Source organism: Thioalkalivibrio thiocyanoxidans ARh2 (assembly GCF_000385215.1).
Taxonomy (GTDB): Bacteria; Pseudomonadota; Gammaproteobacteria; order Ectothiorhodospirales; family Ectothiorhodospiraceae; genus Thioalkalivibrio; species Thioalkalivibrio thiocyanoxidans.
On record NZ_ARQK01000047.1, the window covers coordinates 1 to 55538 of the forward strand.

Below are 55538 nucleotides of genomic sequence, written 5' to 3' on the forward strand. Positions count from 1 at the left end.
CCAGGTTTTCCGAGACAAGGCGCGTCGTGCAGCGGGTAGTGGTTCTACCCGCAAGCGGCGCAACGCAGGATCGGGGAACCTGGGGTGCCAACCCCCACAAGCTATTGAAAGACGGGGCTCGGCCGCTTTTGCGCGCGCACGGCGTTGCGGTTCCCTTGTGCAGAATGACTGCACGGCAGTCACCGCGCCTTGTTCGCACGCAAAAGCGACTCGAGCGCGAGCGCGTGCATTAATCAGTGTTTCCCCAACACGCGAGACGAAAACCATGGTCAATCCCGATACCGCCCATCACCAGGACCAGTACGAGACCGCGAACGCGCAGCCGGAGATCACGGTCACCAAGAAAGACCTGCCGCTGCACTGCCCGACGCCGAAGATGGCGCTGTGGGCCTCGCACCCGCGCGTCTTCCTGCCGATCGACGAGACCCCGGACGGCCGCTACCAGTGCCCGTACTGCGGCACCCAGTTCATCCTGAAGAAGGACGACGCCTGAGCACCGGGCACCCGCGCCCCGGCGCACATGCCGGGGCGAATCCTGCCCGCCCCGGGCGTTCCCGCGTACGCATCCGATGAAGCTCTCCCTGCCCCCGTTCGATCAGGCCCGAGTGCTGGTGGTCGGCGATCTGATGCTGGATCGTTACTGGCATGGTGGCACCGACCGCATCTCGCCCGAGGCCCCGGTCCCGGTAGTCCATGTGCGCGACATCGAGCAGCGCCCGGGCGGGGCCGGCAACGTCGCACTGAATCTCGCCGCCCTGGGCGGTCACGCCGATCTGGTCGGTGTGACCGGCGAGGACGAGGCCGCGGCCGAACTGGCCGGCCTGCTGGAGGGGGCGGGCGTGGCCTGTCACTTCCGCCGCCAGGCGGGCGCGGCCACCATCACCAAGCTGCGCGTGATCAGCCGCCACCAGCAGCTGATCCGCCTCGACTTCGAGGACGGCTTCCCCGGCACCCGCGCCGCCGACCTGCTGCCACAGGTCGAGCCCCTGCTGGCCAACTGCGGCGCCGTGGTCCTGTCCGATTACGCCAAGGGCGCGCTGCGCGACCCGCAACCCCTGATCCAGGCCGCCCGCGCCGCCGGCGTCCCCGTGCTGGTCGATCCCAAGGGCCGCGACTTCTCCCTTTACCGGGGCGCGGACCTGATCACCCCCAATCTCGCCGAACTGGAGGGTGTGGCAGGCCCCTGTCCGGACGATGAAAGCCTCGAACGGGCGGCCCGGGACGTGATGGAGCGCTGCGGGATCCCGGCGCTCCTGGTCACGCGCGGCGCGGCCGGGATGACGCTGTTCCGCGAAGGGCAGGCGGCCGTGCATCAGCCGGCCCGGGCACGCGAGGTGTTCGACGTGACCGGGGCGGGCGATACGGTGATCGCCACCCTGGCCGGCGCCCTGGCGGCGGGCGCGACGTTCGAGGACGCGATGCAGTTGGCCAACCTGGCGGCGGGCATCGTGGTCGGAAAGCTGGGCACCGCCACCGTCTCGCTGGCCGAGATCGAGCGCGAGATCTACGCCCCCCGGGCGGTCGGCCAGGGCATGTTGTCCCGTACCGAGCTGGCGGAGGTACTGCGCCGGGCGCGCGCAGCGGGCGAGCGGGTGGTGATGACCAATGGGTGTTTCGACATCCTGCACGCCGGCCATGTCGCCTATCTCGCCCAGGCCCGTGCCCTGGGGGACCGGCTGCTGGTCGCGGTTAACGACGATGCCTCCGTGCGTCGCCTGAAGGGAGAAGGGCGTCCGGTGAACCCGCTGGACCAGCGCATGGCCGTGCTGGCGGCCCTGGGCGCGGTGGACTGGGTGGTCCCGTTCTCCGAGGACACCCCGGCCGACCTGATTGCCGAGGTCCTGCCGGATGTGCTGGTCAAGGGTGGCGACTATCGGCCCGAGGCCATCGCCGGCCATGACGCGGTGGTGGCGAACGGAGGCGAGGTACGAGTGCTGGATTTCATGGACGCTTGTTCCACCAGCGCCGTGGTGGAACGCATACGAGCGAGTCAGGAACAACGATGAAAGTACTCTATCTTGTGGGGATGGGCCGCAGTGGCTCGACGCTGACGGATATCCTGCTGGATGCCCACAGCCAGATTCGGGCGCTGGGCGGGGTGCGGCGGCTTGCGCACTACGCGCGCAAGCATCCCTGCCCCTGTGGTGCCCCCAGTTTCTGGGAGTGCGAGTTCTGGTCGGCCGTCAATGCCCGTCTGGAGGAACGTCTTGGCTGCACCCTGGAGACGCTCGATGTGCACGCCCGCGATCCGGCGCGTTTCAACGAGCACAACCGCACGCTGTTCGAGGTGGTCTCCGAGGTCAGCGGCGTCCCGTTCGTGACCGACAACTCCAAGTCGGTGCAGCGCCTGCGCCGGCTGATGGCCGCGCCCGACATCGACGTCATTCCGATCCATGTCCTGCGTGACCCGCGTGGTCGGGCCCAGTCGCTGCGCAAGCGCAAACAGCAGAACTACATCCCCACCTTTTCGTATTCGCATCGCTCGCTGCGGCTCTACTACCTCCTGCGCAACGAGTCGCACATCGTGCTGAACTACGAAAAGCTGGCGTACGACCCGGAAGATCAGCTGCCGAAGCTGATGGCCCGGCTGGGTCTGGAGTTCGAGCGTCCGCAGCTGGACGCCTGGGCGGAGATGCCGCACCACAACATCGGTTCCGCGGATGTCTTTCGCAAGACCGAGGGCAGCCAGATCCGTCCCGACGATGCCTGGAAACAGGTGATCCCGCCCTACATGCAGCGCATCCAGAACCTGATTGCCTGGCCGGGCCGGGTCGCCAACGACGCCAAGGAGCGTCGCTGGGGAATCGACTGAGTCCCCGCTGGTTCAGCGAGGCTTACTGATCCGTTCCAGCCATGACCGGTCGCCCTGCGCGGCCCGCAGAAACCCCCGCGACTCCGGACGTCCGAAGGCCAGCGGCAGGGGATCCAGGATCCACAGCGCCTGGCCATCGCTGCCCAGCATGCGCGGGTCCCGCCCGCGGAAGCGGATGCCGTAGTCCCGCAGCCCGGCCCACAGGGTCTCGGCCGCCGCCGCTCCGGGGGGCTCGCTGGCGGCATCCAGCGGGCGCAACTCCGGGTCCGTCTCCCAGACCAGCCAGACCAGGCCGCGATCCGCGGCGATGATCGCTACCGGCCGGGGTACCGAGAGCCCCAGACGCCGCAGCGTGAGGGCATGACTCCAGGCCCGCCGGGCGATCTGGCGCGTGAGGACCGGGCGCAGCAGGCCGGGTAGCGCCTGCCAGTGGGCATCGATTCGCTGTGCCCGGTATGACCGATCGGCATGGCCGGAGAGCCCATCCGGCAGTTCGCCGGTTTCGTGCAGTTGGCGAGCGAGGTGTTCGGCCTGTCCACGGGCAAGCGCCCGGCGGTCATGAATCACCCCGAGCTCATCCACACGGAATCGGGGGTAGTGCTTCCACCCCCGGCATGCCCGCCGGGCGACGCGGCGGGCATGCTGGAGGCGGGCACGGCGCAGGTCGCGCAGGAAGCGTTGCAGGTCGGCTTCCGTCACTTCCCAGCCTCTCATTTCGTGATACTGCCGGAAGCCCTCCCGTATTAGTGTCTCGGGCAGGCGGGTCTTGGAGGCGTACAGCCGTTGCAGGTGGTCGAGGGCAGCTCGGCGGCCGAGTGGCCCGTTGCGGCGACGCACGCGATCTCCGTCGATGGCGAACAGACGCCCCTCACGGGGGATGAAGTTCAACCAGTTGAGGTCGTTCTGGACGATGCCGGCGCGATGGTGGTCGGCCAGTGTGGCCAGCAGGCGTGCATGGGCCTGGTCTCCCGGGTCGTCTCCCGACGGTGGCCAGGGTTCGTCCGCCTCGACGAGACCCAGGACCAGCAGCCAGGCACGATACCGGGGGCAATAAGCGGCGTGGTGTACGGCTGGCGCGGCGACGCCGGCGGCTTCCAGCAGGCGCGCTCCACGCGTCCCGCGCCGCCATTCGGCCCACTGGCTGATGCGTCCAAGGTAGAACTTGGCGACCACCGGCTGCCCGCTGGCAAGCCGGGCGCGGAAGATCCGGCGTTTGCCCGGGTACTCGTGAATGCACTGTTCCAGTGCGAGTGGTCCAAGCCCGGGGATATCCGGGCGGTCACCCGCTTCCGGTGTTCGGGGCATCGAACTGGTAGCCCAGCAGGTCCAGGTCGCGGCGATAATGCTGCGCGACCAGCTCCACGAGGGCATCGTCATAGTAGGTCCGGTAGTCGTCGCGCTCGGTGGCGCGGCGCAGATGCGGCAGCTCCGGCGCAGGTATCCCGATGCGGTCGCAGATGGTGCGGAAATCCTCCTGCAGGTTCTCGTAGCGGCCGATGAAGTCGACGATCACCCGGCCCTGCAGATCCACGATGTACTCGTGTTGCAACTCCGCCGAGGTGTCCAGCATGTAGTCGTATGGGCGCTCGGGATCGAACTTCAGGCGCAGGAAATCTCCGAAGGATTTGACCCCTTTCAGGACCTCCGGCTTCTCCCGCTGGATGTGGTGCCAGGAACTCACCTGAAGATCCCATGGGTTGCGCACGATCGCGCACTTGAACAGCTCGCGGTAGACCGGCTCCGGCAGCATCTCCTTCGCCGCGATCGCCTTCGCGTGGCGGGGAAACTTCAGCCCCAGCTTGTGCCGGGGGCGGGTCAGCTGGCTGACCTGGCTCGCCGCCCACAGCGGAATGCTGTACCACCCGCCCCAGCGATACGGCCGCAGGGCCGCCCGGATGCTGGTCCCGCCCGTCTTGGCGATGTGCACGAACAGGAAATTCTTGCGATAGGAGATCAGCATGGATCGGACGTCGGCTGAGAACGGAAGTTGGCATTGTACCGCCCGCGCATCATGAATCCGTGTTCTGCCGTCGGGCATTCAGTGAACGCAGGGTATGGAGGATGGTCTGGTCGACATCCCGGCCCGAGGGCTGGCGTCGCAGCCATTCTCGGTGTACGAACTGGATTTCCCCTACGACCTGGGAGACTCCCGTCAGGCGGGCCACCGCAAGGCGGTGGTTCCCGTTGGCCACCTTGATGAATTCGCCCTCCGGTCCGATTGCCACGCCAATCTCGTCCTTGCCCAGACCGGCCACATATCCATTCTCGGCCATGCTTCGAGCCAGCCCGCGGTATCGTTCGAGGTACTTGTCCAGGGAGCGGGCGATCTTGTCCTCGGCCTGGTCCACGGTCTTGCCCCGTTCCCGATAGTAGTACCGCAGCGCGTTGATGTGTTCGTCTCGGCTGCGCCCTTCGTTCAGCAGGTGTTCCAGCAGTCCGTAGATCGGGTGCTGGTCAAAGGGTTTGGTCCGCCGGTGCCATTGTCCGCGACGCACGCCCCGGGGAAGGAGCAACCCATCCATGAAGAACCGGGCCTTGGTCGCCGGGTCGCGCTTGTCGAGATACCGCTCGAGCTTTTCGGTGGGCAGATCGATGAGGATGGGGGCTTTCATGGGGTGTTGGTGTCCGGCTTTAAGGTCGGTACGAGGCCCAGCGCATCCAGGTAGGCGCGGGCGCTCTTTTCAACGGTGTAGTCGGCGACCGCCTGCTGGAGCTGTGTCGGTTCGGTCGGTGCATCCAGCCCGCGGGCCATACCATCGGCCAGTGCAGCAGCATCGCCTACAGGAACGAGTGGCCCACAGCGCCCGCCGTCGAGGATGTCGCGTGGACCACTGGGACAGTCCGTGGCGACGACCGGCGTCCCGAGTGCCATGGCCTCGACCAGGACGTTGGGTGAACCCTCGAAGCGTGATGACAGGACCAACAGGCTGGCCGTACGCATGAACGGATACGGGTTGGCGCGGAAGCCCGCCAGATCGACATGGTCCGCGATATCCAGTTCCCGCGCCAGGTGTTGCAGTCGGGCCCGCTCCGGCCCTTCTCCCAGGATGATCAGCCGACAGGTGCGCTGAGCGTGTAACCGGGCGAAAGCCCGAAGGAGCGTCGCGAAATCCTTCTGCGGCTTCAGACGACCGACGGCCAGCACGACCGGTGTCGCTTCCAAGGCGGCCGGATCCAGCCAGGGATGGTCTGCGACCTGCCCCGCGCGTTCAGGCAGCTCCGGGGAGATCACCGGGTTAGGAATCACGCGGAACCGCTCCGGCGGGATGCTGCCGATGCGGGCGAGGTCCTCCGCGACCGGACCCGCTACCGCGACGATCGCATCCGCCTGCGGGTACAGCCGCCTGACAGGGAGATAACGGAGCAGCCTTTGCAACGAGGTCTTGCCGGCAAGCGAACCGCTCAGGTGCATGCCCATCCGGAGCACGACCCTTGTGGGTACCCGCGCCAGACGCCGTGCACGCAGGGCCACGCGGCCGGCACGGTCCTTGGCGGCCAGTAATGCCGCCGGGCGTTGACGGCGGAGATAACCGATGACGGCGGGCAGCGCCAGCAGAGAGGTCCTCGCGTCCAGCCGGATCACGTTCACGGCCTCGGGAATCTGCTCCAGATGACCGCCACGCGCCTTCAGCAACAGAAGGTCAACCTGGATGCCGGCATCCACGAAGCCTCGCAGAAGATGGTTCATCATCTTCTCGACACCACCATCGCCGGTGTAGGACACGAGCACAGCCAGCCGCCTGGTCGTCATGCCGGTTTTCGTTCGTCGTTGTAGCCCTGCAGCAGATGGGACCAGCCTCTGGCTCCTCGCTCCCGTGTGCCGGACCACTTGGCCAGCGAACGCTGTAGCCGGGTCAGGTTACGCTCCAGCCCTCGATGGACGCCGAGGCGACCCCGGTCCCAGTCGATCAGCCAGACCTCGTCACCTGGCCCGACCAGGATGTTGCGAACATTGAGGTCGGCGTGCCAGGTGCCGGCATTGTGGAAACGGGCAACGGCGGTCCCGATTCCGCGCCACAGGGCCGGGGTGTCGAGTCCTTCCCGGATGTACTCATCAAGCGGCAGGGCCTTTGGGATAGCGGTGGTGATCAAGTCCCCCGAATACCACAGGCCTTGGCGGACGACCCGGGCCGCGACAGGGCGGGGGACCGGGAGACCGAGATCATACAAGGCACGCAGCAGGTGCCATTCCTGCAATGGGCGTGTGCGCGCGAGGCCGGTCCACCAGTAGTGGTCTTCCGACAGTTTGGCGATCCAGCCACCGCGCCAGTAGTGCCGCAATACAAGGTCGAGTTCTTCGTGCCTGAGGAAGTGGGTGGTCCGGCGCCCAGTACGGGTTGCGGTTATGGCCCCTTGCTGACGCAGCCACTGTGGCTGAAACAGTTCCTCGGAAACCGTTGGGAGCAGTGACGTGTCCTGCAGGATCCATCGGTTTCGGGCCAAGGGCTCGAGGCATGTGCCGGGCGATGTCGGGGCATGGTTCGCCGTGTCCGGCGCCAATGCGCGGGCGTCAGGCCGATGGCGCGGAATGTGAACGCGGTTATCGTCTGGCATCGGGCAATCGCAACGGGCGCCTCGCATCGGTTTCTCTGGTTGTGATCCGGACCCATGATGGGGACGTGACGATGGGCGCTGTTGGGCTGTACCCCCTGTGAGCACCCATTATACTGACGACCGATTTTCTATGAGTCAGATGCTGCCCCGAAAGGTGGTCGGCCTCTGCGCCTGCACGAACAACCAACGAGACTCGCATGACAGCAATGAACGGGCGCGCCATGCCCATGAATTCCATTGGGCCATCACAGGGCGGGCTTCGCTATGCGGCTATCGCCTGCGTGTATGTGTTCGCCTTCCTGTCGCCGCTCAGCATTACGCTGGGGCAGCTTGCCCAGTTCGGTATGCTGATCATCACCGCTCTTGTAGTGGTGCGCCACTGGCAGGATGTCATTCGTAGTCCGGTGTTCTGGATTGCCGCGGCATTTATCGTCTATGTGCTGTTGCGAGGGTTGTCGGCGGCCTTTATCGAACAGCCGGAACTGTCCAGCGAGCATCTGGACGGTACCGGGACCTGGGTCCGTATCCTGGCATTACCCGTACTGATTCTGGCCATGGCGCTGGTGGCTACCGGCGACTGGTTGCGTCACGCCGTGGGTGCCCTGGTGGTAATGGCCCTTGGGTTTCTCTTCTTTGAAATACTGCCCACGTGGTCCTGGGAAGACTTCAATCAGGCCCTGACCGGAACCTTCCGCTACATATTCGGTATGGGGCATTCGCGGGCCGCTCTGGCGATGGGGGCCATGCTGATCGGCCTGTTGATGTTTGTGCCGGCTTTGCTACTGGGTAATGGCGACCAACCCCGGGCACGCGGCACTTGGGCTATTGCGTTTCGCGCCAGCGGTGTTCTGGTGGCCGTGGTCATGCTCCTGCTCGCCATTTTCGTCACCAAGTCGCGTACGGGATGGCTGTCCCTGATCGTGGCCTTGTCAGTGTTGGCCATTCTGCTGGCCTGGCACTTCCGCCGCGAGCTGCGCCGTCCACCTGTGATGGCAGGATTGCTGGTCCTGGTGGCCCTGTTTGCTTCCGGGGTCCACTTTGCCTGGGACGAGATCGAACGTCGTGCGATGGACCGCGCGGACGCGATTGGTGAAATCCTGGCCATGGAGAGCCTGGAAGATGCCTGGGAGTTCGAGGATGGCAATGTCGGAGCCCGAGGTGCGTACAAGGTGTTCGCCATCCAGCTGTGGCTCGACCGCCCAATGACGGGATGGGGCCCCGGGGATCCCTACCACATGATGGCAGAACGCCCTCTGCCACCGGTGCTTGAAGGTCGTTCGGGGCATTTTCATGACGCCCACGTGGAATTGCTTTCGCGCCTGGGCGGAATCGGATATGCCCTGATGATTGCGTTCTTCATAGCCATCATCTGGGAGGCCTTTCGCCAGGTACGCGCGCGGCCGCGCACGGATCGGGTCGGGTTGGGGCTGGCATTTACGACGATCGGTTTCGTGCCTTTCATGCTGGTGGCGATGCTGGGCACGTATTTTCTCGATTCGTTCAAGCAGATCCACTTGTATACGATGTTCCTGGCGCCAATGGTCGCCGCGGCCCTGGCCCGGCACATTAACGCCCCCCGCACAAACGGATGACGTGGCGTGCCGGATATCGTGCTTTTCGGGATGTTTCGGCCGTGGGGAGGTACCTATCGGCGGCTGATGAATCAGATCCACGTGTGGACGCGCGAGGGCTGGTCGGTGGAGTTGGTGACTTTCCGCGACGGGGAGATGTTTTACCCCGACGAGATGCCATCATCGGTGGCGTGTGTGCACCTGGGAACCCGCGGGAAATTCGCGACCGCACTGGCCCTTTGGCGCTACCTGCGACGGCGCCGGCCGCGGGTGATCCTTTCGGTGAACCATATCACCAACATGATCCTGGCTCAGGTGAGCATGCTGCCGGATACGGGGGCGAAGCGCTTCCTGAGCGTACCCAATACCTTTGGTGAATCGGAAAAGCTGGCGGCCGAGCCGCTGCGGCGGGAACGGAAGTTCCGTCAGATTCGTCGCTGGTATCCGCGCTCGCACGGAGTAATCGCCGTTTCCGACGGTGTGCGTGATGATCTGGTGGATACCGTGGGCCTGAAAGGGGTGACCGTACAGCGTATTTACAGTGGCTCGGTTGCTTCGTCTACGCTGGAGCGGGCCCGTGAGTCCGTGGACCATCCCTGGCTAACCAACAAGACCTGCCCCGTGATTCTGTCAGCAGGGCGCCTGGTGCCGCAAAAGGATTATCCGACCTTGCTGCGCGCATTTGCTCGCCTGAGGGAACGGCGCGAGGCAAGGCTGATTATTGTCGGCAAGGGGCGCGAGGAAGCGGCCCTGAGCGTCCTGGCCAGGGAACTGGGTATCGAGGGCGACCTGGATCTGCCGGGTTTCGTCTCCAATCCCTATGCATGGATGGCGCGTTCCGACGTGTTTGCGCTGTCCTCTCGCTGGGAGGGTCTGGTCAATGTGGTGATGGAGGCCCTGGGACTCGGCGTGCCCGTGGTGTCGACCGATTGCCCCAGTGGACCGCGCGAGATCCTCGCCGATGGTCGTTTTGGAACCCTGGTGCCGATGCAGGATCCCGAGGCCCTTGCCGATGCCCTGGATCGTACGTTGCGCGGCGAGGGGCCCACATTCGAGCGTGAGGACGCGGTGCGCCCCTTTCGGGCGGAAACGGCCGCCCGGGCATACCTCGACTTTTTCGGCCTGGCGTCTCCGGGGCAGGGGATGCCGCGTTGAAGGGTCTTTTCGCCCAATGGAAGCAGGCGCGGCAAACGCGGCTCAAGCTGCGCTGGGCGGAACCGGAGCTGACGCGAGGAGAATGGCAGGTGTCCGCGGGTGTGGCCTACTGCCCAAAGGACGGCGTCCACCCCGATGCGTATCAAAAAAGGCTTCTGCGTTCCGCCGGACAGGGCCCTGCCGGACGCAAGCACGGGCTGCAGGCGGGAGGTGCTGCCGGGACGTGCGATACGCTGATTGCGCGTAGCGACTGGACGTTGCTGGTGGATCGAGAGCGGCGCTGGATGCTTCGGGTAACCGATCGCCCGGGGCAGGTCGACAGGCTGTTACGCCATGCACAGTGGCTGGCACGTTCCTATCCCTGCCCCGAGATTAACCAGGCCACGGTGAAAATCCCGGGGGCTTTTGCCGTCCGTGAATCCTTTGTCGATGGCGTTCCTGTCCGTGATGCGGACGAAGAGCAATGGGATCCGGTATATCGCCAACTGCTGGCCAGTTGCGAGCACCATGTCGAGCATTGCGAGGGTTTTTTCGACCTCGATCGGGTCTGGAGCGAGATTCGGCGATGGAGCCTTCCGGGTTGGTTGCGCAGGGCGCTGGATCAGTATGAGACGGGTATCGAGCATGTCCTGCGCGAGGCGCCCCTGCTCGAATGCCACGGCGACTGTCACAACGGGAATGTCTTTGTTCGTCCGGATGGACGTGTTGTGCTGATCGACCTGGAACGGGTGCAACCGTTACCTTTTTTCTACGACGCGCTGTCGCTCCTGCGCGGGACCGCGCCGGTGAATGCTGCGTTGCGCACAAACTATCTGCGGGGCGACTACGACACGGAAATGGCTTCTTTGTGGCATTCCGCCGGACGCGAGTGGTGCCCGGAGCACCGCATTGCCTCGCTGCTGTCGATGGCTCTCGCGCATGCCTTTCGCCCCCAGTTTGCGAGCGCTGCTTCGGACAAGCGTCGTGACAAGTTTGTGGGTGCCAGCGAAAAGCTGCGCCAGGCTCTCGGGGTGGATTAACGCATGCGTCGACTGGAATTGATGGGGCCGCCTGGCGTGGGCAAAACCGCGCTGCTCGGACCTCTCCAGGCAGAATGGAAACGCCGGGGTATCGAGGCTGCATCTCCACGATCACTTCCGCTGTGGACCTATCAGGAGCGCCAGGGCGCGGGGGTTTTCCGGCGACGGTTTGAGGCGGTCCTGTATGCCCGCAAGGGTCTGCAACGATGGATGCGCCCCAAGCTTGAAAAGGAGATGGTGCGTCACGAGTTCCGATCTCTGCGCGAGGCCGGATCCCCATGGCCCGAGTTCTTGCGTCTAGCGCTGGTGCGCGGTGGCGAGTCGGAGGGAGGAGAGGCGCTTGCGCTGGAACGGATGCAGAGTTTCATGGGTAGTGTCGCACTGGCACGAGCGACCGAACGGTTGCCGGGAAACACTTGGATTCCGTTTGATGAAGGACTTGCCCAGCGGGCCATTAGTCTGGGCCAGGGGGCGTCGCCGGAACAGGTCCGGGCCTATCTGGGCAGCATGCCGGCCCCGGACGCGCTGGTTCTGGTGGTTGCCCCACCCGATCTCGTGAATGCGCGCCTGCGCCAGCGCAACCCGGACGTAACACGTTTCCACGAAATGGTTGAGCAGGCTCTCGGCATTACCGAGATTGCTGCGAGCATCTGCGGCGACAGGGACATCCCGCTTGTGCATCTGGATGCGAGCGTGCCCCCTGACAAGGCGGCCCGATTCCTCGCGGACAGTCTGGAGCGTAACGAAGGTTAGGCTGGGCGCGGTACCACCCCGATGCAAGGGAGCGGCGTTCCAGCGCTCCCAGGGGGGAACCCTTACGCTGCCTCGCATCTCGGCCGCGGCGATATCGAGTACTGTTATGGCAAAACACACACCGAGTATCCGCAAGAGGCTGACTCGTTCCAAAGTCGCGTGGCTGACCGCCACGCGAGGACTGCGGGTGGCCACAATGGACCGCGCTCATGTCTACCCTGACCTGGGGTTGATCTATAACCGGATCAAGAAGTCGGGTAACTCAAGCATTTCCCTCTACTTGAATGAGCTGGTGGCGGGCGAAAGCATTTCAGCGGGCACGTCGATGACGCGGGCGGCCTATCGGTCGGAGCTGAAGAACGCGCGCAGTTCGGGGAAGCGACTGGAAGATCTCTCGGTTCGGGAACTCCTGGCGGCCCGCCGTTACTACCGATTTACCATTTTTCGTAATCCCTACGCGCGCTGCCTTTCGGGCTTTCTGGACAAGGTGGCATCGGCCAAGTCTCGATATTCCTGTTTTCCGGGGGCCGGGCGTCAGGATGCGGACGGTTTTTCCGATTTCGTTGGGTTCCTCGAGACGGGCGGTCTTTGGGTGAACAAGCATTTCTGGCCGCAGTGCGACCTGCTGATGGCGCCTCCGGATGAGTTCGATCATGTCGGTCAGCTGGAAAACCTGAGGGAGGAGATGAAACGGGTGTGTGCGGCGGTGAGTGTAACACTCCCAGTGTCACTGGATCTGAGCAAGCCTCATTCGCTGGAGCGCAGCTATCAGGGCAAGGTTCAGGGTGCGGCGGGCCGAGTGGCTGAGTTCTACGACGACTCGCTCTATCCGCGTGTGGCCGCCTTGTATCAGCAGGATTTTACCGTTGGGCGATATGATCCGGCCTGGCGACCGTAACGTTGGCGTGCCTCACTCGTTCGGTTCGAGTGCGTAGTCGAAGGCCTCGAAATCTTCACGGTACAGTTTGCGGATGCGGTCGATCTCAGGTCCGCCATAGTAGTCCGCAAGTTTGTCGGCCGAGCCAGTCCGGTGAGGATCCCAGTTGTGTACTTCTGCAAGGGATTCGGTCCCGAAGAGCTTTTCAACTAGCGCTGGGAGATCTCGGTCGATGTGCTCCAGTCTGCCCGCGAAGTCCAGCCGGCTGCGGTCGCGGGGTAGCAAGCTGACTTGGGGTGCCCAGTGGGGACCACGATACAGGGCTCCGTTTTCCAGGCGCTGGAGGAAATCGGCAAAACTGAGGGGCGCTCCATTCTGCACTGACCCAGTACCAAGGTTCTTCTCTGCGGGCGGGCGGTCGCGCATGACCTTGTCGAGATAAGCAGAAAGGGTGCGATGAAAGGGGTTGCGCACAAAGGTGAACAGGAAATATTTGCGCCAGGCCTCGCGGCTGCGCTTCAGTCCGATGTCGCGGGGGTGGCGATAAACACCGATCTTGTCGCCGGAGGCCTGGACCGCTTTGCGCTGATCGTCGGTGATCGACGGGTCATAACGCAAGAGGGTGTTTCCGACGGTGGAGTGTCCGGCCTTGGGGATCCGGTAAAACACGAAGCGCTGCGACGTGGATACCAGGATGCGGGGATTGACGCGATGCTTCTGTACTCGACCATCAAGGCTGGATAGGAGCGGATTGAACCGCTCACTGAAGAAGCGTGAGGCGTGCATAGTTCACGAATTGTAGCACGCTCATGTCCCCTCTCTCTCCTGCAGGCCGGCCCGCTGATGCCCATCCGCGGCCCGATTGCGGGTCAGCGTTTCCACGGTGTCTGCGCTATCATCGGTCGCGTCTAATGGAGGGCAGGTGTTGGGAAAACCACGGGTCGCAATCCTCTCGCCCTTCAAGGCGTGGGGCGGTATTGAGCGCAAAATGGTGATCCTGTGTCGGGAGTTCCTCGCGCAGGGGGTGCAGCCTCAGCTCATCCTTACGCGCGGGGGTGTAGTCCCGTATCCCGATGAAATACCATCCGAGGTGGATGTGGTCGATCTCGCCAGCGGCGGAAAGCTGGACAGCATTCGTAAGCTGGCACGCCTGTTGAGCGAAGACCCGCCCGATGCCCTGCTAACGGCCAAGGATCACGCAGCCAAGGTTGCCGTTCTGGCGCGCCGGTTGTCAGGCTGCCCTGTTCCGGTATTCGTGAAGGTCACCAATACTCCGAGCCAGACGCTGCGGCGGCGTTTCAAGCGCTGGACGGCGCGGCTTTTGTATCGCCAGGCGGATTGTGTGATCGCGATCTCCGAGGGCGTGCGGGACGATCTGATCACGCATTTTGGCATGCCGCCGAGCAAGGTCCAGGTGATCTACAACCCGACGGTGACGCCCGATATTCCCGAGCGCGCCGCAAAGGCGGTCGATCACCCCTGGTTTCAAGATGAGGGCCCGCCCGTGATCGTGGGTGCGGGTCGCCTGACCGGTCAGAAAGATTTCGCCACCCTGATCGAGGCCTTTGCCTGCTTGAGAGCGCGCCAGCCAGCCCGACTGGTGATCCTGGGCGATGGCCCACTACGCGAGTCACTGCGACAGCGGGCAGAGCAACTCGGCGTGTCCGAGGAGGTGGATCTGCCCGGGTACGTGCCGGATCCCATCCCGTACTTTGCCCGTGCGGCGCTGTTTGTATTGTCGTCCCGATATGAAGGGCTCGGCAATGTGATCGTGGAGGCCCTGGCGGCGGGCGCGCCCGTGGTCGCGACAGACTGCCCGTCTGGTCCGCGCGAGATTCTCCGGAACGGGCGTGTGGGGCGGCTGGTCCCGGTGGGAGATGTCGAGGCGATGTGCAATGCGATGGATGCGACCCTCTGCGCTCCTCCGAGGAGCGATGTGTTGCGTGATGGGCTGGATCGCTTTCGCAGTGACCGGGTTGCGCTGCAGTACCTGCAGGTGATGGGGCTCAAATCGACATGAATCTCGTGGGGTCGGGAGTCGCGAACCAGGTTGTTATGCGAGGAGTGCAGGGATGATCATCAGCCATCGGCATCGCTTCATCTTCATCCACTGCCGCAAGGTCGCCGGCAGTTCGATGAAGGTCTCTCTCGCGCCGCATCTCGGTCCGGACGACGTGATGCTGGGTAGTGTCCACGAGAGCATTCAGGCAGAGGGGGCTATGCAGCCCTGGATGTGGCGCCAGCTTCTGACACCTCTTGGTATTTCCGAACTCTGGAGCGCAATGCTCAAGCGGCGGGGCTGGGCATCGGCGCTGAACAAAGTAATGAAAAAGCGCTTCAAACGGGAATTCGGGCTGTCCTCCTCGTCGCATCCCCCGGCGGTGGAGATACGCGATGCCATGCCCGATATCTGGCGTGACTACTACAAATTCTGTTTTGTCCGGAATCCGTACGAACGCGCGGTGTCGGATTACCTCTATCGCACACGGAAGGATGAAGCGCCCCCGAGTTTTAGCGGTTTTCTGAGCGAGGTGATCGCCGACGCCCGCTCGGGGCGGCAAAAGCATGACAATTGGCCGATGTACACCATCAATGACGAGGTGGCCGTGGACTTTGTCGGGCGTTACGAAAACCTGGAGGCCGATTTCCGGCACGCCTTGTCGCAGGTTGGCATCGAGGGCGTGGATACCCTGTCATCGGCTAAGCGGCGTACCTACCCCAAACCCTGGCAGGAGTACTACGGCCCGGAGGAACGGGAGAAGGTGGAGCAACTGTTCAGCCAGGAGATCGAGTACTTCGAGTACTCGTTTACCGACCGAGGCGCGTCAGGGCCCCAATAAACATTCAAAGCGATCGCGCGTGCTGTCTGGCTGGGGGCAGTTCATCCGCCATGGGGCCGCGAGTCATAACCCTGGGCCTGCAGGGTTTGGCGGTGGTGCTCCGCAAACTCGCGCAATTGCTCGTCCTGGTGCCAGGCGTGAGCCCGATCAGGGCGGAAGCTTGCCGCTGTCGCTGCCAGCTGTGCGGGATCGAGCGGGCACCCGCAGAATCGCAGGGCCGCGTCCAGCGTACCTTCTGGCTCGGTGAGCAGTGCCTCGTAGGAAATTTCCAGGCCCCGGTCTCCCAACGTCTGCAGGTGTTGGCGCGCCCGCGTCACATAAAGGGCCCAGAGATCGAGCCCGCCCTCCAGCGTGCCGCAACGAACTTGGGGCGCGAATCCTCGGCGCCCTGGTCCGAAGGGGTTCATCCGATACATCTGGCGATACTGCCGGTAGCGGCGCGTGCGTTTGTTGAACACATCGCGACGGCGTGTGAGCAGACTCGCGGCTACATCGGCGCCGTGGCGAACGATGTGGAGGACGCGGGCGGAGGGAAAGAGCTCCAGCCACAGCGGCAGCGTGAATGTGTTGCGGGGATCTTTCCATCCCCATGGAGTTTGCTGGCGGCTCAGGCCCCACCCCCGCAGGCTTCGCTGTAGCCCCAGGAATCGCAGACTGGACGGACCGTCGACCGTGTCGCGCATGTAGTCCAGAAGCCAGGGCTGGAGTGCCTCGTCTGCGAGCAGCCAGTCGAGGGATTCGGGCCGGTCCCAGGTGGCGGACGCTTCGCGAAAAAGCCAGGCATTGATTGCGTTGGTGAAGGCCGCCTCCTCGTTGCGGCTGGCGCCAACGCCCATGAAGAAGCCGGACTCCTGCAGAACCCGGGTGAGGAGGCTCGTACCCGATCGGTGCATGCCGATGATAATGACGGGCGGTTGTGCTCGGGTGCTCATGGCGCAGCCGCATCCGGGGTTGTGGGTCGGTTGGCTTCGTGATGCGCTGGCGTGCCCTGGTGCCTGTATCTTTCGAACCAGGGATCCAGGCGCAGGGCGATGACATCTTCTACGTGTTGGAGACTCTTCCCGTCGAGGTATTCGTGGTAGCCCCCCACCTCGCCTTTCCGGGTCTTGTAGCTGTCGGAGTCGTCCTGGTCGCGGGCGGCGAGGGCGCTGGAGCCCATCGCATTGCTGGCCTCCAGTTGGCGCATGTTGTCGAACCGGCCGTACTCGACTGCCTGCGCGATTACCGCGTCACTCACTCCGTGGATGCCCATGAAGTCCAGCACCCGACGTAGTTCGCCCGCGGTATCGGCGTGAAGGTCCTCATAGGTCAATAGCAGGAAGTCTTCGGGTACGTGGCGGTTGCGCGCCCAGATGGAGTAGAAATCCACGATGGTCTCGATGCCGCCGCGGCGTTCGTGGACGTAGTCGTCCATGGTCCCCTCGTAGTTCGCGTTGCGCCGGGTCTTCTGGAAATAGGAGGAGACCAGAACGTCGCGGGGGTCGCGGACCATGAATACGACCTTCTTGCCGGCGTAGGCGGACTTGTCGGTATGAAGCTCCTCGGGGTACTGGAATTCGGGGCCGCCGTCATGGTGCTGGAGGATGTACGGGATATCACGCCATGGCTTGCAGTAGCTGCGCAGGCGCAAGGGTTTGCGCAGGCGGATGCCGTAGTGGAGCTCCAGGGCCTTGCTGAGCAGAACGACCAGCCAGGTGCGGCCGCATTTGGGGTAGGAGACGATGTGGACATCGGCGCGCCAGCGCCGCCAGCGTCGGCGGACCAGTTGGACCAGTCGGCGCGCCGGACCCCGCTTGCGCGTGATTGCAGCCACGTTCAGGCGTCCTCGAAGCGGTAGCCGAGGACAGATATCTCGTGGTGGCAGACGCGCTCAATGATGGCGCGGTCCTCTGGCCCAAGGACTTCGCTGTAATGCCGGCTGTCCTTGCGAAAGCCGCCCTTCGCGCGGTAGGTCGGTAGCGAGATGTCACCATCCATGTCCAGTTCGGACTGCAGGGCCTCCAGGTCGGCACTCAGCGTCTCGTAGCGCAACACCTTGTGAACGGCCAATTCGTCATTGATCGTGTAATGCCCCCAGTTGCTCAACCAGTGGGGCTTGTGCATCTCCATCCAGGCCAGGTATTCGCTCAAGCTGGGGAACTCGGTACGCCCCTTGCTCTCCCAGCGGTGCTTTTGCCACCAATAGCGGGACAGGGCGCGATCCCAGGGGTTTCGCTCGACCGTGAAACGATAATAGCGGTTCCATTTGTCTTCCCCGAGCAGGTCGCGAATCTCGTGTGCTCGGGTGTGCTGACCGTAGCTGGCCCGTTGCCCGCGCGTGAGCAACCGCCGCCACTCCTTGAAGCCGCGATGCCTGGAAACGGGTTTGAGGTAATTGATGGGGCCGATGCCCCCTTCCTGGCGCCGGAATGATTCCTCGCCGCGGTGTTCGCTGAGCGGGGTCACGATGTCCTGAGGGCCGCATACGCGTGATAGCCCGATTTCGAGGCTGCTACCCGCGGTCTTGCGTGTCTTGATGAATACGAACTGATGACGGTGGGAAATTATCACGCGTTTTGAAGCCCTTGCTGGTGGCGCATGCGGGAGGCGAGATTAGAGCACAGGGTTTCTGCGCCGGACAATTCAACGATGCTCTACGGCACGAGCCTCAACGCCTTCAGGTAGGCCCGCGCCGAGGCTTCTGCGGTAAACCGGAGGGTAGCCGCTTGCAGTGTGGTCGGGTCTGGCGGTGTGGTCAGCAGGGTGTCCAGGGCCTGAGCCAGGGCCTCGACGTCGCCTATGGGTACAACGGGTCCCAGAGTACCCTGGTCCAGTATTTCGGCGGGGCCGGAGGGGCAGTCGGTGGCTACGCATGGCGTACCGCAGGCGAGGGCCTCCACGAGGACGGCTCCGGATCCCTCGCGTCGAGAAGTGAGCGCGAATACGTTGGCGCGCGCCATCCAGGCGTAAGGGTTGTGCTGGAAACCGGGTAGTCGCAGGTCCTGCTCCACCCCGAGATCTCTGGCGAGCTGTTCCAGATTCGTGCGTTCGCGGCCCTCGCCGAGAATGACCAGTCGCAGGGGGCGCTGCTGCCGTAATCTGGCGAATGCGCGGATGAGGCTGGCAAAGTCCTTGCGACGCTCCAGCGAACCCGTCCCGAGGACTACGGGGATATCCTGGGTGCGGCTGTCCTGGAGCCACGGATCCTCCAGGGGGGCGGCGGCCTGATGGATCAAATCGGTGGATACGATCGGGTTGGAGATGACATGCAGCCGATCGGCGGGCACGCCTGCGAGGGCGTTCAGGTCGTGCCCGACTCCTTCCGAAGGAGCGATTACGGTGTTCGCCTGCGGGTACCAGCGTTGCATCGAGCGCTGGAGGCGTCGGGCTCGGGAGGGCTTCATCTCGGCGAGGGTGGCGCTGATGGACATGCCCATGCGGATGGCCACCGGCATGCCGGGTCGGGCCAGGCGGCGTGCCAGGAGTGCGGTGCGGTTCAGCCGATGGCTGGCGGTGTACAGCGCCTGGGGTTGATGGCGCAGCAGGTAGGCGATCACGGAAGGCAATGCCGTGTTGCGATGGGCGGCGCGCAGAGGTACCCGCCGCACGTTGGGGGGCAGGTCGTCGATATAGGGGCCATGCCCACGCAGGGTCAGCAGATCGAACTCGAGGGGGTAGTGGCCAAATTCTCGAACGAGGTTGGCGATCACTCGGTCGACACCGCTATGCCCCGACGTGGCAAACAGCAGGGCAACCCGGGGCGAGGGGGTGTCAGGCATGGTTCGCCTTCGCCTCCACCAGCGCATCGAGTTTCGCGGTGACGTCCGCGACCTTGATGCGGTCCATCACGGCGGGATCGCGGACTCGCTGTCCCCAGCGCAGCGCCCCCGGTGGCTTGCCGAAGGCCGCCTGGCAGGCCTCGGGGTATGCGTTGACGACCCACTGGCGGCTGCAGTACGGCCCCGTACGTTCGGGATTGGAGCCGGCATAGAGTCCGATCACGGGTGTGCCGACTGCGTTGGCCATGTGGGCCGGGCCCGAGTCGGGTGAGACCACCGCGTCAGCTCGTTCGAGCACCGCCAGTAGCTGTTTGAGGCTGGTCGTCCCGATCAGGTTGATCAGCGAGTGGCGGCAGCCGGAGGCGATCGCTTCGCCATAGTCCCGCTCCAGTTCGGTGGGGCCGCCGGTGAGCACGACGGTCATGCCGTGGTGCTCCACCGCATGTTCGGCGACGGCCGCGTAGTGTTCTGCGGCCCAGTTACGAAAGTTGCGAAAGCGGGCGCTGGAACACGCGTTGATGACAAGGACGGGGCGGTCGGTGGGCAGGTGCCGATCGGCCCACTCCCTCGCGCTATCCGGGATCGGGATGTCCCAGCGCAGTTCGCGCTCCTGTACGCCCAGCGACTCGGCAAAGCCGAAGAAGGAGTCCAGGACGTGCTGGCGCGGCCGGGCGGCGATGCGTTCCTGGGTGAACAGCCACTGGAAGTCGCGTGCACGCTCACGGTCGAACCCGATCTTGCGCCGTGCCGGAACCTGCATTCCCATCAGGCTGGCGCGCAGGGAGACCTGCATCTGCAGGAGGACATCGAACTGGCGGCCCTTCAGGGCGCGCCGGAGGTCTGTGTAGGCGCGTAGCCCCCGCGCCTTGTCGACCACGACGAACTCCACATCGGGCAGGTCTCCCAGCAACTGGTATTCGAGGCGCCCGATGATCCAGGTGATGCGGGTGCGCGGCCAGGCCTTTTGCAGCGAGCGCACCACGGGGACTACATGGGTGGTATCGCCCAGCGCCGAGAGTCGCAGCAGGGCGATCTCCCGGGGCGGCCCCGGGGTTGCTGAGGCTGTGGTTGGCTGGTCAGGTGCCGTCACCGGGCGTCTTCCGCTTGTTCTTCTTTTTGAGCTTGTTTTTCTGCCACGGCAGGCGGCCGATGTGTTTGCTGCGAATGGCCGGATAGGGGTCCGGGGATCCCTCGGGCTGGGTCTTGAAGCGTCGATGCGCCCAGAAATACTGCTGTGGATAGGCCCGTACGGCATCTTCCAGTACCTGGTTCATGCGCGCCGCATCCGCAGCGCGGTCGCCGGAGGGATAGTTCTCCAGGGGCGGTCCGATCACGATCTCGTAGCCATCGTCCTGCGAGTCCACGTGATAGAACAATGGCAGTACGCGTGCCTTGCCCATGCTGGCGAGACGGGAAAGGCCGGTGGTGGTGGCCGCCGGCTGCCCAAAAAACGGGGCGAACACCAGCTCCGCCTGGCGAATGTTCTGATCGCCGGCATACCAGACCGGGACCCCGGCCTTGAGTGTGCGAAGAATGCCGCGAATGTCGTCCTTGGAAATCGCTCGGCTCAGGCTATTCTCGCGCCCCTGCTTCATGGCGCGTTCGAGCACAGGCTTTTTCTCCATGGGTTTGTAGATCACGGCCATTTCGGCCCGCTGCCCGAACAATCTTCCGGCGAGTTCGATGCAGGTGAAATGCCCGGACAGCAGGATCACAGGGCTGCCTTCCTCGGCGGCGTTATGCAGGTGATGAAGGCCATCGACTCGGCAGGGAATCCGGTCGACGGCCTTGCCGCCGAACCAGCCGAGGGCGACTTCGGCCATGCCACGCCCGGTATAGCGGAAGTTGGCGCGCACCCATTCCTCGCGCTGGGTCTCCGTCAGGTTCGGGAAGCACAGTTCGAGATTGCGGCGCACGATGTAGCGGCGTGATTTCGCCACGTGGTAAAGGGCGCCACCCAGTCTTTCGCCGAGGCCGACCGCCCAGCGCCACGGTAGTCGCGCAATGAGCCACAGCGCTACGATTGCGGTGGTCTGTCCCCAGTTGGATGGGTGCAGGGCGTTGTTGCTACGCGGGCCTTTCATCGCGCGGAGGAGATCCTGTCAGGCAAGGGCCGGAGGCCGCTTATTGTACATCGCATACCCGGCTGCCCGGCTCAGGGTGCGGGGGTGTCGTCATCCGCGTGTTCAGGCGGCTCGGGCGTTTCCTCGAACTGGGCCATTTGCAGTGCGGCGTAGTGGCCGTTGCGCTCGAGCAGTTCCGCGTGGGTGCCGGCTTCGATGATGCGGCCCTGATCCAGCACCACGATGCGGTCGGCATTCTCGATGGTGGAGAGCCGGTGGGCGATGACCAGCGTGGTGCGGTTCTCCATCAGCCGTTCCAGCGCATTCTGGATCTTCTGCTCGGATTCCGTGTCCAGTGCCGAGGTGGCCTCGTCCAGAATCAGGATCGGGGCGTCCTTCAGGATTGCGCGGGCGATGGCAACCCGCTGGCGCTGCCCGCCAGAGAGCATGATTCCGTTCTCGCCGACGATGGTGTCAAAGCCGTCCGGTAGTTCGTCGATGAAATCCAGGGCGTTGGCGGCGCGTGCTGCCTCGCGCAACTCGTCGAGCGAGGGTTCGCGATTCAGACCGTAGGCGATGTTGTGTCCCAAGGTGTCGTTGAACAGCACGACATGCTGGCTCACCAGGGCCATTTGTGCCCGCAGGTCGCGCAGGCGGTATTCCTGGATCGGGTGACCGTCCAGGCGGATTTCGCCTTCCTCGATCTCGTAGAAGCGGGGCAGCAATCGAGCGAGGCTGGTCTTGCCGCTACCGGAACGGCCCACCAGGGCCACTGTCTGGCCGGGTTCAACGGTCAAGTTGATATCTTTCAGCACCTGTTCGTGGCTGGTGGGGTAGCGAAAGCCTACGTGTCTGAACTCAATGTGCCCTCTGGTATCTTCCAGCGGGCGCTGACCGTGATCGGGTTCGGCAGGCGTGTCGAGTACCTCGAATACGCTTTCGCCCGCGGCCAGTGCCTTCTGGATCGCGGCGTTGACCCCGACGATGCGTTTCAGGGGGGGCAGCATCAGCAGCATGGCAGCGATGAACGAGATCATGCCGCCTGGCGTAATCGCCTCCAGGATCACATCCATGGTGGCGAGATACACGATCACGGCCAAGGCGATAATCGCGCCCAGCTGGGACAACGGCTGGGCGGCGGCCTGCACCGCCTTGTGGCGCATGGCCTGGCGGTGGAAGCGGGTGTTGGTGTCATCGAAACGAGCCGCTTCGTAATCCGTGGCGCCAAAGATCTTGACCTCGGCCTGCCCGCGAATCCCGTCCTCCGCAATCTGCGCATAGTCGCCCACGGAGCGCTGCATGCGCCGGCTGATCTTGCGGAACTGGCGGTTCGCGCCGGTGATCACCAGGGCGACTACCGGCGCGAGCGTAAAGACAATCAGTACGAGCCATCCACTGAGGTAGGCCATATAGGCCATCAGAAACAGCACGGTGAAGGAGTCACGGATCAGTACGACGATGGCGCGGGACGCTGCGGAGCTGATCTGGTTGACGTTGTAGGTCAGCTTCGCGAGCAGGGTGCCGGGCGAATGCCGGTCAAAGAAGGCCGCCGGCAGGCGAAGATATTGCTCGAACACGGCTTGGCGGATGTCCTTGACCACCTTGCGCCCGATCCAGGCGACCGTGTAGTCGGAGGCAAAGGTGGTGGCGCCGTAGTAGAGAAAGATGGCTACCAGCCCCAGTGGCACCCACACGCGGGCCGCCGGGTCCTGTTCGATGAAGGTGCCATCCACCAGGGGCTGGATGATCCAGGCAAAGGCGGTCTGTCCCGCAGCCGCCAGGATCATCGCGACAATGGCCACGATCCCCAGGCGCCAGTAGGGCTTGATGAATTCGAAGATGCGCCGGTAAAGCTCCCACGAGGTCCCCGCTGTGGGGCGGGTGGGCTTGACGGGTTTTCCTTTGCCTTTCATCCGGGTCCTTCTTGGGGTGCTTGCCGTGGACCGGCCATCCCGGGTCCGGTGGCCGGCCCCGGCAAAAGCCGCCATGCTACCAGAAGCGGGCGCTGCCCCTTGGCGTTGGCCGCAGGCAAAGTGCGTGTTACGCGGCTTGTCGGCGTCGAGGCTGAGAGGTACTTTGCCCGGTTCGGAGCAGCGGAGAATGGGATTGCGCAACGGGATCGTGGGAGAGCTGGCGGCGGCCAGTCGGTTGTTCGGGCGTCTGGCCGACGATGCGGGATTCGTCGCCGAGGTCGAGGCCGTTGCGCAAGCCTGGTTGGGCAGTTTGCGGGCGGGCGGCAAGGTGCTGCTGGCCGGCAACGGTGGCAGTGCGGCGGATGCGCAGCACATTGCGGCGGAGATTGTCTGTCGTTATCGGGCGGTGCGTCCGGGCGCGGCGGCGATCGCGTTGACCACCGATACTTCGGTGCTGACGGCGATCGGCAACGATTTTGGATACGAGCATGTGTTCTCGCGTCAGGTGGAGGCGCTGGGACAGCCGGGTGATGTGTTCGTCGGGATCAGTACATCCGGGCATTCGCCCAACGTGCTCGAGGCCTTCGAGATGGCGCGTCAGCGCGGGCTGGTGACCGTCGCCCTGACCGGCGAAAAGGGACTGCCGGAGACGCATCCCGCGGATCATGTGCTGCGGGTGCCGGACGCCGCGACCGCACGGGTGCAGGAGGTCCACGGGCTGATCGGGCATCTGCTGTGCGGGATCGTCGAGGATGCGCTGGTGGCCGATCAGGAACGTTCGGGGTCGGCGTGAGTGCGCGTGCCCTGTTTCTCGACCGCGACGGGGTGATCAATGTCGACCATGGCTACGTGCATCGTCCCGATCAGGTCGAGTTTGTCCCCGGCATCTTCGATCTGGTGGCGGCCGCGACCGCCCGGCACTGGCCGGTGGTGGTCGTCACCAACCAGTCCGGGATTGGCCGCGGCTATTACGGTGACCGCGAATTCCGGCAGCTGACGGACTGGATGCGCGAGCGCTTTGCCGAACGAGGCGGCCGTATCGAGGCCGTCTACCATTGCCCGCATCATCCCCATGATGCGCAGCCCGACTATCGGCGGGCCTGCCCGGATCGCAAGCCGGAGCCGGGGATGCTGCTACGGGCGCGGGATGATCTGGATCTGGATCTCCCCGGTTCAGTGCTCGTCGGGGATCGCGCGTCCGATCTTGAGGCCGCGCGGCGCGCTGGGGTCGGCGTCCGATTGTTGTTTGATCCCTCGGGCACGGAATCCCTGCCCGCTGAAGACGGGGTCGTCCGCATTCGCACCCTGCCCGAGGCCATTGCGTGGCTCGACTGAGCTGCTAGCCGCGATGCACCACATCTCTTATTCGACCCTGCTGCGACTGGCTTCTCCGGCCTTGCTGGCGCGGCTGGTGCGCCGCGCGCGGGCGAACGCGGTGCCGGTGGCCCGCTGGCGTGAATGGCTGGGGGCCGGGGAGCCGCTGGCACCCGGCGCCATCTGGCTCCATGCCGCGTCGGTGGGGGAGGTGGAGGCGGCGGTACCGCTCGCACGCGCCTTGCGCAGCCGCTATCCCGGGCGTGCGCTCCTGATGACGACCACGACACCGGAGGGGGCGGCGCGGGTGGAAGCAGCTCTGGGGCGGGATGTTCGGCACGCCTATCTGCCCCTGGACCTGCCCGGGGCGGTTCGCCGCTTCTTGCGACGGACCCATCCAGCCGTCGCGCTGATCGTCGAGACCGAACTATGGCCCAATCTCTATCGTGCCTGCGAACAGGCCGGTATCCCGCTCTACGTGGTCAGTGCGCGGCTGTCGCCACGATCGCTGCAGCGGTACCGGCGGCTGCAGCCACTGGTGCGGGAAACCCTTGCGCGTGTCGAGAAGGTCCTGGCGCAGGACGAGTCGGCCGCCCGGGGCTTTCGCGAGCTGGGGGCGCCGAACGCGCGCGTCCAGGTGATGGGAAATCTGAAGTTCGATCGCGCATTGCCGCCTGGGCATGAACAGGCGGGGGATCTGCGTGCGTCCGTTGCGCCCGAGGGAGCGCCGGTCTGGGTAGCGGTCAGTACGCGGGAAGGCGAAGAAGAGGCCGTGCTCGAGGCCCACCGCGTGGTACGCGAGTCCCATCCCGACGCCGTACTGCTCTGGGTTCCGCGCCACCGCGATCGCTTTGATATGGCTTTCGAGGCGGCCAGGCAAGCCGGGTTTTCTGTCGGGAGACGCACGCAATGCCCGGGGCCGCCGCTGGATGTGCTGGTGGGCGATACGATCGGCGAGATCGGAGCCTATCTAGGTGCGGCGGACGCCGCTTTTGTAGGCGGTAGCCTGGCTCCCCTGGGGGGGCAGAACGTACTCGAGCCCGCCGCACTCGGGCTGCCGGTGCTTGTAGGGCCCAGTACCGAGCACTTTACATTTGCGGTTGAACGCCTCGAGGGGCGAGGTGCGTTGTGTTGTGTGCAGAATGCCGAGGCGCTGGGCCGCGCCGTCGCGGACTTGCTGGGAGATCCTGCTTGTCGCAAAACGATGGGTGATGGAGCCCGCACTGTGATCGAGGACGAGCGTGGCGCGGTGGAGCGCGTGCTGGCCGAGGTGGAAACCCATCTTGCATGATGCGCATTGACCGCCCTGCCCGACTTCGTATGGATTTTTATTTCTCCCGCCTTAGCCGCTGTCCGCACTCCCGGCACTCATAGCGGTATCGACGCCGCTGAATCAAGTAATGTCGCCGGGCGCTCAGTGCGTGAGTCTGGCAGGCACAACGATACGCATAGGTCTTGAGCCTTCTGCCCTGCAGGGGCGTGTTGTGCGTGATTCGTGGCTGGCAGCCGAAGGTCTCCATCCAGGCCCGCCATTCCGGGCCGTGAGGGCGCACGCGGCGCGCCCCGAACGTTCGGTAAACGAGCGAGTGCGCTACCTCGTGGACAACGGTATCCGGGAAGTGTGCATCCCAGTCCTGACAGAATGCCTGCGGATTAAATCGAAGCTGCTCATGCCCGTTGCGCAACCGCCATTGGCCGGCGGCTTTTCCCGTCAGGTTAAAAAGAACCTCGGGTGCCGATCCCGGCTGGCCGGGGCGGGCCTTTATGTAAAGGTCACACACCTTTTCTTGGATGGCCGCTTTCTGTTCTTTCGTCAATTTAGTTCGGTGGTCTTGCAATTTACTTCCGTTTTTATCATATTCAGCCGTGCCATATGTCCCGTCCAGGGCGAGCCAAGGGTTGGAATCCGTTCTGGTCAATGAAAATTTCTGAATGAGGAGTCGCGTAATGAGTCTGGATAGCAAGAAGGCCTCCGAACTTTCTGCCGAAGAGCTGTATGCGCTGGCCCGTCAGCGGGAAAAGGAAGAGGCTGAGCGCCAGGAAGCCGAGCGTCGCAAGAAGCGCGAAAAGTTGATGGAGAAGCGCAAGGAGATGATCGCGCGTCATCGCAAGGAACTCAACGAACTTGAGCGCCAGATCCGTGAACTGGGCGGCCGTGTGGGCCGTACTGGTGGTGGCCGGCGTGGTGGCCGGGGCGGCAGCTCGGTCAGTCAGCAGCTGGTCGAGATCGTGGCGGAGAAGTCCGAGATGGCCACCAAGGAGATCAAGGAACGTGCCGAGAAGGCAGGCCTGGATACCAAGAACATCTCTCAGACGCTTGCCTATCTGAAGCGCCAGGGCCGTCTGAAGTCCCCGCGCCGTGGCGTGTACAAATCCGCGGCCTGAGCGGGTTGCGTCTGGCGACGATTGCGGTGGTTATTCCGCCGCAATCGTGTCGCTGGTGGCTTCCATTTCAAGCTCGCCGCTGGGGCTGCAGGCCAGGCGGCTCTCGCCGTTAAACCAGTGCTGTATGGTCTGACCCGCAATCTCCCGGCGCCAGCCGCTCGCCAGGCGGCCATGCCTGCCGTCGCTCTTCAGTAGTTCGATCACATCCTTGCGTTGCGCGATCGCCGCGGCGCTGATCTGGTGCTCGCGTGCACATTCGCGCAGCAGCGCCATGCCGATATCAACCAGCACCTCGTCACGCTCGCCCAGGCGCGGCTTCTCCGGCAACTGCGGCCATTGTTCGCGCGGAAGGGCCTGGCCTTCCCGGATGGCCGCCAGAAGCGATTCGATATGTTCCGGCTTCATGCCGCCGGGGAACTGGCGCAGTTCGCGCAAGGCTTTGGCGTCACCCGGTGTGCGGCGCGCGATGTCCAGCAGGAGGTCATCGGACAGTACCCAGCGCCGAGGGCGGTTGCTGCTTTGCGCGGTACGTTCGCGCCAGGCCGCCACGCACTTCAGAACGGCGCGCTCCTTTGGTTTCAGCCGTTTCACGCCCGACACCCGCTGCCAACTTTGTTCCGGGTCCGGTTCGTACAGGGCCGGGTCGCTCAGGGCCTCCATCTCCGGGCGCAGCCAGTGCATGCGGTCATGGCTGTCCAGCTCGTGCAGCAGGCGGTTGAACAGTGTCGCGAGGTGGCGGACGTCGTCGGCGGCATAGCGGATCTGGTCTGCGCTCAGGGGGCGTCGGGACCAGTCGGTCCGGGTCTGGCTCTTGTCGAGCTCGCGGTCGAGCACGTTCTTGACCAGGTTGGCGTAGCCGACCTGCTCACCGTAGCCGAGCATGCTGGCCGCGATCTGGGTGTCGAACACCGGGCTGGGTACAAACCCCAGCTCGCGATACAGCAGCTCCATGTCCTGCGAGGCGGCGTGGAAGACCTTGGTGATGCCCGGGTCCCGGAACAGGGGTGCGAGCTGCTGGATGTCGAGACGCAGCGGGTCGATGCAGGCGAGCTGATCTAGCGTGGCGGCCTGCACCAGACAAAGCTGCGGGTAATAGGTCTTCTCGCGCAGGAACTCCGTGTCCAGCGCGATCCAGTCCGTCCCGGCGATGGAATCGAGAAACGCCTGCAGGTCTTCGGGCGTCTCGATCAGCCCGTGGTCATGCATGACTCGATTTCTGGCTCGCCTCGAAAGCCGCCTTCTGCTCGGCGGTCGCCTCCTTCTGGTAGCGCTCCTTCCATTCGCTGTAGGGCATCCCGTAGACGATCTCGCGGGCCCCTTCGTAGTCGATCGACTCGCCGCGCTCCTCGGCGGCCGCGAGGTACCATTTGGACAGGCAGTTGCGGCAGAAACCCGCGAGATTCATCAGGTCGATGTTCTGCACATCCTTGCGCTCGTCCAGATGCTGCAGCAGGCGCTGGAATACGGCGGCCTCGATTTCGGTGCGGGTCTTCGGGTCCATGGTGGATATCTCCATTGATCAGTGTTTCCCTCAGTGCGCACAGTATGAAACAGCTTTTGGGGCCGTTCGACCGGAACGGGCGGCTGGTGTTCAGCTCAGGTGGAGCAGCCAGCGCCGACGCATGTCCCTTAGCAGCAGAAAGATCAGGGGCCAGACCAGCGCGCTGGTCGCCACCGGGGCCCAGTACCAGGCGCTGCCGGGGGGTACTCCGATCGCGCCCTGTGGCCACAGGGCCAGGAGCTTGTACAGCGCCGTAAGGACGGCCACCACGATCGCCTGTTGCCACACGGGGTAGACGCGCAGGCGTGGGTGGATCTGGATCACGATGTACGCCATCACTGCCAGGGCGATGGCGTTTTGTCCGAGCAGCTGCCCGTGCAGGGTGTCCAGCAGCAGGCCTGTGACAAAGGCGGTCAGCACCCCGATGCGCTGAGGGAAGGCCATGATCCAGTACACCAGCGCCAGCAGCGGCCATTCGGGCCGGGCCGGGGCCAGCGTATCCGGTATAGGCACGATGGAGAGGGCTAGCGCGACCACCAGGGTCAGGATGACCAGCCAGGGGATGCCCAGCGCGGGATTCATGAGGCTTCATCCGCCTCCGGGGCGTGGTTCTCGGCATCCTCCACGGATCCGCTGTCGGTCGGGTCGTCCTCTTCCGGTTCCGATGCATCCGCATCCGGGACCTCGTCGGTCCACAGCAGGAGGACCTCCCGCGAGCGATCGAGGGCCGCCAGCGGTTCGGCCTGTATGTCGAGGAACGGCTGACCGGGCTGGCGTTCGACCGAGGTCACCCGAGCGACCGGGTAGTCCGGGGGGAAGCGTCCGCCCAGGCCGGAGGTCAGCAGGAGATCGCCCTCCTTGATGTCCTCCTGCGGCGGTACATGCCGCATCTCCAGGCGCCGCGGGTTGCCGGTGCCGACGACAATGCCGCGCAGGCCGGTGCGGGCACTGAGCACGGGCAGGGCATGACCGGGGTCGGAGATCAGCAGAGCGGTGGAGCTGGTCAGCTGGGTCGACAGGACCTGGCCGATTACGCCGTCGGGGTGGATCACGGGCTGCCCCGGGTAGACATCCTGTCGGCTGCCCTTGCTCAGCACGATCTGCTGGCGGAAGGGGTCCAGGTCCACGGCCAGGAGCTTGGCGGTCTCGACGCGCTCTTCCGCGCGCTCGGCGGTGCTCAGAAGGGCGCGCAGGCGGTCGTTCTCCATCTGCAGTGCGTCGAAGCGCAGCTGGCGCGCCCGCAGTTCCGCGTTCTCTTCGCGCAGGATGCGGTTTTCGGTGATCAGGTCTTCGCGGCTGGTGAAGGACTCGAGCAGCCGACTGCCCGCCCGGATCGGGGCATCGACCGCGACCTGCAGGGGGTAGGCCACCGTCGACAGTGCGTTGCGCACCGTCTGCAGCTCGTTCAGCCGATGATCCAGCGCCATCAGCGCCACACCCAGCAGGATCACCGCGAGCAGGCGCAGAGTGGGTGATACACCCAGTCTGAACAGCGGCTTGCTGATGGCTCAACCTCCGGTTGCGGGTCGTGATTGGGTCTGGGGCGCACCACGGTTACGCGGGCGAGATGGTTATGGACCCCACCAAGTGCCCAGGATCCGGGGCGGCGCCCCCTTCCCCCGATCCAGCCCGGAGTCTACTCCATGGACAGGAAGTCCACCTGCTTCTCGTCGAGCATCTCCAGCACGCGGCCGCCGCCACGGGCCACACAGGTCAGCGGATCGTCGGCGATCACCACCGGGATCCCGGTCTCTTCCATCAACAGTCGGTCCAGCTGCTGCAGCAGGGCGGAGCCGCCGGTGAGCACGATGCCGCGTTCGGCCACGTCCGCGCCCAGCTCCGGCGGGGTCTGCTCCAGCGCGGTGCGCACGGCGGAGACGATCCCGTACAGCGGGTCCTGCAGGGCCTCGAGGATCTCGTTGGAGTTCAGGGTGAACGAGCGCGGCACGCCCTCGGCCAGGTTGCGGCCCTTGACCTCGATCTCCAGCAGTTCCTTGCCCGGATAGGCGGAGCCCACCGCATGCTTGATGCGCTCGGCGGTGGCCTCGCCGATCAGCACGCCGTAGTTGCGGCGCACATACGACATGATCGCCTCGTCAAAGGTGTCACCACCGATGCGCACGGACTCGGAGTAGACGATGCCGTTCATCGACAGCACGGCCACCTCGGAGGTGCCGCCGCCGATGTCCAGCACCATGGAGCCGACCGCCTCGTCCAGCGGGATGCCGGCGCCGATCGCCGCGGCCACCGGCTCCTGCAGCAAGTAGACCTTGCGCGCCCCGGCGCCGAAGGCGGATTCGCGGATCGCGCGGCGCTCCACCTGGGTGGCGCCGCAGGGCACGCAGACCAGCACGCGTGGGCTGGGGCGGAAGATGCGCCGCTCGTGCACCTTCTTGATGAAGTACTGCAGCATCTTCTCGGTGGTGGTGAAGTCGGCGATCACGCCGTCCTTCATCGGCCGGATGGTCACCACGTGCTCCGGCGTGCGCCCGAGCATCTTCTTGGCCTCGATCCCCACGGCCTCGATGGAGCGCGGGCCTCCCGGCCCCCGGTCCTGCCGGATCGCGACCACGGATGGCTCGTTCAGGACGATGCCCTGGCCGCGCATATAAATAAGCGTGTTGGCAGTGCCGAGGTCGATGGAGATGTCATTGGAGAACAACCCCAGGAGGCGTTTGAACATGAAGAAGAAACCTGCGTTGGTGGTCGGGCGGGAAAGCCCGAGACTCTAGCAACTGCCCGGGGTTTGGGCAATAACGGCTTTGTGGTAACTTTGCCGGCCGCATTCCGCATCATCATCGACTGATACAGGGGCCGTTGCCGATCATGTCTGTAGAAGCCTCCGAAGTTCAGCGCATCGCGCATCTCGCTCGTCTGGCCATGGACGACGAAAAGGCCCGCGAATTTGCTGGCGGTCTGAGCGATATCTTCGATTTTGTCGAGCAGCTCGACGGCGCCCCCATCGAGGGCGTGGAACCCATGGCCCACCCGCTGGATGCCGAGCAGCGCCTGCGCCCGGACGCGGTCACCGAGCCCGATAATCGCGAGGGTTTTCAGGCGATTGCACCGGCCGTCGAGGGCGGGCTTTATCTGGTGCCTCGCGTGATCGAGTAAGCCGCGGGCACCGCTGGCCGATTTCGCCGATTTCATCACGCTTTTTTCGACAAGAGTTCCCGAAACCATGTCCCAGGAAACCCTGTCCGGCTGGGCGCGCAAGCTCCGGGCCCGCGAGATCAGCTCGCGCGAGCTGACCCAGCTGTATCTAGACCGGATCGAGCGCCTCGATCCGCAGCTCAACAGCTTTATTACCGTGACCGCCGAGTCCGCGCTGGCGCAGGCCGATGCCGCCGATGCACGCCTGGCCGATGGTGAACAGACGCCGCTGCTGGGCGTGCCGGTCGCGCAGAAGGACATCTTCTGCACCGAGGGCGTACGTACCTCCTGCGGGTCGCGCATGCTCGATCCGTTCGTCTCGCCCTACGACGCCACCGTCGTCGAGCGGATGAATGCTGCCGGCGCGGTGATGCTGGGCAAGACCAACATGGACGAGTTCGCGATGGGCTCGTCCAACGAGACCAGTTTCTACGGCCCGGTGCGCAACCCCTGGGATACCGAGCGCGTCCCGGGCGGTTCCTCCGGCGGTTCCGCCGCGGCAGTCGGCGCGCGCCTGGTGCCTGGGGCGACCGGCACCGATACCGGCGGCTCGATCCGCCAGCCGGCCGCGTTCTGCGGCATTACCGGGCTCAAGCCGACCTACGGGCGCGTGTCGCGCTACGGCATGATCGCCTTCGCCTCCAGCCTCGACCAGGGCGGCCCGATGGCCGCGACCGCCGAGGACTGCGGCCTGATGCTGAACGCCATGGCCGGTTTCGACCAGCGCGACTCCACCAGCGTCGAGCGCCCGGCCGAGGATTTCACCGCCGGTCTGGACCAGGACCTGAAGGGGCTGCGCATTGGTCTGCCGAAGGAGTTCTTCGCCGAGGGCCTGGACGAGAAAGTGCGCGGCGTGATCGACGCGGCCGTCGATGTGCTCAAGGGCCGCGGCGCCGAGATCCGCGAGGTCAGCCTGCCGAACAGCCACCTGTCGGTGCCGGCCTACTACGTGGTCGCCCCGGCCGAGTGTTCCTCGAACCTCGCCCGCTTCGACGGCGTGCGCTACGGCCACCGCTGCGAGAACCCCGAGGACCTGATGGACCTCTACACCCGCTCGCGCGGGGAGGGCTTCGGCGACGAGGTGAAGCGTCGCATCATGGTCGGTACCTACGTGCTGTCCGCCGGCTACTACGACGCCTACTACCTGAAGGCGCAGAAGGTCCGCCGCATCATCGCCGACGATTTCCGGAGCGTCTTCGAGGATGTCGACGTCCTGCTCGCCCCGACCACGCCGGAGCTGCCGTTCGCACTGGGCGCCAAGGCCGATCCGGTCAGCATGTACCTGTCGGACATCTACACCATCGCCGCGAACCTCGCGGGCCTGCCGGCGATGTCGCTGCCGGCCGGCGAGATCGACGGCCTGCCGGTGGGGCTGCAGCTGATCGGCAACTATTTCGACGAGGCGCGCCTGCTCGGCGTCGCCCACCAGTACCAGCAAGAAACCGACTGGCACACCCGTGTGCCGGCGGCCTTCGCCTGAGGATCGCCGCATGGAATGGGAAACCGTCATCGGGCTGGAGATTCACGCCCAGCTCAACACCGTCTCCAAGATCTTCTCCGGGGCGCCGACCGCCTACGGTGCCGAGCCCAACCGCCAGGCCTGCGCGGTGGACCTGGGCATGCCCGGCGTGCTGCCGGTGCTGAACCAGGGTGCGGTGGAGAAGGCCGTGATGCTGGGGCTGGCGATCGACGCCGAGATCACCCCGCGTTCGGTGTTCGCGCGCAAGAACTACTTCTACCCGGATCTCCCCAAGGGCTACCAGATCTCGCAGTACGAGCTGCCAATCGTCGCCCGCGGGCACCTGGATATCGAGCTGGAGGACGGCACGATCAAGCGCATCGGGGTGACCCGCGCACACCTCGAGGAAGACGCCGGCAAGAGCCTGCACGAGGGCTTCGAGCTGATGACCGGCATCGACCTCAACCGTGCCGGTACCCCGCTGATCGAGATCGTCTCCGAGCCGGAACTGCGCTCGGCGAAAGAGGCCGTTGCCTACATGAAGAAGCTGCACTCGCTGGTGCGCTATCTCGATATCTGCGACGGCAACATGCAGGAGGGCAGCTTCCGCTGTGATGCGAACGTCTCGATCCGGCCGAAGGGCCAGACCGAGTTCGGCACCCGCGCGGAGCTGAAGAACCTGAACTCCTTCCGCTTCGTCGAGCGCGCGATCAATCACGAGATCGAGCGCCAGATCGACGTGATCGAGGGTGGCGGCAGCGTGGTCCAGGAGACCCGCCTGTACGACCCGGATCGCGACGAGACGCGCTCCATGCGCACCAAGGAAGAGGCCAACGACTACCGCTATTTCCCCGATCCGGACCTGCTGCCGGTGGTGGTGGACACGGCGTTCGTGAACCAGATGCGCGAGAAGCTCCCGGAGCTGCCGGATGCCAAGCGCGCCCGCTTTGTCGAGCAGTACGGCCTGTCCGACTACGACGCCGGTGTGCTGACCGCGGCGCGCGAGATGGGCGACTTCTACGAGGCCGTGGCCGCCGGCTGTGGCGCGCCCAAGCTCGCCGCCAACTGGGTGATGGGCGAGTTCTCCGCGGCGCTGAACCGCTCCGAGGTCGAGCTGGCCGAGGCCCCGGTGAATGCCGAGGGGCTGGCCGGGCTGCTGGCCCGCATCCAGGACGAGACCATCTCCGGCAAGATCGCCAAGGAGGTCTTCGAGGCGATGTGGAACGGCGAGGGCGATGCCGACACCGTGATCGAGGCCAAGGGGCTCAAGCAGATCACCGATACCGGCGCGATTGACGCGATCATCGACGAGGTGATGGCCAACAATCCGCAGCAGCTGGAGCAGTACCGTGGTGGCAAGGACAAGCTGTTTGGCTTCTTCGTCGGCCAAGTGATGAAGGCGACCCAGGGCAAGGCGAACCCGGCCCAGGTGAATGAGCGCCTGAAGGCCAAGCTGGACGGATGATGCAGGGCTGCGGACTCCATGCGTGAAACCGACACCCTCCACCGCTTCATGCTGGAGGAGGCCGGGGTGCGTGGCGAGTGGGTGCACCTGGATGCCGCCTGGCAGGCCCTGCTGGAGCGCCACGACTATCCGCCGGTGGTGCGCGACCTCCTGGGCCAGGCCTACGGGGCCGTTGCACTGACGGCCGCCACGCTCAAGTTCGACGGCTCGCTGATCCTGCAGGTGACCGGCACCGGTCCCGTGCACATGATCGTGGCCCAGGCCGATGGCCAGGGTCGGCTGCGTGGCCTGGCCCGCTTCCGCGAGACGCCCCCCGACGATGCGACGCTGGCCCAGTGTGCCGGCGACAACGCCCGGTTGATGCTGACGCTGGACCCGGGCGATGGCGGCGAGCGCTACCAGGGCGTGGTCGAACTGGAGGGCGAGACCCTCGCGGATGCGATGAACGTGTACTTCGAGCGTTCCGAGCAGCTGCCTACCCGGCTGTGGCTGGCGGCCAATGACCAGTCGGCCGCCGGGATGCTTCTGCAGGCCGTGCCGGGCGAGGGCGGTCATGCGGTCACGCGTGACTCCGAGGACTGGAGCCGCGCGAACATCCTGGCCGATACCACTACCCCCGAGGAGATGCTGGAGCTGGATGCCGGCACGCTGCTCGGCCGGCTGTTCGCCGAGGAGCGTGTGCGTCTGTTCGACGGGACCCCGGTCCAGTTTCACTGCCCCTGCTCGCGCGAGCGGGTGGCCGAGACCCTGCGCGGCCTCGGGCAGGACGAGATCCGCAGCATCATCGAGGAGCAGGGTCGCATCGAGGTGACCTGCGAGTTCTGCAATGCGCAGTACCACTTCGACCCGGTGGATGCCGAGGCCCTCTGCGCCACCCGGACGGTCCAGCCACCGACCCCCGATACGCGTCAGTAACCGCTCGCGAAACAATCGGGCGCGGAATCTTCCCGCCGAGCGGCGGTCTTTGCTATAGAGATAGCAAAGGCAGCAGTGTTTTCCTGGCGGGGGGCTGGTCATGTATTCCCGGCATACCGAGATTCCCACTCTGGATACCCGGCCCGGATGGCAGGTCGAGGCCCGCTATTACAACCAGGTGGCCCTGGCCCTGCGGCGGCTGGGCCCCGAGATCCGTCTGCCCCTGCCAATCCTGAAGCACCTGGACCTGATCCTGCAGCCGGATGCCTGGGTCGTGGTGGATCGCGTGCTCAACGACATGCCGGTGGTGGCCTGGACCTCGTTCCGCGCCGCCCACCGGCACAATCTGCATCGCCCGGTGGCCTGCGAGTTGCGCCTCTACCACTCCATGGCAACCATGGTCACCAATCGTGCCCTGGCCTGCATGGCCGATCGCCTGACTGCTGCCTTGGCCGAGGAGGATCAGCGCATCCCCCGTGGTCAGGTGGTCGCCTTCCGGCCCCGCTCCAGCGCCTGACTCAGGCCGGACGCTGTGCGCAGACCGGGCAACCCGGGTCGCGGCGCAGACGAATTTCGCGAAACTGCATGCGGGTCGCATCCACGATCAGCAGCCGCCCGCTCAGCGTCGGGAGTCCGATTAGCAATTTGAGCGCCTCGGTGGCCTGCAGGCTGCCGATCACCCCCGGGAGACTGGCCAGCACGCCATTGGCCGCGCAGGTGTCCTCGTCCCCGCCGCCCTCGCCATACAGGCAGTGGTAGCAGGCGGCCTCGGGGTCGCGGTAGTCGAAGGTGGTGAGCTGCCCTTCGAAGCGGATTACCGCGCCGGAGACCAGGGGTGTACCGCTGGCAAAAGCCGCGCGGTTGATTGCGCCCCGGCTGGCGAAGTTGTCGGTGCCGTCCAGGACCACGTCGGCCTCCGCGAACAGGGTGGTCATCGCAGCCACGTCCAGGCGTTCGGCACGGGTCTCGACCCGGCAGTTCGGATTCATCGCCGCGATGCGCCGCGCGGCGGACTCCACCTTGTCGCGGCCGATATCCGCGTCGGTATGCAGGATCTGCCGCTGCAGGTTCGTCACCTCGACATGGTCCGGGTCGACCAGCGTGAGTCGTCCGACCCCGGCGGCTGCGAGGTAGGCGGCTACCGGCGAACCCAGCCCGCCCAGGCCCATGATGACCGCGTGGGCCTCCTGCAGGCGCTGCTGTCCCTCGACCCCGACACCGGGCAGCATGATCTGGCGGCTGTAGCGCAGCAGTTCCGCGTCATCCACGGGGCGTTCTCCAGTGTGAATCAGGTCAAGGGTTAGTGACGTAGTACGGCAAAGTGTAACCGGCGTCACGCTCCTCCGGCGCCTCGGTTAGGAACCGTTCAGGAAGACCCCGTAATTTGGACCGTGGCAATTCTGCCAGTTGCGCAGTCCAAGGAGGTACACGATGAAAGGCTTGATGATCGCCCTGGCGCCGGCGGCGTTGCTGGCGTTTGCCCTGGCAGCCCCGGTGCATGCAGCCCAGCCGGCCTCCGGCTTTGTGCACACCAGCGCCGCCGCATTCGACCCTGATGCGCTGCAACATGTTCATCACCGCCCGGGCCATTATGGCGGCCCGCCGCATGCCCGCAGCCATCCCGGCTATCGCGGCTACAAGCACTCCAAGCGCTCGTATAAACGTGGGCGGGGCCATCAGCATCGCCACTATCACAGCTACCAGGAGCACCATCATCACCATTACTACAGCCGCCCGCGGCATCGCTCGCCCAGCGGCTCGATGAACTTGCACCTGCATCTGCCGTTCTAGGCAGCATCCGCACCACACTGTTGGCCCCGGCGTTCGCGCCGGGGCTTTTTTTACGCGCGGGTGCCGATCGTGACGCGCTCGTGCCCGGCGGGGTCACAAAGGCTCCGCACCTCGCGATAACCCACCTGGGCCATGCGGGCCCGAACGTCGCGGGCCTGATCGAACCCGTGTTCCAGTAGCAGCGGGGCACCCGGGAGCAGGTGGGCGGGTGTGGTATCGATGATGGTGTACAGGTCGCCGAGCCCGCCTTCCGGCGCGGCCAGCGCCTCCCGTGGCTCGAAACGCAGGTCGCCGCGGTTCAGGTGGGGGTCGTCGGGGTCAATGTAGGGCGGGTTGCTGACGATCACGTCGAAGGCTTCGCCGGGCGTAAAAGGGGAGAGCCACGTCCCTTGCAGGAAGGTCACGTCGAGTCCCAGGGCGTCGGCGTTGGCGCGGGCCTGGCGCAGGGCGTCCGGGCTGCGGTCGGTGGCGACGGCCTCGATGGCCGGGCGTTCCGCCTTCAGCGCGAGGATGATCGCGCCGCTGCCGGTGCCCAGGTCCAGTACCCGAGGATGCGCGCGCTCGCAGGCGTCGATGGCCGCGATTGCCCGTTCCACCAGCAGTTCGGTCTCCGGGCGCGGAATCAGGCAGGCGGCGGAGACCTCGAGATCAAGGGTCCAGAAGGCACGCCGGCCGAGGATGTGGGCGATCGGCTCGCCCGCCTCGCGGCGCTGGCACAGGGCGTCGGCACGTTCGCGCTGCGACGCGGTGGGGGCGTCGAGCCCGCGGGCGATCAGGGTGCTGGTGTCGAGCCCGGTCGCCGCGCCAAGCAGCAGGCGGGCCTCGAGCCCCGGCTCTTCCAATCCGGCCGCCTGCAGGCGGCGGCGAAGTTCGCGCAGCAGGGCATCCAGCGTCGCGGGCGTTTCCATTACGCCTCCGCGAGGGTGGCGAGCTGTTCGGCCTGGTATTCGTGGATCAGCGGGTCGATCACCGGGTCGAGGTCGCCGGCCATCACCTGTTCCAGCTTGTAGAGGGTCAGGTTGATGCGGTGGTCGGTCACTCGGCCCTGCGGGAAGTTGTAGGTGCGGATGCGCTCGGAGCGGTCGCCGCTGCCGACCAGGCTCTTGCGCTCGGCGCTCTGCGCGGCGGCCTGCGCCTCGCGCTCGGCCTCGAACAGGCGGGCGGCGAGGTAGGTCATGGCCTTGGCGCGGTTCTTGTGCTGCGAGCGTTCTTCCTGGCACTCGACCACGATGCCGGTGGGCAGGTGGGTCAGGCGGATCGCGGAGTCGGTCTTGTTCACGTGCTGGCCGCCGGCCCCGGAGGCGCGGAAGGTGTCCACGCGCAGGTCGGCCGGGTTGATATCCGGCATCTCGACCTCGTCCAGCTCCGGCAGGATGGCGACGGTGGCCGCGGAGGTGTGGATGCGGCCCTGGGACTCGGTCTCCGGCACGCGCTGCACGCGGTGGGCGCCGGACTCGAACTTGAGTCGCGAGAAGGCGCCCTGGCCGGCCAGGCGCCCGATCACCTCGCGGTAGCCGCCGTGTTCGCCCTCGCTGGCGCTGAGGATCTCCAGCTTCCAGCCCTGTTGTTCGGCGTAGCGGGTATACATGCGCAGCAGGTCGCCGGCGAAGATCGCGGCCTCGTCGCCGCCGGTGCCGGCGCGGATCTCGAGGAACACGTTGGCGTTGTCGTGCGGGTCCTTCGGGATCAGGTGACGATGGAGCTCGGCCTCCAGCGCCTCGGCCTGTTCCTCCAGGGTCGCGATCTCGGCCTCGGCCATTTCGCGCAGTTCGGGGTCGTCCTCCGCGAGCATCGCGCGGGCCTCTTCCAGTGCGCCCTGGTTGTCGTGCCAGGCCTTCCAGGCCGCGGCGACCGGTTCCAGCTGGCTGTATTCCTGCGACAGGCGGCGCAGCTGGTCGGCGTCCTCGGCGGCGTCCGGCGTGGCCAGCAGCTGTGCGATCTCGGCATGGCGCTCGGCCAGGCCCTCGAGCTTGGTGCGGAACGAGGCCTTCACGAACGGGTGCCGGACTCGGGGTCGTGGCCGGGGTCGTCTTCCGGGCTGGGAAGCTGGAACAGCCGATGGGCGGCATTGAGCAGGCGCGCGTCGCCCTCGTGGGCGGCGGTGTTCAGTGACTTGCAGGGGGCGTGCATCAGCTTGTTGGTCAGGCTGTGGGCCAGCAGTTGCATGGCCTCTTCCGGCGACTTGCCGGCGCGCAGCATCGCCTCGGCCCTGGCCAGGGATTCGGCCTTGACGGTCTCGGCGCGCTGACGCAGCTGGCGGATGCTGTCCACGGAGTCACGGGCGCGCAGCCAGCGCATGAATTCGCTGGCGCGCTGGGTGATGATCTCCTCGGCCTGTGCGGCGGCGGCCTGGCGCGAGGCCATGTTCTCGTCGATCACTTCCTGGAGGTCATCCACCGTGTAGAGGTAGACGTCCTCGAGCTGGCCAACCTCGGGCTCGATGTCGCGCGGGACGGCGATGTCGACCATGAAGATCGGCTTGTGCCGGCGCTTGCGCAGGGCGCGTTCCACCGCCCCCTTGCCGAGGATCGGCAGCGGCGCGGCGGTCGACGAGATAACGATGTCGGCCTCGGCCAGACGATCCGGCAACTGGTTCAGGCTGATCGCCTGGGCATCGAAGCGTTCGGCCACGGCCTGGGCGCGCTCCTCGGTTCGGTTGGCCACGATCACCTGGCCGATCCCGTGGCCGGACAGGTGCTGCAGCGCCAGTTCGATCGTCTCCCCGGCGCCGATCACCAGCGCCGTCAGCGGCTTCAGGTCGCCAAAGATCTGGCGCGCCAGCGAGACCGCGGCAAAGGCCACCGAGACGGCGCTCTGCCCGATCGCGGTCTGGGTGCGCACGTCCTTCGCGGTGGCGAAGGCATGCTGGAACAGGCGCTCCAGCGAGCGGCCCAGCGTGCCGGCGTCGTGGGCATGCTGGTAGGCCGTCTTCATCTGCCCGAGGATCTGGGGCTCGCCGAGGACCAGCGAGTCCAGGCCGCTCGCCACGCGCAGGGTGTGGCGCACGGCGGAGCCATCGTGGTGCAGGTAGAGGTAGGGCCTGAGTTCGTCACGGTCGATGCCGTGGTAGCCGCCCAGCCAGTCCAGCACGCGGTGTTCCGACTGCTTGCCGCCCTCGCGGAAGTACACCTCGGTGCGGTTGCAGGTCGACAGGATCGCGGTTTCCGGCAACAGGACACCCGAGCGCAGCGAGTGCAGGGCCTCGCCGAGCTGGCTTTCATTCACCGACAGCCGTTCGCGGATCGCGACCGGAGCGGTCTTGTGGTTAATGCCAAGAGTGAACAGCATGCTGACGCTATTGTGCCGCAAATGGCCGGAAAAGGCCCCAAGACATACTCGTCCCCGGGGGAGAGGCGTGCCCCCAAAGGGTCAAGTACGTAGTGTACTGACCTGTGCCGTCCGTTACAGTGGTTCTCTGAATGCCGCGCGCAGTGCGGTTCGGAACCGTGGCGCTGGATGGGCGTCCCACTAGTGACGTATTCAAAGTGCACTCATCCGAGTTGCCCAGACATGTCAATGGAGTAATCCGATCGGACCCGAAATGATTCGTCCCCTGTTCGCGGCACTGGCCGCAGTATTGCTGGCGGGCTGTGCCCATATGCCCCTGGGTGCTTCGGAGAGCAACGCAGCGGAGACCAACGCCGCAGAGACCGACCGCCCCGCGATCCTCCCGATTATGCCGGCGCAGGACCCGGAAGCGGCATTGATGCTGGGTGTGCTGGTGGGCGAGATGGCCGTGCGCTCCGGGCAGTACGAGGAGGCCGCACGCTACTACGGTGCCGCAGCCCTGCTCAGCGACGACCCGGCAATCGCCGAACGGGCGACCCGCATTGCGTTGTTTGCCCAGGACCGCAACCAGGCCTTGCAGTCCTCCGAGCGCTGGCGCCAGCTGGCCCCGGAAAGCCTGGATGCCCTGCAGTTGTCCACAGTGCTGCGGCTGGACCTGGGCCAGCCTGATCCGGCCGCCCAGCAGATGGGCGAGGTCATCGACCTGCAGGCCGTGCAGGGCGGTGATCCTTATGCGGCGCTCGGGGCCGTAGTGGGGCAGACCCGCAACCGCGAGGCCGCGCTCGAGGCCCTGCGGAAGTTGACGGATCAGCGTCAGGACGATGTGGGCGTACATCGCGTGTATGCCGAGGCCGCACTGCGATTCGCCCCTGGCGAGCCGGCACTGGAGGCGGCTGCGCATGGCGTGGAGCGATTCCCGGAGGCTGTGCCGCTGCGGCTGCTGCATGCCCGAGCGCTGGACGAGGCGGGAGAGTCCGACGAGGCCCTGGAGGTGCTGCGCACGACGGTGGCTGATCACCCCGAGAGCCGCGAGGCCCGTTTTGGCTATGCCCGCATGCTGGCGGAGCACGATGATCGCGAAATGGCGCGCGAGGAGATGGATCGCCTGGTCGAGCAGGACCCGGAGGATGCGCAGCTGTTGCTGGCCCTGGCGCTGATGAACCTCGAGGCCGAGCAGCTGGGGCCGGCCCGGACCTATCTGGAGCGTCTTGATGCCCTGGGCGAGCGCGAGGGCGACGTCGCCTATTACCTCGGCCGGTTGCATGAACTGGAAGAGGACCCGGAGGGTGCACGCCAGGCCTACGAGCGGGTCGAGGGTGGCAATCACGCCGATGACGCTCGTCTGCGCGCGGCGCGCATGACGCTGGAGATCGAGGGCGATGCGGCCGCGCGCGAGCGTTTCGAGCAGATGCAGCAGGGCCCGGATGTCGAGCTGGCGCGACGCGCCTACCTCGGTGAGGCGAACCTGCTGCGCGAACAGGGGGAGTACGCCGCTGCGCGCGAGCGCCTCAATCGTGGGCTGGTGCAGTTCTCGGGGGATGCTCGGTTGCTGTATATGCGGGGGCTGATGCATGAGCGCGAGGACGACATCGAGGCCGCCGAGGCGGACTTCCGGACGATCCTGGATAACGATCCGGATAATGTCGCGGCGCTGAACGCCCTGGGCTACACGCTGGCAGACCGCACCGACCGCTACGAGGAGGCGCTGGACCTGATCGAGCGGGCCTACGCGCAGGAGCCCGACGACGCGGCGATCATCGACAGCTATGGCTGGGTGCTCTATCGCCTCGGGCGTCTCGACGAGGCCGAGGACTTCCTGCGTCGCGCCTACGATCTCTCCGACGATGGCGAGATCGCGAGCAACCTCGCCGTGGTGCTCTGGGAGCGCGGCGAGCGGGACGAGGCGCGCGCCATTCTGGAGGCGGCGCTGGAGCGCGAACCGGATCACGAGCGCCTGTTGCGGGTGCGTGACGAACTTCTCGAGTGATGTCGCCTGGATCCCCAGAGTCCCGCGCATCCTCGTGGGCGGGCATGACCCGCTGGGCATCGACCACGGTCGTCGCGCTGATACTCGTGGGCTGTGCCGCGCCGATGCCGCGCACCGACGACCCCGCCGCGCGGGAGGCCTTCGACGAGCGTGCCGAGGTCGTGAAGGCATTTGACGAGTGGCGCCTGGCGGCACGTCTGGGGCTTTCTACCGAGGTGGAATACTGGTCCGCGCAGCTGAACTGGCGCGTGCAGCAGGAGCGCCATGTCCTCGACCTATCCGGCCCGATGGGGCGTGGGGGTGGGCGCCTGACGCTGGCCCCGGACCAACCCGCGGTGCTGATCACGCGGGCCGGCGAGCATTACCAGGCCGAGGACCCCGATGCCCTGGTCGCCTACCTGGCGAACGAGTCGATCCCGGTTTCCGGCATGCGCTACTGGGTGCGGGGTTTGCTCGCGCCCGATGCCGAGTACGAGCTGGAGACGGACGAGGATGGCCTGCCCCTGCGTATCGAACAGTCCGGCTGGGTGATCGAGTTCGGCGAGTTCGAGGATGTTGACGGCGTGGCGCTTCCCGTACGTATGGACCTCGAGCGCGAGGGCGTGGAGCTGCGCGTGCGCATCGCGAACTGGCATTTGGCAACGCCATGAGCGGCCGTTTCGATGCGGCCTTTCTCGCTCCGGCCAAGATCAACCGGTTCTTGCATATCACGGGCCGCCGTGCCGATGGCTATCACGAGCTGCAAACCGTGTTTCAGTTTGTTGGCCTGGCGGATACGCTGCGCTTTGAACCGCTGGAGTGCGGTCGGATCGAAATGGCGGCCGGGGCCGTCGACGGGGACAACAACCTGTGCCTGCGGGCCGCGCGGGCGCTGGCGGATGCCAGCGGTGCACCCCTCGGCGTGCGGATACACCTCGACAAATGCATCCCGATCGGGGGCGGTCTGGGCGGAGGCAGTTCCGATGCCGCGACCACGCTGGTCGCCCTGAATCACCTGTTCGACCTCGGGCTGTCGGAGGATGAGCTGGCTGCGATCGGGTTGGGCCTGGGGGCGGATGTGCCGGTGTTTGTGCGCGGCCGGGCGGCCTGGGCCGAAGGCGTCGGGGATCGCCTGGTGCCGGTGGAGCCGGATATCGCCTGGTTGCTGCTGATGGACCCCGGGGTTTCGGTGGCCACCGGCTCCATGTTTGGCGCGGCGGAATTGACACGCGACTGTCCCGCCGAGACAATTTCGCCCGAAATCGATGCCGCGCGCTTTCGTAATGTCTTCGAGCCGCTGGTTCGCCAGCAGTATCCCGCTATTGGCGAGGCACTGGACTGGATGGGCGGGCAAACGGAGCGCGTGCGTTTGAGTGGCACCGGGGGCTGCATCTTTGGGATGTTCCCGAACGAGGCGGCCGCGCGCCAGGCGCAGACCGCACAGCCCCGTCCCTGGCGGAGCTGGGTGACGCCGCTGGCGAATGTTTCGCCCCTGCGGCAGTGGCTTCCGCGCAGCGCCGCCGAGGATGATGGTGCCGAGCAACGAGTAATTGGGCCGTAGCCAAGCGGTAAGGCAACGGGTTTTGATCCCGTCATGCGCAGGTTCGACCCGAGCGGCGCAGCCGCGAGAGCACGCCACCGCAGGTGGCGCCCGAAGGGTGGCGCGCAGCGCCATCATCCTGCCGGCCCGGATCGGCGGCAGCCGATCCGCCATCGGTTCCGGAAACGGAGCTTGGGCGGGGTCGGGGCAGGCAACAACGAGCAATTGGGCCGTAGCCAAGCGGTAAGGCAACGGGTTTTGATCCCGTCATGCGCAGGTTCGAATCCTGCCGGCCCAGCCATACAACGAGACCCGCGGCGCTTGCCGCCGCGGCACCGGCCAAAGGGCCGGCAGGATGAGAACCGGGTTCGACTTGAGCGGTGTGGCCGCGAGAGAACGCCGCCACTGGCGGCGGCCCGAAGGGCGGCACGCAGCGCCGTAATCCTGCCGGCCCAGCCATACAACGCGGGTGGTGATGCTGGATATCGCCACCGCGCCATACACCACAGGTCCCGGCGCCACGCCGGGGTCTATTTTGGAGCCAGGTGACCCGTTCACCCGCTCCGCACCACCCAGACCGGAAAAAACCGTGGTCGACAAGAGCCGAATGATGGTCTTCGCGGGGAACGCGAATCCCCGCCTGGCACAGAGCGTTGCCGAGCACCTGGGCCTGCCGATGGGCAAGGCGATTGTGGGGCGCTTCAGCGATGGCGAGGTGCAGGTCGAGATCCTCGAGAACGTACGCGGTCGCGACGTGTTTCTGATCCAGCCGACCGGGCAGCCGACCAACGAGAACATCATGGAGCTGGTGATTATGGTGGATGCGCTGCGCCGCGCCTCCGCCGGCCGCATCACCACCGTGATCCCCTATTTCGGCTATGCCCGTCAGGATCGTCGGGTGCGCTCGGCGCGGGTGCCGATTTCGGCCAAGGTGGTCGCGAACATGATCGAGGCGGTCGGTGCCGATCGTGTGCTGACCATCGATGTGCACGCGGACCAGGTGCAGGGCTTCTTCAACGTCCCGGTCGACAACATCTATGCCTCGCCGGTGCTGCTGGGCGACGTCTGGCGGCATGTCTCGGGCGACTTGACGGTGGTGTCGCCGGATGTCGGTGGCGTGGTGCGCGCCCGCGCGATTGCTAAGCGCCTGGACGACGCCGATCTCGCGATTATCGACAAGCGTCGGCCGCGCGCGAATGAATCCGAGGTGATGCATATCATCGGCGACGTGCGCGACAAGTCCTGCATCATCATCGACGACCTGGTGGATACCGCCGGCACGCTTTGTCAGGCGGCCAAGGCCCTGAAGGCGCACGGTGCGGCCTCGGTGAGTGCGTATGCCACGCACCCCGTGCTTTCTGGTGCGGCAATTGATAATATTAACGGTTCGGCGCTGGACGAGCTGGTCGTGACCGACACCCTGGCGCTGCAGCCGAATGCCCAGGCCTGTGCGAAGATCCGGCAGCTGTCGGTGGCGGAGATGCTGGCCGAGACGATTCGCCGGATCAACCGCGAGGAGTCGGTCAGCTCGCTGTTCGTGGACTGACGGTCCGGGCGCAGGGCGTTCTGGCGCCACGATTTCGGGGGATTGTCCCCCAGCCTCACGCCTCATCTGGTCGCGGATGGGGCGTGTTTATTTGGAGAGAGCAACGATGAGCATGAGTTTTACCATTGAAGCCGAGAAGCGGGACGAACAGGGATCGAGTGCGAGCCGCCGCCTGCGTCGCGCCGGCAGGCTGCCCGCCATCCTGTACGGGGGCGAGAATGACGCGCAGCCGATCACCCTCGACCACAACGCGATGGTGCACAACCTGAAGCATGATGCGTTCTACTCGCACATCCTGACGGTCAAGCTGGATGGCAAGAGCGAGAAGGCGATCCTGCGCGATGTGCAGCGCCACCCGTTCAAGCCGACCATCTATCACGTGGACCTGATGCGCGTGAGCGCGAATCAGCCGATCCGCGTCAGCGTGCCGCTGCACTTCCACAACGAGGAAGAGTGCAAGGGCGTGAAGCTGGGCGGCGGCATGATCAGCCGCATGCTGAACGACATCGAGGTCGAGTGCCTGCCGGGCGATCTGCCGGAGGCCATCGATATCGATGTGGTCGAGATGGACGTCGGTGACACCATCCACATCTCCGAGCTGAAACTGCCGAAGGGTGTGGAGAGTGTGGCCCTGATGCATGGCGAGGACTACGACTACGCCGTGGTCAGTGTCCTGCTCCCGCGTGCCGCGAAGACCGAAGAGGAAGAGGGCGAGGAAGTCGAAGCCGCCGAGGCCGAGGGTGCCGCGGACGAGGGTGGCGAAGAAGCCGCCTCCGGCGACGAAGGCGAGTCCGAGGACAAGGAATAAGCCTCACGGCCGTTCCTGTGCCTTTCTGACCCATGGCGATTCGTTTGATCGTCGGGCTGGGCAATCCGGGCCCGCGTTATGCCGAGACCCGGCATAACGCGGGCTTCTGGTTTGTGGATGCCCTGGCCCGCCGTCACTCCACCGAGTTTCGCAGCGAGAGCCGCTTCGATGGCGAGGCGGCGCGGCTGACCCTGCCCGAAGCCGACTGCTGGCTGCTCAAACCCATGAGCTTCATGAACAAGAGTGGCCTGTCGGTGCGCAAGTGTGCGGATTTCTACCGCATCCCGCCGGAGGAGATCCTGGTCGCGCATGACGAACTGGACCTGGAGCCCGGTGTGGCGCGCCTGAAGATGGGTGGCGGGCACGGCGGTCACAACGGTCTGCGCGACCTGCATCGCCACATGGGCGGGCCGAACTATGCGCGGCTGCGTCTCGGTATCGGCCACCCAGGGCACCGCGACGAGGTCGTCCCGTTCGTGCTGGACCGTCCCGGCAAGGATGATGCGCACGCCATCGAGGATGCCATCGATGCCGCGCTGGACCAGGTGCCGGCGCTGATCGCGGGACGCTGGGACGAGGCTGTACGCAATCTGCATGGCGGCGGGCCAAAGGCGCCCGGTCGCCAGAAATCCGAGGACGAGGAAGCCCGATGAGTCTGAAATGCGGGATCGTGGGTCTGCCGAATGTCGGCAAGTCCACCCTGTTCAATGCCCTGACCCGCGCGGAGATCGCCGCGGAGAACTACCCGTTCTGCACCATCGACCCGAACGTGGGCGTGGTGGAGGTGCCGGATCCGCGCCTGGCGCGGCTCACCGAGATCGTGAAGCCCGAGCGTACGCTGGCCACGACGGTGGAGTTCGTCGATATCGCGGGCCTGGTGGCGGGTGCCGCGCAGGGCGAGGGACTGGGCAATCAGTTCCTCGCCCACATCCGCGAGACCGATGCGATTGCCCAGGTGGTGCGCTGTTTCGAGGACGACGACATCGTGCACGTGGCCGGCAAGGTCGACCCGCTGGACGATATCGAGACCATCAGCACCGAGTTGATGCTGGCAGACCTCGAGACCACCAATAAGGCGCTGACTCGCCTGACGCGCGCGGCGAAGTCGCAGGACAAGACCGCGATTGCGCAACTGAAGGCGGCCGAGAAGGTGGCGGCCGGACTGGACCAGGGGATCCCGGCGCGGGCCCAGGATCTGGACGAGGACGAGCGTCGGCTACTCTATGATCTCCACCTTTTGACGATCAAGCCGCTGATGTACATTGCCAACGTCGACGAGGCCTCGCTGGCTGGCGGCAACGCGATGGTCGAGACCGTGCAGGCCAGGGCCGCCGAGGAGGGTGCCGAGGTGGTCAGCGTCTGCGCGGCCATCGAGGCCGAGATTGCCGTGCTGGACCCGGAGGAACGGGCCGAGTTCCTGGCGGACCTCGGGCTCGAGGAGCCGGGGCTGGACCGGGTGATCCGTACCGCCTACCGGCTGCTGGACCTGCAGACCTTCTTTACCGCCGGCGAAAAAGAAGTCCGCGCCTGGACCGTGCGTCGGGGTTCCACCGCGCCACAGGCCGCGGGGGTGATCCACACCGATTTCGAGCGCGGCTTCATTCGTGCCGAGGTGGTGGGCTATGACGACTTTGTCGCGAACAATGGCGAGCAGGGTGCGAAGGACGCCGGGAAATGGCGCCTCGAGGGCAAGGAATACGTCATGCACGAGGGCGACGTGGTACATTTCCGCTTCAATGTCTGAGCGCTATACTGGGAAATGAACTTGGGGCGGCGCGTGTAGCCGTCGCCCCGATCTGGCATCAAATTTCGGGAGTACTTTCGATGGACGTAATGGACCGCATCCGCCAGCAGGTGGAAGACAATCCGGTGGTGATCTTCATGAAGGGCACGCCGCAGTTTCCGATGTGCGGCTTCTCCAGCCGCGCGGTCGAGGCGCTCAAGCGCTGCGAGCAGGAATTCGCCTACGTGAACGTGATCGCCGACCAGGAGGTCATGCAGAACCTGCCGCGCTTCGCCGACTGGCCGACCTTCCCGCAGGTCTATGTGGATGGTGAGTTGATCGGTGGCTGCGACATCACCCTCGAGATGTTCGAGAGTGGTGATCTGAAGAAGGCGGTCGACGAGGCCCACGCCAAGCGCGCCGCGAGTTAGAACCCTTGGCGCGGCAGCCCGAGGGGCTGCCGCGCACCCCACGCCCGCCATCGCGAGGCCCCGCCCGGGGCCGTGGCGATCTCCTGATGTGACCACCTGATCCCGCTTCGTGCCCGCGCCGGGAGATTGCTTCACCCCTGCGGGGTTCGCAATGACGGGGCTGCGGTTGTGTCATCGAGAGCCGCGCAGGGGCGTGGCGATCTGCGGGTGTTACCCCGGGCCGGGGTCAGTGCCCCGGCGGCAGCTCTTCCGGTTCGGGCAGGCGCAGGGCGCTCTTCGGTACGCCGACCCCGTCCTGCCAGCGGTTTGCGATCTGACAGAAGATATCTGCGGTCTTCTCCGCATCGAACGCTGCGCTGTGGGCCGACTCGGCGTCCCAGCCCAATCCCGCGGCATCGGCCGCCCGCGCCAGAACCGTCTGGCCGAAGGCCAGGGCCGACAGCGACACGGTGTCCAGGCTGGAGAACGGGTGAAACGGATTGCGCTTGATCCCGCAGCGCTCCGCCGCAGTATGTACGAAGCCAAGGTCGAAATGGGCATTGTGGCCTACCAGGATCGCACGCTTGCAGTGGTTGATCTTTACCTCCCGCCGGACCTCGCTGAAAAGCCGTCCCATGGCCTGGTCTTCAGGATAAGCCGCGCGTAGCGGGTGGTATGGGTCGATCCCGTTGACCTCCAGCGACTTCGGGTCCATCTCGGATCCTTCATAGGGGCGTACATGCAGGCTCACGGTGCGGTCGCGCACCAGGTGATCGTTATGGTCGCGACGCAGGAACACGGCCGCGACCTGCAAAAGGGCATGTCGCCGACAATCGAAGCCTCCGGTCTCGACGTCCACCACAACGGGTAGAAAGCCGCGAAATCGGTTTGCCATGGGGCGGTGTTGCGGGTCCAGCTGGACGGGTTCGGCCATCGGTGTGCTCGGTCCTGAATGGGGGCGGCGGACGGTATTCGCGGGTGTTGGCGGCAAGAGGGCGGGCTTTCGTGATGTTTGCGGCTTTTCCCGCAGATTTTCCCGAAGATCGGCGCCATAGGCGGCTTTCGCTTGACCTGTTGGCGGCTCAGTCGGGATACTTGCGCCTTTTATGCCCGCCCAACACCGGCGCATGGTAGCAAATGCCCGCCTGCCCGGTGGCCTGGAGCCGTGATGGCATCCTGATTCCCAACCCGTTTTCAGGGGTAGACGCATGGACCCGAACGCGACCGAACACGATATCGACCCGCAGGAGACCCAGGAGTGGATTGATGCCCTGGCCTCCGTGCTGGAGACCGACGGCCCCGAACGGGCGCACGCCCTGCTGGAGCGCCTGGTCGACAAGGCGCGCCGCAGCGGGGCCTACCTCCCGTACTCGGCCAATACCGCCTACGTCAACACCATTCCCACGCACCTGGAACCCGAGTACCCGGGCGACGGCGCGGTGGAACACCGCATTCGTTCCTATATCCGCTGGAATGCGATGGCGATGGTGGTCAAGGCCAACCGCGTCTCGGCCGAACTCGGCGGGCATATCGCGACCTTCGCATCCGCCGCGACGCTGTATGACGTCGGGTTCAACCACTTCTGGCATGCCCCGTCGCACGATCACGGCGGCGACCTGCTGTTCGCCCAGGGGCACTCCTCGCCGGGCATCTACGCCCGCGCGTTCATGGAAGGCCGCCTGACCGAGGAGCAGCTGGATCACTTCCGCCGCGAGGTGGATGGCAAGGGGCTGTCCTCCTACCCGCACCCCTGGCTGATGCCGGACTTCTGGCAGTTCCCGACCGTGTCCATGGGCCTGGGCCCGATCATGAGCATCTACCAGGCGCGCTTCATGCGCTATCTGCAGGACCGGGGCCTGGCGCAGACCGAGAATCGCCGCGTCTGGAGCTTTGTCGGCGACGGCGAGGTGGACGAGCCGGAGACCCTGGGGGCGATTACCCTGGCCTCGCGCGAGAAGCTGGATAACCTGACCTGGGTGGTGAACTGCAACCTGCAGCGCCTGGACGGCCCGGTGCGCGGCAACGGCAAGATCGTGCAGGAGCTGGAGGCGATCTTCCGTGGCGCCGGCTGGAACGTGGTCAAGGTCCTGTGGGGCCGCTACTGGGATCCGCTGCTGGCGAAGGACACCGACGGGCTGCTGCAAAAACGCATGATGGAGGCGGTCGACGGCGACTATCAGAACTACAAGGCGCGTGATGGCGCCTATGTGCGCGAGCACTTCTTCGGCAAGTACCCCGAACTCAAGCGCATGGTGGCCAACATGTCCGACGAGGACATCTGGCGCCTGAACCGCGGCGGCCATGACCCGGTCAAGGTCTATGCGGCCTACAAGGCAGCGGCCGAGCACAAGGGCCAGCCGACCGTGATCCTCGCGCATACGGTGAAGGGCTACGGCATGGGCGCGGCGGGCGAGGCGCAGAACCGTACCCACAGCCAGAAGAAGATGGACGCGGACGACATGAAGCAGTTCCGCGACCGCTTCAACATCCCGCTGTCCGACGAGCAGGTGGAGAAGGCCGAGTACATCAAGCCGGACCCCGACTCTGAAGAAATGAAGTACATGCACGAGCGGCGCAAGGCGCTGGGCGGCTACCTGCCGGTGCGCCGCCCGCTGGCCACCCCGCTGGAGATCCCGGAGCTGGATGCCTTCAACGGCCTGCTGGAGTCCTCCGGCGAGCGCGAGATGTCCACCACCATGGCCTTCGTGCGCATGCTGACCCTGCTCGCGCGCGACAAGAAGATCGGCAAGAACATCGTCCCGATCGTGCCCGACGAGGCGCGTACCTTCGGCATGGAGGGCCTGTTCCGCCAGCTGGGGATCTACTCCTCGGTCGGCCAGCTCTACGAGCCGCAGGACAAGGACCAGGTGATGTATTACAAGGAGGACAAGAAGGGCCAGATCCTCGAGGAGGGGATCAACGAGGCCGGTTCCATGTCCTCCTGGATCGCCGCCGCCACGTCCTATTCCACCCATGGCGTCGCGATGGTGCCGTTCTACATCTTCTACTCGATGTTCGGCTTCCAGCGCGTCGGCGACCTGATCTGGGCCGCCGGCGACATGCGCGCCCGCGGTTTCCTGATGGGGGCGACCGCCGGGCGCACCACGCTGGCCGGCGAGGGCCTGCAGCACGACGACGGCCACAGCCTGATGATGGCCGCCAACGTGCCCAACTGCATCGCCTACGACCCGACGTTTGCCTTTGAGCTGGCGGTGATCGTGCAGGACGGCATGCGCCGCATGTATGCGGAGCAGGAGAGTGTCTTCTACTACATCACCGTGATGAACGAGAACTACCCGCAGCCGGCCATGCCGAAGGGTGCCGAGGAAGGCATCCGCCGCGGCCTGTACCGGCTGCAGGCCGGCGGGCGCAAGAAAAAGAAGGTGCGTCTGCTGGGCTCCGGCACCATCCTGCGCGAGGCCATGGAGGCCGCCGAACTGCTGGACAAGGACTTCGGCGTGGCCGCCGAGGTCTGGAGTGCCACCAGCTTCAACGAGCTGGCCCGCGACGGTCGCGATGTCGAGCGCCACGCGCGCCTGCACCCGGCGGCCAGGCCGCGCAAGTCCTGGGTGGAGGAATGCCTGGGTGGCTCGGATGCCCCGGTGGTCGCCGCGACCGACTACGTCAAGGCCTACGCCGATCAGATCCGCGCCTTCGTGCCGGCCGAGTATCGCGTGCTGGGGACCGACGGCTTTGGTCGCTCGGACACCCGTGCGGCGCTGCGCCGGCACTTCGAGGTCGATCGTTACCACATCGCGGTCACGGCCCTGAAGGCCCTGGCCGATAACGGGACCGTCGAGGTCAAGACCGTCTCCGACGCGATCAAGAAGTACAAGATCGACGTCGAACGGCCCAACCCCTTGCAGGCCTGAGGCCGCCGGTACCGAGGCAGGAGCAGACATGAGCAACACGACTACCGTGCACGTGCCGGACATCGGTGATTTCAAGGATGTCGAGATCATCGAGGTGATCGTCAGCCCCGGGGATACCGTTTCCCCCGAGGACCCGCTGATCACGCTGGAGTCCGACAAGGCCTCCATCGAGATCCCGGCCCCGCAGGGCGGCACCGTGAAGGCGCTGAAGGTGAAGGCCGGCGACCGCGTCAGCGAGGGCGACCCGATCCTGGAACTGGAGCCCTCCGACGAGGGTGGCGGCGAGGAGGCCTCTGGCAAGGAAGACGCGTCGAAAGAGGAGACATCGTCTCCCTCGGACGCGCAGGCCGAGCCGGCCCCCGAGGACGAGAAGCCGCAGCCGTCCCCGGCACCGAAGGCCGCTGACCGGGCCGATCCGCGCCCGTCGCCCACCGAACACATCCGCGACGAATCGGCCTTCCGCAAGGCTCATGCCTCGCCGGTGGTGCGCAAGTTCGCGCGCGAACTGGGCGTGGACTTGACCAAGGTCGAGGGCTCCGGGCGCAAGGGCCGTATCCTGCGCGAGGACGTGCAGGGCTTCGTCAAGCGTGCGCTGAGCCAGGGCGCCGGTGGTGGTCTGGGAATCGAGCCGATGCCGGAGATCGACTTCTCCGAGTTCGGCCCGATCGAGACCCAGCCGCTGTCGAAGATCAACAAGCTCACCGGCAAGAACCTGCATCGCAACTGGGTCAGCGTCCCGCACGTGACCCAGTTCGACGAGGCGGATATCACCGAGCTCGAGGACTTCCGCAAGTCGCTGAAGGCCGAGTACGAGAAGAAGGGCGTGAAGGTCACCTTCCTGCCGTTCCTGATGAAGGCGGTGGTCTCCGCGCTCAAGCAGTACCCGCGCTTCAATGCCTCGCTGGATGCGACCGGCGAGAACCTGATCCTGAAGCAGTACTACAACCTCGGCATCGCGGTGGACACGCCGGACGGCCTGGTCGTCCCGGTGGTGCGCGATGTGGATCGCAAGAGCCTGGTCGACATCGCCTCCGAACTGATGGACCTGTCTCAGCGCGCCCGCGACAAGAAGCTCAAGCCCGCGGACATGCAGGGCGGCTGCCTGACCATCTCCAGCCTCGGCGGGATCGGCGGGACCCAGTTCACCCCGATCGTGAATGCCCCCGAGGTGGCGATCCTGGGCGTGTCGCGTTCCAGCATGAAGCCGGTCTGGAACGGCCAGGAGTTCGAGCCGCGCCTGATCCTGCCGCTGGCGCTGTCGTACGATCACCGGGTGATCGACGGCGCCCTGGGTGCCCGCTTCGCCACCACGCTGAGCGCGCTGCTGTCCGACATGCGCCGCATGCTTCTGTAATCGCAACCGGAGTGACTGGATGAGCCAGACGAAGACCATCGAGGTCCCGGACATCGGGGATTTCAAGGACGTCGAGATCATCGAGGTCCTGGTACAGCCGGGCAGCGAGATCGCGCCGGAGGATCCGCTGATCACGCTGGAGTCCGACAAGGCGACTATCGACGTGCCCGCCCCCGAGGCCGGCACGGTCAAGAAGATGCACGTGAAGGTCGGGGACAAGGTATCCAAGGGCAGCAAGCTCCTGGACCTCGAAGCCAGTGGCGATGCCGCGGGTGGCGAGGATGCGGGGGCAGCCGGCGGTGACGCCAAGGCCGAATCCGCGCAACCGGAATCGGCCGCCTCGAGCGAGTCGAAGCAGGCGGCGCCCAAGGCCGCCGCCGATCCGAATACCGACAGCCAGTGCCAGGTGCTGGTGCTGGGCTCCGGCCCCGGTGGCTACACCGCCGCCTTCCGCGCCGCGGATCTGGGGCTGGACGTGGTAATGGTCGAGCGCTACCCGCAGATCGGCGGGGTCTGCCTGAACGTCGGATGTATCCCGTCCAAGGCGCTGCTGCACGCCGGCGAGGTCCTGCACGAGGCCGAGCGCTTTGCCGCGCTGGGCATCAAGTTCGGCGAGCCGGAGATCGATCTCGACGGCCTGCGCGGCTACAAGGGCAACGCGGTCAAGAAGCTGACCGGTGGCCTGAAGCAGCTGTGCAAGCAGCGCAAGGTGCGCGTGGTGCAGGGCACGGGCGAGTTCGTCGGCGCCAACAGCATCGCCGTGGAAGGTGACGACGGCCGCGAGGTGATCGGCTTCGAGCATGCGATCATCGCGGTCGGTTCGCAGGCGATCAAGCTGCCCGGCTTCCCCTGGGACGACGAGCGGGTGATGGACTCGACCGATGCCCTCGATCTCGCCGAGATCCCCGAGCGCATGCTGGTGGTCGGCGGCGGCATTATCGGCCTGGAAATGGCCTGCGTGTACGAGTCACTGGGCAGCAAGGTCACGGTGGTCGAGCTGTCCGATACCCTGATGCCGGGCGCGGACCGCGACATCGTCCGCCCGTTCGAGAAGCGCGCGAAGAAGCGCTTCGAGAATATCTTCCTCAAGAGCAAGGTCGCCGAAGCCAAGGCCACCAAGGCCGGGATCGTCTGCCAGTTCCAGGGCGAGGCGAAGGGCCTGCCGGAAGAGGACACCTTCGACCGCGTGCTGGTCGCCGTGGGGCGCAGCCCGAACGGCGCCAAGATCAACGCGGAGGCGGCGGGTGTGCAGGTCAGCGAGCGCGGCTTCATCGAGGTCGACAGCCAGCAGCGCACCAACGTCGAGCACATCTTCGCCATCGGCGACGTGGTCGGCCAGCCGATGCTGGCACACAAGGCGACCCACGAGGGCAAGGTCGCGGCCGAGGTGATCGCCGGGCACAAGGTGCACTTCGACGCCCGCGCGATCCCGTCGGTGGCCTACACCCATCCGGAGGTCGCCTGGATGGGCGTGACCGAGGAACAGGCGAAGGCCGACGGCATCGAGTACACCAAGGGCGTGTTCCCCTGGGCCGCCTCCGGCCGGGCGATCGCGCTGGGCGCCGAGGACGGCATGACCAAGCTGCTGTTCGACGCCGATGGCCGGGTGATCGGCGCGGGCCTGGTCGGGCCCTCCGCCGGTGATCTGATCGGCGAGGCGATGCTGGCGCTGGAGATGGGAGCGGAGATGGAAGACATCGGTCTGACCGTGCATCCGCACCCGACCCTCAGCG

The 55538-nt window shown here is 65.7% G+C and carries 55 protein-coding genes, 1 tRNA gene and 1 other RNA gene (1 of these 57 running past the window's edge); 33 read left to right on the plus strand and 24 right to left on the minus strand.

All coding sequences use genetic code 11. The features are described 5' to 3' along the window. Positions 1-265 precede the first annotated feature (265 nt). The 3 genes from G372_RS0105850 to G372_RS0105860 all read left to right on the plus strand — a co-directional run bounded on the left by G372_RS0105850 (position 266) and on the right by G372_RS0105860 (position 2812). Positions 266-493: a zinc-finger domain-containing protein gene (locus G372_RS0105850; RefSeq protein ID WP_019624871.1), complete on the plus strand. Its 228-nt coding sequence runs from the start codon at positions 266-268 to the stop codon at positions 491-493. A 76-nt stretch (positions 494-569) separates the two neighbouring features. After that, the gene (gene hldE / locus G372_RS0105855) at positions 570-2006 is read left to right on the plus strand and encodes a bifunctional D-glycero-beta-D-manno-heptose-7-phosphate kinase/D-glycero-beta-D-manno-heptose 1-phosphate adenylyltransferase HldE (protein ID WP_019624872.1); all 1437 of its coding nucleotides are present in this window, start codon (positions 570-572) and stop codon (positions 2004-2006) included. Then, a complete protein-coding gene (locus G372_RS0105860) occupies positions 2003-2812 on the plus strand; it encodes a sulfotransferase family protein (protein WP_019624873.1) in 810 nt (269 codons plus the stop codon). Before hldE ends, G372_RS0105860 begins: the two co-directional genes overlap by 4 nt. Positions 2813-2824: 12 nt before the next feature. Here G372_RS0105860 and G372_RS0105865 read toward each other — a convergent pair whose 3' ends face one another. Genes G372_RS0105865 through G372_RS0105885 form a run of 5 tightly spaced genes read right to left on the minus strand, consistent with a single transcriptional unit; the run spans position 2825 to position 7366 of the window. Further along, positions 2825-4117 (minus strand): hypothetical protein, encoded by a 1293-nt coding sequence (locus tag G372_RS0105865; protein WP_026340452.1) that lies wholly within the window; start codon positions 4115-4117, stop codon positions 2825-2827. Beyond that, entirely contained in the window at positions 4092-4772 is a 681-nt protein-coding gene (locus tag G372_RS0105870) for a sulfotransferase family 2 domain-containing protein (RefSeq protein WP_018137979.1), read from the minus strand. The genes G372_RS0105865 and G372_RS0105870 overlap by 26 nt, the downstream gene beginning before the upstream one ends. Before the next feature lie 49 nt (positions 4773-4821). After that, positions 4822-5424 carry a hypothetical protein gene (locus G372_RS0105875; RefSeq protein WP_019624875.1) on the minus strand — a complete coding sequence of 201 codons (603 nt, stop codon included), beginning with the start codon at positions 5422-5424 and terminating at the stop codon, positions 4822-4824. Then, on the minus strand, positions 5421-6563 hold the full coding sequence (locus tag G372_RS0105880; RefSeq protein ID WP_019624876.1) for a glycosyltransferase: 1143 nt from the start codon (positions 6561-6563) through the stop codon (positions 5421-5423). The genes G372_RS0105875 and G372_RS0105880 overlap by 4 nt, the downstream gene beginning before the upstream one ends. Beyond that, positions 6560-7366, minus strand: a complete 807-nt coding sequence (locus G372_RS0105885; protein ID WP_425274032.1) for a 3-deoxy-D-manno-octulosonic acid kinase — start codon at positions 7364-7366, stop codon at positions 6560-6562. Before G372_RS0105885 ends, G372_RS0105880 begins: the two co-directional genes overlap by 4 nt. A 206-nt stretch (positions 7367-7572) precedes the next feature. On the opposite strand from G372_RS0105885, the gene G372_RS0105890 reads away from it, so the two are divergent. From G372_RS0105890 to G372_RS0105910, 5 genes are all read left to right on the plus strand, one after another. Next, positions 7573-8958: an O-antigen ligase family protein gene (locus G372_RS0105890; RefSeq protein ID WP_019624878.1), complete on the plus strand. Its 1386-nt coding sequence runs from the start codon at positions 7573-7575 to the stop codon at positions 8956-8958. A gap of 30 nt (positions 8959-8988) precedes the next feature. Next, positions 8989-10092 (plus strand): glycosyltransferase, encoded by a 1104-nt coding sequence (locus tag G372_RS0105895; protein WP_196800089.1) that lies wholly within the window; start codon positions 8989-8991, stop codon positions 10090-10092. Then, positions 10089-11111 (plus strand): phosphotransferase, encoded by a 1023-nt coding sequence (locus G372_RS0105900; RefSeq protein WP_019624880.1) that lies wholly within the window; start codon positions 10089-10091, stop codon positions 11109-11111. Before G372_RS0105895 ends, G372_RS0105900 begins: the two co-directional genes overlap by 4 nt. A 3-nt stretch (positions 11112-11114) precedes the next feature. Then, positions 11115-11864 carry a hypothetical protein gene (locus tag G372_RS0105905; protein WP_026340453.1) on the plus strand — a complete coding sequence of 250 codons (750 nt, stop codon included), beginning with the start codon at positions 11115-11117 and terminating at the stop codon, positions 11862-11864. Positions 11865-11970: 106 nt separating this feature from the next. Further along, on the plus strand, positions 11971-12762 hold the full coding sequence (locus G372_RS0105910; protein WP_244263188.1) for a sulfotransferase family 2 domain-containing protein: 792 nt from the start codon (positions 11971-11973) through the stop codon (positions 12760-12762). Between the two features lie 12 nt (positions 12763-12774). Here G372_RS0105910 and G372_RS0105915 read toward each other — a convergent pair whose 3' ends face one another. Then, positions 12775-13527 carry a sulfotransferase family protein gene (locus G372_RS0105915; RefSeq protein ID WP_019624883.1) on the minus strand — a complete coding sequence of 251 codons (753 nt, stop codon included), beginning with the start codon at positions 13525-13527 and terminating at the stop codon, positions 12775-12777. Positions 13528-13687: 160 nt separating this feature from the next. Here G372_RS0105915 and G372_RS0105920 point away from each other — a divergent pair, with 160 nt between their 5' ends. Both G372_RS0105920 and G372_RS0105925 read left to right on the plus strand, forming a co-directional pair. Next, positions 13688-14761, plus strand: a complete 1074-nt coding sequence (locus tag G372_RS0105920) for a glycosyltransferase (protein WP_279625232.1) — start codon at positions 13688-13690, stop codon at positions 14759-14761. A gap of 52 nt (positions 14762-14813) precedes the next feature. Further along, positions 14814-15581: a sulfotransferase family 2 domain-containing protein gene (locus G372_RS0105925; RefSeq protein ID WP_019624885.1), complete on the plus strand. Its 768-nt coding sequence runs from the start codon at positions 14814-14816 to the stop codon at positions 15579-15581. A 41-nt stretch (positions 15582-15622) separates the two neighbouring features. Here G372_RS0105925 and G372_RS0105930 read toward each other — a convergent pair whose 3' ends face one another. The 7 genes from G372_RS0105930 to msbA all read right to left on the minus strand — a co-directional run bounded on the left by G372_RS0105930 (position 15623) and on the right by msbA (position 23315). Next, a complete protein-coding gene (locus G372_RS0105930) occupies positions 15623-16513 on the minus strand; it encodes a sulfotransferase family protein (protein ID WP_018860775.1) in 891 nt (296 codons plus the stop codon). Then, positions 16510-17394: a sulfotransferase domain-containing protein gene (locus G372_RS0105935; RefSeq protein WP_019624886.1), complete on the minus strand. Its 885-nt coding sequence runs from the start codon at positions 17392-17394 to the stop codon at positions 16510-16512. The genes G372_RS0105930 and G372_RS0105935 overlap by 4 nt, the downstream gene beginning before the upstream one ends. 2 nt (positions 17395-17396) lie before the next feature. Further along, a complete protein-coding gene (locus G372_RS0105940; RefSeq protein WP_026340456.1) occupies positions 17397-18131 on the minus strand; it encodes a sulfotransferase family 2 domain-containing protein in 735 nt (244 codons plus the stop codon). A gap of 83 nt (positions 18132-18214) precedes the next feature. Beyond that, on the minus strand, positions 18215-19339 hold the full coding sequence (locus G372_RS0105945) for a glycosyltransferase (protein WP_019624888.1): 1125 nt from the start codon (positions 19337-19339) through the stop codon (positions 18215-18217). Further along, the gene (locus G372_RS0105950) at positions 19332-20429 is read right to left on the minus strand and encodes a glycosyltransferase family 9 protein (protein WP_019624889.1); all 1098 of its coding nucleotides are present in this window, start codon (positions 20427-20429) and stop codon (positions 19332-19334) included. Before G372_RS0105950 ends, G372_RS0105945 begins: the two co-directional genes overlap by 8 nt. Continuing rightward, positions 20416-21423: a lysophospholipid acyltransferase family protein gene (locus G372_RS0105955; protein WP_019624890.1), complete on the minus strand. Its 1008-nt coding sequence runs from the start codon at positions 21421-21423 to the stop codon at positions 20416-20418. The genes G372_RS0105950 and G372_RS0105955 overlap by 14 nt, the downstream gene beginning before the upstream one ends. Before the next feature lie 71 nt (positions 21424-21494). Further along, a complete protein-coding gene (msbA, locus tag G372_RS0105960; RefSeq protein ID WP_019624891.1) occupies positions 21495-23315 on the minus strand; it encodes a lipid A export permease/ATP-binding protein MsbA in 1821 nt (606 codons plus the stop codon). 187 nt (positions 23316-23502) lie between these two features. Here msbA and G372_RS0105965 point away from each other — a divergent pair, with 187 nt between their 5' ends. From G372_RS0105965 to G372_RS0105975, 3 genes are read left to right on the plus strand one after another with little or no spacing between them, the layout of a single operon-like run. Beyond that, positions 23503-24108, plus strand: a complete 606-nt coding sequence (locus G372_RS0105965; protein WP_196800090.1) for a D-sedoheptulose 7-phosphate isomerase — start codon at positions 23503-23505, stop codon at positions 24106-24108. Beyond that, positions 24105-24650 (plus strand): D-glycero-alpha-D-manno-heptose-1,7-bisphosphate 7-phosphatase, encoded by a 546-nt coding sequence (locus G372_RS0105970; protein ID WP_019624893.1) that lies wholly within the window; start codon positions 24105-24107, stop codon positions 24648-24650. The genes G372_RS0105965 and G372_RS0105970 overlap by 4 nt, the downstream gene beginning before the upstream one ends. Before the next feature lie 13 nt (positions 24651-24663). Then, positions 24664-25920 (plus strand): 3-deoxy-D-manno-octulosonic acid transferase, encoded by a 1257-nt coding sequence (locus G372_RS0105975; protein ID WP_019624894.1) that lies wholly within the window; start codon positions 24664-24666, stop codon positions 25918-25920. A gap of 37 nt (positions 25921-25957) precedes the next feature. Here G372_RS0105975 and G372_RS13895 read toward each other — a convergent pair whose 3' ends face one another. After that, the gene (locus G372_RS13895; protein WP_244263189.1) at positions 25958-26410 is read right to left on the minus strand and encodes a SprT family zinc-dependent metalloprotease; all 453 of its coding nucleotides are present in this window, start codon (positions 26408-26410) and stop codon (positions 25958-25960) included. A gap of 166 nt (positions 26411-26576) precedes the next feature. Here G372_RS13895 and G372_RS0105980 point away from each other — a divergent pair, with 166 nt between their 5' ends. Beyond that, positions 26577-27014 (plus strand): hypothetical protein, encoded by a 438-nt coding sequence (locus tag G372_RS0105980; RefSeq protein ID WP_018863013.1) that lies wholly within the window; start codon positions 26577-26579, stop codon positions 27012-27014. A gap of 30 nt (positions 27015-27044) precedes the next feature. Here G372_RS0105980 and rnd read toward each other — a convergent pair whose 3' ends face one another. The 5 genes from rnd to G372_RS0106005 form a co-directional block, all read right to left on the minus strand. Continuing rightward, entirely contained in the window at positions 27045-28220 is a 1176-nt protein-coding gene (rnd, locus tag G372_RS0105985; RefSeq protein WP_019624895.1) for a ribonuclease D, read from the minus strand. Then, a complete protein-coding gene (locus tag G372_RS0105990) occupies positions 28213-28515 on the minus strand; it encodes a DUF1244 domain-containing protein (RefSeq protein ID WP_019624896.1) in 303 nt (100 codons plus the stop codon). Before G372_RS0105990 ends, rnd begins: the two co-directional genes overlap by 8 nt. A gap of 90 nt (positions 28516-28605) precedes the next feature. After that, complete coding sequence (gene mreD / locus G372_RS0105995) at positions 28606-29097, minus strand: rod shape-determining protein MreD (protein ID WP_018863011.1); 492 nt, start codon at positions 29095-29097, stop codon at positions 28606-28608. Beyond that, positions 29094-30020 (minus strand): rod shape-determining protein MreC, encoded by a 927-nt coding sequence (mreC, locus tag G372_RS0106000; protein ID WP_155998837.1) that lies wholly within the window; start codon positions 30018-30020, stop codon positions 29094-29096. The genes mreD and mreC overlap by 4 nt, the downstream gene beginning before the upstream one ends. Before the next feature lie 131 nt (positions 30021-30151). After that, positions 30152-31198, minus strand: a complete 1047-nt coding sequence (locus G372_RS0106005; protein WP_018863009.1) for a rod shape-determining protein — start codon at positions 31196-31198, stop codon at positions 30152-30154. Between the two features lie 143 nt (positions 31199-31341). On the opposite strand from G372_RS0106005, the gene gatC reads away from it, so the two are divergent. The 5 genes from gatC (at position 31342) to G372_RS0106030 (ending at position 36024) form a co-directional block, all read left to right on the plus strand. Then, the gene (gene gatC / locus G372_RS0106010) at positions 31342-31629 is read left to right on the plus strand and encodes an Asp-tRNA(Asn)/Glu-tRNA(Gln) amidotransferase subunit GatC (RefSeq protein ID WP_020008842.1); all 288 of its coding nucleotides are present in this window, start codon (positions 31342-31344) and stop codon (positions 31627-31629) included. A gap of 67 nt (positions 31630-31696) precedes the next feature. After that, positions 31697-33148 (plus strand): Asp-tRNA(Asn)/Glu-tRNA(Gln) amidotransferase subunit GatA, encoded by a 1452-nt coding sequence (gene gatA / locus G372_RS0106015; RefSeq protein WP_019624899.1) that lies wholly within the window; start codon positions 31697-31699, stop codon positions 33146-33148. A gap of 10 nt (positions 33149-33158) precedes the next feature. Continuing rightward, positions 33159-34592: an Asp-tRNA(Asn)/Glu-tRNA(Gln) amidotransferase subunit GatB gene (gene gatB, locus G372_RS0106020; protein WP_019624900.1), complete on the plus strand. Its 1434-nt coding sequence runs from the start codon at positions 33159-33161 to the stop codon at positions 34590-34592. A gap of 18 nt (positions 34593-34610) precedes the next feature. Then, a complete protein-coding gene (gene hslO / locus G372_RS0106025) occupies positions 34611-35507 on the plus strand; it encodes an Hsp33 family molecular chaperone HslO (protein ID WP_019624901.1) in 897 nt (298 codons plus the stop codon). A gap of 100 nt (positions 35508-35607) precedes the next feature. Then, positions 35608-36024 carry a hypothetical protein gene (locus tag G372_RS0106030; RefSeq protein ID WP_018863004.1) on the plus strand — a complete coding sequence of 139 codons (417 nt, stop codon included), beginning with the start codon at positions 35608-35610 and terminating at the stop codon, positions 36022-36024. 1 nt (position 36025) lies between these two features. Here the strand turns inward: G372_RS0106030 and G372_RS0106035 are convergent, their stop codons facing one another. Then, positions 36026-36775, minus strand: coding sequence for a HesA/MoeB/ThiF family protein (locus G372_RS0106035; RefSeq protein ID WP_019624902.1), 750 nt, complete (start codon positions 36773-36775; stop codon positions 36026-36028). 163 nt (positions 36776-36938) lie between these two features. Here G372_RS0106035 and G372_RS0106040 point away from each other — a divergent pair, with 163 nt between their 5' ends. Beyond that, the gene (locus tag G372_RS0106040; protein ID WP_019624903.1) at positions 36939-37298 is read left to right on the plus strand and encodes a hypothetical protein; all 360 of its coding nucleotides are present in this window, start codon (positions 36939-36941) and stop codon (positions 37296-37298) included. 50 nt (positions 37299-37348) lie between these two features. Here G372_RS0106040 and prmC read toward each other — a convergent pair whose 3' ends face one another. From prmC to hemA, 3 genes are read right to left on the minus strand one after another with little or no spacing between them, the layout of a single operon-like run. Then, positions 37349-38206, minus strand: coding sequence for a peptide chain release factor N(5)-glutamine methyltransferase (prmC, locus tag G372_RS0106045; protein ID WP_019624904.1), 858 nt, complete (start codon positions 38204-38206; stop codon positions 37349-37351). Next, positions 38206-39291, minus strand: a complete 1086-nt coding sequence (prfA, locus tag G372_RS0106050; RefSeq protein ID WP_018137950.1) for a peptide chain release factor 1 — start codon at positions 39289-39291, stop codon at positions 38206-38208. Before prfA ends, prmC begins: the two co-directional genes overlap by 1 nt. Next, positions 39288-40586, minus strand: coding sequence for a glutamyl-tRNA reductase (gene hemA, locus G372_RS0106055; RefSeq protein WP_019624905.1), 1299 nt, complete (start codon positions 40584-40586; stop codon positions 39288-39290). The genes prfA and hemA overlap by 4 nt, the downstream gene beginning before the upstream one ends. A gap of 253 nt (positions 40587-40839) precedes the next feature. Here hemA and G372_RS0106060 point away from each other — a divergent pair, with 253 nt between their 5' ends. From G372_RS0106060 to grxD, 10 genes are all read left to right on the plus strand, one after another. Continuing rightward, positions 40840-42573, plus strand: a complete 1734-nt coding sequence (locus G372_RS0106060) for a tetratricopeptide repeat protein (RefSeq protein WP_019624906.1) — start codon at positions 40840-40842, stop codon at positions 42571-42573. Between the two features lie 44 nt (positions 42574-42617). After that, positions 42618-43223, plus strand: coding sequence for a lipoprotein insertase outer membrane protein LolB (lolB, locus tag G372_RS0106065; RefSeq protein WP_018862997.1), 606 nt, complete (start codon positions 42618-42620; stop codon positions 43221-43223). Then, positions 43220-44113 carry a 4-(cytidine 5'-diphospho)-2-C-methyl-D-erythritol kinase gene (ispE, locus tag G372_RS0106070; RefSeq protein WP_019624907.1) on the plus strand — a complete coding sequence of 298 codons (894 nt, stop codon included), beginning with the start codon at positions 43220-43222 and terminating at the stop codon, positions 44111-44113. Before lolB ends, ispE begins: the two co-directional genes overlap by 4 nt. Positions 44114-44318: 205 nt before the next feature. After that, positions 44319-44393: transfer RNA gene (locus G372_RS0106075), tRNA-Gln, on the plus strand. Between the two features lie 33 nt (positions 44394-44426). Further along, positions 44427-44551, plus strand: a non-coding RNA gene (locus G372_RS13900) — RtT sRNA. Between the two features lie 130 nt (positions 44552-44681). Further along, the gene (locus G372_RS0106080; protein WP_026278856.1) at positions 44682-45638 is read left to right on the plus strand and encodes a ribose-phosphate diphosphokinase; all 957 of its coding nucleotides are present in this window, start codon (positions 44682-44684) and stop codon (positions 45636-45638) included. Positions 45639-45744: 106 nt separating this feature from the next. Next, on the plus strand, positions 45745-46446 hold the full coding sequence (locus G372_RS0106085) for a 50S ribosomal protein L25/general stress protein Ctc (RefSeq protein WP_018862995.1): 702 nt from the start codon (positions 45745-45747) through the stop codon (positions 46444-46446). A 32-nt stretch (positions 46447-46478) separates the two neighbouring features. Next, positions 46479-47099, plus strand: coding sequence for an aminoacyl-tRNA hydrolase (pth, locus tag G372_RS0106090; RefSeq protein WP_018862994.1), 621 nt, complete (start codon positions 46479-46481; stop codon positions 47097-47099). Beyond that, positions 47096-48190: a redox-regulated ATPase YchF gene (gene ychF / locus G372_RS0106095; RefSeq protein WP_019624910.1), complete on the plus strand. Its 1095-nt coding sequence runs from the start codon at positions 47096-47098 to the stop codon at positions 48188-48190. The genes pth and ychF overlap by 4 nt, the downstream gene beginning before the upstream one ends. A gap of 80 nt (positions 48191-48270) precedes the next feature. Continuing rightward, positions 48271-48600 (plus strand): Grx4 family monothiol glutaredoxin, encoded by a 330-nt coding sequence (gene grxD, locus G372_RS0106100; protein WP_019624911.1) that lies wholly within the window; start codon positions 48271-48273, stop codon positions 48598-48600. A gap of 226 nt (positions 48601-48826) precedes the next feature. On the opposite strand, the gene rnt is transcribed toward grxD, so the two are convergent. After that, positions 48827-49513, minus strand: a complete 687-nt coding sequence (gene rnt / locus G372_RS0106105; protein WP_018862992.1) for a ribonuclease T — start codon at positions 49511-49513, stop codon at positions 48827-48829. Positions 49514-49787: 274 nt separating this feature from the next. Between rnt and aceE the strand changes: the two genes are divergently transcribed. The 3 genes in view from aceE to lpdA are tightly spaced (at most 19 nt apart) and all read left to right on the plus strand, a layout consistent with a single transcriptional unit that may run on beyond the window. After that, positions 49788-52451, plus strand: a complete 2664-nt coding sequence (gene aceE, locus G372_RS0106110) for a pyruvate dehydrogenase (acetyl-transferring), homodimeric type (protein ID WP_019624912.1) — start codon at positions 49788-49790, stop codon at positions 52449-52451. Beyond that, complete coding sequence (gene aceF / locus G372_RS0106115) at positions 52363-53805, plus strand: dihydrolipoyllysine-residue acetyltransferase (RefSeq protein WP_081618850.1); 1443 nt, start codon at positions 52363-52365, stop codon at positions 53803-53805. Before aceE ends, aceF begins: the two co-directional genes overlap by 89 nt. Positions 53806-53824: 19 nt before the next feature. Beyond that, a protein-coding gene (gene lpdA / locus G372_RS0106120; protein WP_019624913.1) for a dihydrolipoyl dehydrogenase crosses the window boundary here: on the plus strand, positions 53825-55538 show its 5' portion. The gene runs 71 nt beyond the window's last position; the window shows 1714 of its 1785 coding nt (coding positions 1-1714); it begins with the start codon at positions 53825-53827; its stop codon lies beyond the right edge, outside the window.

What these genes read in the sequence shown, in the direction of transcription:
- G372_RS0106005 (WP_018863009.1), bottom strand. Translation starts at nt 31,198, where the DNA reads ATGTTCAAACGCCTCCTGGGGTTGTTCTCCAATGACATCTCCATCGAC.
- G372_RS0105980 (WP_018863013.1), top strand. Translation starts at nt 26,577, where the DNA reads ATGAGTCTGGATAGCAAGAAGGCCTCCGAACTTTCTGCCGAAGAGCTG.
- G372_RS0105865 (WP_026340452.1), bottom strand. Translation starts at nt 4,117, where the DNA reads ATGCCCCGAACACCGGAAGCGGGTGACCGCCCGGATATCCCCGGGCTT.
- ychF (WP_019624910.1), top strand. Translation starts at nt 47,096, where the DNA reads ATGAGTCTGAAATGCGGGATCGTGGGTCTGCCGAATGTCGGCAAGTCC.
- ispE (WP_019624907.1), top strand. Translation starts at nt 43,220, where the DNA reads ATGAGCGGCCGTTTCGATGCGGCCTTTCTCGCTCCGGCCAAGATCAAC.
- G372_RS0105955 (WP_019624890.1), bottom strand. Translation starts at nt 21,423, where the DNA reads ATGAAAGGCCCGCGTAGCAACAACGCCCTGCACCCATCCAACTGGGGA.
- pth (WP_018862994.1), top strand. Translation starts at nt 46,479, where the DNA reads ATGGCGATTCGTTTGATCGTCGGGCTGGGCAATCCGGGCCCGCGTTAT.
- gatA (WP_019624899.1), top strand. Translation starts at nt 31,697, where the DNA reads ATGTCCCAGGAAACCCTGTCCGGCTGGGCGCGCAAGCTCCGGGCCCGC.
- G372_RS0105915 (WP_019624883.1), bottom strand. Translation starts at nt 13,527, where the DNA reads ATGCACGCCTCACGCTTCTTCAGTGAGCGGTTCAATCCGCTCCTATCC.
- grxD (WP_019624911.1), top strand. Translation starts at nt 48,271, where the DNA reads ATGGACGTAATGGACCGCATCCGCCAGCAGGTGGAAGACAATCCGGTG.
- G372_RS0106060 (WP_019624906.1), top strand. Translation starts at nt 40,840, where the DNA reads ATGATTCGTCCCCTGTTCGCGGCACTGGCCGCAGTATTGCTGGCGGGC.
- rnd (WP_019624895.1), bottom strand. Translation starts at nt 28,220, where the DNA reads ATGCATGACCACGGGCTGATCGAGACGCCCGAAGACCTGCAGGCGTTT.
- rnt (WP_018862992.1), bottom strand. Translation starts at nt 49,513, where the DNA reads ATGGCCGAACCCGTCCAGCTGGACCCGCAACACCGCCCCATGGCAAAC.
- hldE (WP_019624872.1), top strand. Translation starts at nt 570, where the DNA reads ATGAAGCTCTCCCTGCCCCCGTTCGATCAGGCCCGAGTGCTGGTGGTC.
- hemA (WP_019624905.1), bottom strand. Translation starts at nt 40,586, where the DNA reads ATGCTGTTCACTCTTGGCATTAACCACAAGACCGCTCCGGTCGCGATC.
- G372_RS0105965 (WP_196800090.1), top strand. Translation starts at nt 23,503, where the DNA reads ATGGGATTGCGCAACGGGATCGTGGGAGAGCTGGCGGCGGCCAGTCGG.
- G372_RS0106040 (WP_019624903.1), top strand. Translation starts at nt 36,939, where the DNA reads ATGAAAGGCTTGATGATCGCCCTGGCGCCGGCGGCGTTGCTGGCGTTT.
- G372_RS0105910 (WP_244263188.1), top strand. Translation starts at nt 11,971, where the DNA reads ATGGCAAAACACACACCGAGTATCCGCAAGAGGCTGACTCGTTCCAAA.
- G372_RS0105925 (WP_019624885.1), top strand. Translation starts at nt 14,814, where the DNA reads ATGATCATCAGCCATCGGCATCGCTTCATCTTCATCCACTGCCGCAAG.
- G372_RS0105890 (WP_019624878.1), top strand. Translation starts at nt 7,573, where the DNA reads ATGAACGGGCGCGCCATGCCCATGAATTCCATTGGGCCATCACAGGGC.
- gatB (WP_019624900.1), top strand. Translation starts at nt 33,159, where the DNA reads ATGGAATGGGAAACCGTCATCGGGCTGGAGATTCACGCCCAGCTCAAC.
- G372_RS0106030 (WP_018863004.1), top strand. Translation starts at nt 35,608, where the DNA reads ATGTATTCCCGGCATACCGAGATTCCCACTCTGGATACCCGGCCCGGA.
- lolB (WP_018862997.1), top strand. Translation starts at nt 42,618, where the DNA reads ATGACCCGCTGGGCATCGACCACGGTCGTCGCGCTGATACTCGTGGGC.
- G372_RS0105870 (WP_018137979.1), bottom strand. Translation starts at nt 4,772, where the DNA reads ATGCTGATCTCCTATCGCAAGAATTTCCTGTTCGTGCACATCGCCAAG.
- prmC (WP_019624904.1), bottom strand. Translation starts at nt 38,206, where the DNA reads ATGGAAACGCCCGCGACGCTGGATGCCCTGCTGCGCGAACTTCGCCGC.
- G372_RS0105945 (WP_019624888.1), bottom strand. Translation starts at nt 19,339, where the DNA reads ATGCCTGACACCCCCTCGCCCCGGGTTGCCCTGCTGTTTGCCACGTCG.
- G372_RS0105885 (WP_425274032.1), bottom strand. Translation starts at nt 7,366, where the DNA reads ATGCCAGACGATAACCGCGTTCACATTCCGCGCCATCGGCCTGACGCC.
- G372_RS0105975 (WP_019624894.1), top strand. Translation starts at nt 24,664, where the DNA reads ATGCACCACATCTCTTATTCGACCCTGCTGCGACTGGCTTCTCCGGCC.
- hslO (WP_019624901.1), top strand. Translation starts at nt 34,611, where the DNA reads ATGCGTGAAACCGACACCCTCCACCGCTTCATGCTGGAGGAGGCCGGG.
- G372_RS0105905 (WP_026340453.1), top strand. Translation starts at nt 11,115, where the DNA reads ATGCGTCGACTGGAATTGATGGGGCCGCCTGGCGTGGGCAAAACCGCG.
- G372_RS0105930 (WP_018860775.1), bottom strand. Translation starts at nt 16,513, where the DNA reads ATGAGCACCCGAGCACAACCGCCCGTCATTATCATCGGCATGCACCGA.
- G372_RS0106085 (WP_018862995.1), top strand. Translation starts at nt 45,745, where the DNA reads ATGAGCATGAGTTTTACCATTGAAGCCGAGAAGCGGGACGAACAGGGA.
- gatC (WP_020008842.1), top strand. Translation starts at nt 31,342, where the DNA reads ATGTCTGTAGAAGCCTCCGAAGTTCAGCGCATCGCGCATCTCGCTCGT.
- G372_RS0105850 (WP_019624871.1), top strand. Translation starts at nt 266, where the DNA reads ATGGTCAATCCCGATACCGCCCATCACCAGGACCAGTACGAGACCGCG.
- mreD (WP_018863011.1), bottom strand. Translation starts at nt 29,097, where the DNA reads ATGAATCCCGCGCTGGGCATCCCCTGGCTGGTCATCCTGACCCTGGTG.
- msbA (WP_019624891.1), bottom strand. Translation starts at nt 23,315, where the DNA reads ATGAAAGGCAAAGGAAAACCCGTCAAGCCCACCCGCCCCACAGCGGGG.
- aceE (WP_019624912.1), top strand. Translation starts at nt 49,788, where the DNA reads ATGGACCCGAACGCGACCGAACACGATATCGACCCGCAGGAGACCCAG.
- G372_RS0105880 (WP_019624876.1), bottom strand. Translation starts at nt 6,563, where the DNA reads ATGACGACCAGGCGGCTGGCTGTGCTCGTGTCCTACACCGGCGATGGT.
- G372_RS0105990 (WP_019624896.1), bottom strand. Translation starts at nt 28,515, where the DNA reads ATGGACCCGAAGACCCGCACCGAAATCGAGGCCGCCGTATTCCAGCGC.
- G372_RS0105875 (WP_019624875.1), bottom strand. Translation starts at nt 5,424, where the DNA reads ATGAAAGCCCCCATCCTCATCGATCTGCCCACCGAAAAGCTCGAGCGG.
- G372_RS0105860 (WP_019624873.1), top strand. Translation starts at nt 2,003, where the DNA reads ATGAAAGTACTCTATCTTGTGGGGATGGGCCGCAGTGGCTCGACGCTG.
- G372_RS0105895 (WP_196800089.1), top strand. Translation starts at nt 8,989, where the DNA reads ATGTTTCGGCCGTGGGGAGGTACCTATCGGCGGCTGATGAATCAGATC.